Genomic DNA, 44,960 nt, shown 5'->3' with positions numbered 1-44,960 from the left:
TGTCGGGCGTGCAGGGAACAGCTCGACAGTGGTCACGCTCCACCTCACACGACGGCGTTGTCCAGTGGCGTAACCTCAGTGTTACCGCAAACATCGTTGGCGGGCAAGGAAGGAACGTTCACTCATGACGTCGTGCGCGTGACCGCGGCGCCGGCTGGGCCGTGGTCGTCGGGCGCAGGTCGGGGCGGGGAGAACCGGAAGGTCCGGCCGCCGGTCACGCGGATCCGGCATTCCGTGCTCGTCGTCGGCGACGTGCCGGTGGAGCATGCCCTCCGCCGTTCGAGTAGTCCTGGACGCCGTGGATCCCGTTGGTCTTGCGGGAAATCGTGACTACCGGGCAGCACGCTTGGACCAACCGGAGGAAACTGACGCGGATGTCGCCGAAGTGGCCGGCGTCGGCGCAGCTGTCCGTGACCGGCATGGTGAGCGTCGCTCCGTCATACTTGTCCGACACCTTCGACCGAGACCTACGCCAGTCTGCTGCCCGACGGCGTGTTCACGGTCGCCTGGTGGAATATGTACATCGGGCCCACGACAGTGTCCACAGTGGCCGGTCAGGCCGACTATGGCGACTCGGGCCTGCTGTCCAGCGGCACCTGTGTCAACGGCGCGTGAGCCGGCGCTGAACGCGCTCTTCGCGCCGTGCTACGCGGTATCCATGTTGGGTTCTTTCGCCCGCTGACGGTACTCCGACCACGAGGGAAGGACCGACCCGCACCTAGCCGAACACGCGCCGTTGGATCTCGCGGCGGTAGTCCTCCAGCGTGTTGTCGATGTGGAGTGCGGCCGCCCGCGCGGCGGCCTCCGGCTCGCCGTCCCTGATCGCTTCGTAGATGGCGGCGTGCTCGGCCACGGCGTCCTCGGCATGCCCGCCGACGGTTCCGTTCAGGCCGATGACGCTGGACTGGTGTTGCAACCGGCGCGCCTCGCGGACGGCGATGACCAGCAGCGGATTGTGCGAGGCGGTGGCGATCCCGAGGTGGAACTCGTCGTCGCCCTGCTCGAAGACCGCCGCGTCCCCGGTGAGGTGGCCGTGGCGGCAGGTGTCGGATGCGGCCTCGATGGCCCGCAGCTCGGCCGGGGTGGCCCGGGTCGCGGCCAGTCGACTGGCCTCCATCTCCTGGATGCGCCGGAACTCGAAGAGCATGTAGACGTGGTCCAGGTCGGTCGGCAGGAAGAAGCCGCCCCAGCGGGCCGTGCCGAGCATGCCCTCGTCGTCGGCGACGTAGAGGCCGCGCCCCTTCTGCGCCCGCACCCGGCCGATCGCGGAGAGGATCTTGATGGCCTCCCGGACAACGGTGCGACTGGTGCCCAGCCGCGCGGCCAGCTCGTTCTCGGTCGGCATCCGGTCGCCCGGCCGCAGCCGGAGGTCGGCGATCAGCTGGAGGATCTGTTCGGCGACGAGTTCGTAGCCGGGACGGTAGGCAGTCGAGGCGCCGACGGGCGCGGCCTTCGCGGCGGCCACCGGCTCCCCGGGCAGTGCGTCCACCGCGTACCTCCGTGGTCGTGGCCGCCGGACACCGTAGGCCGGTCTAGACCTCCGGGATGAGCGTACTCCACCACGCACAGGCCTCAAATGTGTCTGACTTATTTTCGCGCCGGCCCGCCGCGATGAACGGCAGTTACCGGTCGAAACAGTCGAAATATGGCCAATCGGGCGATCGGAGGCCCATATAGGTGTGCTCTTGCTCTTGACTCCCGGCAGGATGAGGGGCCTAATTTTGGCGTCTCCTGCACAGCCGGCTCACCCGCCGCCTCGACCACCCGGCCGGGCGCCCACACCGTCGTGGAGCAAGCCATGATCCGAAGCAACCTCGTGGCGAGACGTCGCCGGACCGCCACCCTGTTAGCCGTCGCCGCCCTGACCTTGGCCGCCACCGCCTGCGGCGCCGCCACATCGAGCGGCGGTGACACCAAGGGCCGATTCACGCAGGCGCCGCAGTCCGACGGCCCGCTGACCGTGTGGGTGGACTCGACCCGGCTGGCCGCCGCGCAGCTGTACCAGAAGCAGAACCCCACCGTGAAGATGGACATCGTCAGCTACGACGGGGACGCCAACGGGTCGAACTACCTCCAGACCAAGGTGAGCCTGTTCAACCGCACCGGCAACGGCTGGCCGGACGTGGTGTTCAGCTCCCAGAACAACGAGGCGACCTGGGCCGTCACGGCCAAGTTCGCCGCCCCGCTGAACAAGGGCCTGGTCCCGCAGTCCCTGCTGGACGGCTGGGCCCCCAACGCCAACCAACCGTGCACTGTGGACGGCACGGTCTACTGCCTGCGCAATGACCTGTCGCAGACCGTGCTCTGGTACAACGCCGCGCTGATGACCCAGTGGGGCTACCAGGTCCCGTCCACCTGGGAGGAGTACGAAGCCCTCGGCAAGAAGGTCGCCACCGAGCATCCGGGCTACCTCGTCGGCGCGGCCGGCGACACCTTCACCCCGGAGATCTATCTCTGGGCGAGCAAGTGCGGTGCCAACCACATCACCGGGCCCAAGGCGGTCACGGTGAACGCCACGAGCCCAGCCTGCACGCGGATGGCTGCGCTGCTGGACAGCCTCATCGCCGCCAAGAGCATGTCGACCAGCAGCGTCTTCTCCTCGGACTTCGACAAGAACGAGGCCGACAAGATCCTGATGATGCCCGGCCCGTCCTGGTACGGAGGCTCGCTGTTCCAGGGCACGTTCAAGACGCCGAAGGGGCAGATCGCGGTCGCGCCGATGCCGCACTGGGCCGACGACAAGAATCCGTCCGTCGGCAACGTCGGCGGCGGCACCTGGCTGCTGTCGGCGCACTCGGCGCATCTCAAGGCCGCCACCGCCTTCCTCACCTGGGTGACCACCTCGGACGACTACCAGGGCAAGGTTGCCGTCGGCTACCCGGCCTACGCCGCGGCGGCCAAGACCTGGCTGGCCGCCCAGGCCGCCTCCGGCTACTACGCCAACGACATCACCGCGCCGTTGCAGGCCGCGGCCGGCCAGGTGTGGCCGGACTGGGGGTACGGCCAGTTCAGCCAGGAGGCGATCTGGGCCGCCACCGTCACTCCGGGGCTGACCGCCGGCAAGACCATCGTCTCGATGCTGCCGGCGTGGCAGAAGGCGATCTCCGACTACGCCCGCTCCGACGGTTACCAGGTGACGCAGTGACCACTGTCGCGCCGCGCCAGCGTCGCAGTCGCGCCGCGCCGGCTTTCGTCGCCGGCTACGTGATCCTGTTGGTGGCCTTCGGGGTCGTGCCGACCGTGTACGCGATCTACTTCGCCTTCACCGACTCCGGCGGAGCGTTCGCGGGCCTGGGCAACTTCGCCGACGCGGCGGCGGACTTCCGCTTCCTGCCGGCGATCGGCCACGTCGCCCTGTACCTGGTGTGCTGGCTGGCCGGTCTCGTCGTGTTCGTGGTCGGTCTCGCGCTGCTGCTGCACCGGCTCCAGGTTCGCGGCGCCGGCCGAACCCTGCGGTTTCTTTACTACCTGCCCGGCGCGCTGGCCGGCGCGGCCAGCGTGATGGTCTGGCTGTTCGTGCTCGACCCGGCGGTCAGCCCGGTCGGCTTCCTGCTGCGGGCGCTGGGATACCAGACCTTCGGCCAGGTCATCGCGCCGGGCAACCTGCCCGTGCTGTTCGCCGCGATCGCGTTCTGGACCGGGGCGGGCGGCTGGATCGTGGTGATGTACGGGGCTCTCAACACCATCTCCCCGGAGGTCCTGGAGGCGGCGCGGATCGACGGGGCCGGCGCCTGGCAGACCGCGCGACGCATCCAGATCCCGTTGCTGCGCAAGTGGATCGTCTACATGGTGATCCTGGCGTTCGCGGGCGGCACGCAGCTGTTCGTCGAGCCGCAGCTGCTCTCGCAGGCCAGCGTCGGGGTGGCCGGCCGGGACTACTCGCCCAACCAGCTGTCCTACGACTTCGCCTTCCAGAACGACAATGTCAACACCGCCGCGGCGATCTCGGTCGAGCTGCTGGTGGTCGGTCTGGTGGTCGCCGCCGTCTTCGTGGTGCGGTCGGGGTTCTTCGATGCGGACTGAGACCCGGCGCGCGATCCCCAACCCGCTCGCGGCCGTCGTGCTCGTGGCGTTCGCGGTCTTCTTCGTGCTGCCGGTGGTCTGGCTCGTCCTGGCGGCGACGAAGACCGACGACCAACTCGTGCGCGACAGTCCCCTGTCGTTCGGATCGTGGGACGCGTTGCGGGCCAACTGGGACGCGTTGACCGGTTATCAGAGCGGCGCGATCCTGTTGTGGCTGCGCAACTCCGCCGTCTACTCGTTTGTCGCGCTCGCGATCACGCTGTGCGTGGCCGTGCCGGCCGGCTACGCCCTGGCGGTGACCGAGTTCCGCGGCCGGCGCACGCTGCTGATAGCGACGTTGGTGGTCATGCTGATGCCCAACGCGACCCTGGTGGTGCCGCTGTTCCTCGAAATCAACGCGGTGCACCTGATCGGCTCGATGTGGTCGGTCATCCTGCCGTACGCGTTCTACCCGTTCGGCGTGTACCTGGCCTACATCTACTTCGGCGCGGCGCTACCCAGGGAACTGCTGGACGCCGCGAAGCTCGACGGCTGCTCGGAGTTCGCGGCCTTCCGGCACATCGGGCTGCCGCTGGCCGCCCCGGTCGTGGCGCTGGTCGGCTTCTTCAGCTTCGTGGCGAACTGGACGAACTACTTCCTGCCCTATGTGCTTCTGCCCAGCAGCGACCAGGTCCCGGTGCAGGTCGGTCTGGGCACGTTGCTCGACAACGTGCCCCAGTTCAACCCGACGGCCGGCGCGCTGGCGGTGCAGCGGCCCGAGGTGGCGCTGGCCACCCTGGTCGCGATCGTCCCGGTGCTGCTGGTGTTCCTGTTCTCGCAACGTTTCCTGGTTGCCGGCCTGCTGGCCGGCGCGACGAAGGACTGACCCATGCGCCCCGTGATCACGGCCTCCGTGCCGCTGCTCGAACCGCCGGCCTGGGCGGTCGCCCAGCGGGGTCTGTTCGACCTGCTCGACCAGGCGTGGCGCCAGTTCGCCCGCGACTACACCCGGCCGGACGGCCGGTTGAGCTACCGTGACCGGCTCACCTCCCGGGACGGCGTGGACGACTTCTACGAGACCTTCTTCAACTGGCCACAGCTCTATCTGCTCGGCGGCGCGTACGACCTGCTGGCCGAATCGGAACGCCACTGGCACGGCGTCACCCGCCAGCTCACCGAACTCGGCATGCTCCTGGACGAGTACGAGCGTGGCTACGACTGGTTCCACCAGGGTGAAAGCCTGCTGCTGTTCTACTTTCTCTGCATGGCCGCGCCCGACCGCTGGCGGGAGCGCGCGCTGCGCTTCGCTGACCTGTACGTCGATCCTGGACACGGCAACTACGATCCCGAACACCGCATCATCACCCGGCCGCACAACGGATCGGACGCCGCGCGGACGGGCCTGTTCGACGGCGCATGGTATCCGTGGCTGCCCCGGGAGGCCGCGACGTACGGCTTTCCGCTCGACTGGCTGCTGCCGCCCGGAACCACCGAACCGTTACGGGACCAGGATCCGCGGCTCGGCCGCGAGATGACCGAGCGACTGGGCGTCGGCGACACCGCGGTCAACCTCGCCGCCGCCGGCCTCGTGCACAACGCGCTTCTCCTGTCGGGGGAACGGAAGTACCGCGACTGGATCGCGGAGTACGTCGGCGCCTGGCGGGAACGCGCCGCGGCCAACGGCGGGATCCTGCCCGACAACGTGGCGCCGGACGGCACGGTCGGCGGGTTGCTCGAGGGCCGTTGGTACGGCGGCCACTACGGCTGGTCCTGGCCGCACGGCTGGTACAGCGTCGGACACGCCGCGATCGTCGCCGCCGTCGCTGCCGTGGAGGCGACCGGTGACGAGAGCCACCTGGACCTCGTGCGCCCGGCGCTGGACGCGCTCATCGCCAACGGCAAGACCATCGCCTACCCCGACTCCGACTCCAGCCTGAGTTCCAAGTGGACGGTCCAGCTCGGCGACGACGTTGGCGTGCCCACGCTGCACGTGCCGTTCCGCCACGATGACCGGGGGTGGTTCGACTACAACCCGATGCTGATGGCCGTGCCCACCACGCTGTGGCACCACAGCGCGTCCGAGGCCGACCGCCGGCGGCTGGACCGGCTGCGCGCCGCCAGCGGACACGACTGGCGCACGGTGCGCTCGTTCCGCAGCAAGGAGGAGGCGGGACACGAGGAACCCTGGCTCGCCTACCTCAGCGGCGACAATCCCGACTACCCGGAGCGAATCCTGGCCGCCGCGCAGGCGCAGGTGCGTCATCGTCTGACGCGGATGGCGCGGCACAAGGACTGGGATGTGCCGGAGGCGGACATTCACGTGTGGCAGCAGTCGAATCCGGTCGTCACCGAGGCGTTGGTGCAGCTGACGTGGGGGGCGCCGCAGGTGGTCTACAACGGCGGCCTGCCGCAGGCCCGCTTGCGTTACCACGACGGCGATGCCCGCCGCCCCGGACTGCCGCCGGCGGTCGCGGCACTGGTCTCCTGCGTCGACCCCGAGGCGACCGTGGTCGAACTGGTCAATCTGGACGCTCACCAGCCGCGAACCGTGATCGTGCAGGCCGGCGCGTTCGCCGAGCACACCATCCGCACGGTCAGCCACACGGTGTGCCACGACGATTCCTGGATCGGCGACCTCTACGACTACGGGCACCGGCAGCCACAGGTCACCGAGGAGTCGTCGCGTGTCGACGGACCCTGGCTCGCCGTCGAACTGCCCGCCTCGACGCGCATTCGCCTGACCCTCGCCCTCACGTTGCGCGCCAACACCGCGAGCTATCGAACGCCTTTCGACGAGTCCGCCGACGACTGTGTGGGATGAAAGTTTCATGCTCGAGGGGTGCCATAGCCGCCGTCGTCGAGGGTGACTCGAACCGCGCGTGAAACATTCACCCGCCGTCCTGGACCGGTGGGAAACCGATGGGATACAACGGCGTGCATGTGTAGGACCACATCCGAAGGATGTGCCCGACACATTCCACGCCTCGCCGATCGGCGGGCGGTTTCCCCACGGTGACAAGGAGGCTGCGCATGCGACGACACCGCACATCGGCACGCGCTCCGGGGTGGATGAGGTTGGTCAGGCTCGCGGTCGCGGCACTGACGGCAGTGGTCGCACTGATCACCGCGACGCAGCCGGCCATGGGGGCGCCGCTTCCGCGCGCCGCCGCCGACAATCCGTACCAGCGGGGTCCGGACCCCACCATCGGCATGATCGAGGCCAGCCGGGGCCCGTTCGCCACCGCATCGGTGAGCGTGTCGCCGGGCAACGGCTTCAACGGCGGGATGATCTACTACCCGACGGACACCAGCCTGGGCACGTGGGGCGCGCTCGCGATCGTGCCCGGCTACACGGCGCTGTTCGCCAACGAGGAAGCCTGGATGGGCCCCTGGCTCGCGTCCTTCGGCTTCGTGGTGATCGGCGTCGAGACCAACAGCCGCACCGACTACGACACCGCACGAGGCACGCAACTGCTGGCCGCGCTGGACTACCTGACGACCAAGAGCCCCGTGCGCGACCGTGTCGACCCGAACCGGCTGTCGGTGCTCGGCCACTCCATGGGCGGCGGCGGGGTCGTCTACGCCACCGAGCACCGTCCGTCGCTCAAGGCCGCCGTCGCGCTCGCGCCGTTCTCCCCGTCCCAGAACCTGTCCACCGACACCGTGCCGACCATGGTGATCGGCGGGCAGAACGACACGGTGGTCACGCCGTCCTACGTCGACAGCCTGTACGCCACCCTGCCGGCCACCACCCAGAGCGACTTCGCACAGATCGCCGGGGCCGACCACGTCTACTACACGCACCCGAACAACGTCGAGATGAAGCTCCTGATCCCGTGGCTCAAGACCTTCGTCGACAACGACACCCGCTACACCCAGTTCCTCTGCCCGACGCTGCCTGACCCGGGCACCATTTCGGCCTACCGGCCCAAGTGCCCGTACGTGCCGGGCGGAGGGACGCCGCCGCCCCCGACCGGCAACACCGGGCCGTTACACGCCGTGGGCGCGGGCAAGTGCCTCAACGCCGGGGCCTCGGGCAGTCAGGCGCAGATCCAGGACTGCACCGGCGGGGCGAGCCAGGTCTGGACCCACAGCGACGCCAACCAGCTCAGCGTGACCAACGGCTCGCAGCTGTGCCTGGACGCCTACGGGCAGGGCACGAGTCCGGGAACCAGGGTCATCACCTGGTCCTGCAACGGGCAGACCAACCAGCAGTGGACCGTCAACACCGACGGCACCGTCAAGGGAGTCCAATCGGGACTGTGCCTGGACGTCAGCGGCGCCGCCACCAGCAACGGCGCACTGGTCCAGCTGTGGACCTGCAACGGTCAAGCCAACCAGCAGTGGCGACTCGGCTGAGCGTGCCCCGAAGGAGCAATCCGGCATGAGACTGAAAACCCTCCTCACGGCGGCGGTGGCGATGGCCATGTGCGCCGCCACGGCGGTGATCGCACCGCAGGCGTCGGCGGCGACGCTGACACAGGTCACCAACTTCGGCAACAACCCGTCCAACCTCCAGATGTACGAGTACGTGCCCAACAACGTCCAGCAGCACCCGCCGGTCCTGCTCGCGTTGCACGGCTGCCAGGGGTCCGGCCCGTACCTCTACTCGAGCACCCAGTTCGCCTCTCTCGCCGACCAGTACGGCTTCGTCGTCATCTACCCGTCGGTGACCCGCAGCTACGACTGCTGGGACGTGTCCTCGCCGAGTTCGCTCACCCACAACGGGAACAACGACCCGGCTGGCCTGGTGTCCATGATTCAGTACGTCGAGCAGCACAACGGCGCCGACGCCAGCCGGGTCTACGTGACCGGCGAGTCCTCCGGTGCGATGATGACCAACGTCATGCTCGGCGACTACCCGGACGTGTTCAAGGCGGGCGCCGCGTTCATGGGCGTGCCCTTCGGCTGCTTCGCCACGACCGACGGCTCACAGTGGAACTCGCAGTGCGCGCAGGGCCAGATCAGCAAGACGCCCCAGCAGTGGGGCGATCTGGTGCGTGGCGCGTACCCGGGCTACAGCGGCCCGCGACCGCGGATGCAACTGTGGCACGGCACCGCCGACACCACGCTCTACTACCACAACTTCGGCGAAGAGATCAAGCAGTGGACCAACGTCTTCGGCCTGAGCCAGACGCCGACCTCCACCGACACGCCGCAGTCAGGCTGGACGCGCACCCGGTACGCGGACGGCAGCGGCAACGTCGACGTCGAGGCGTACAGCATCGCCGGCGTCGGCCATGCCCTTCCGCAGAACGGCATGGCGGCCTACGCGATCCACTTCTTGGGCCTGGACGGCGGCGGTGGCGGCCAGCCGAGCGGTGGGGGACTGCACGCGGTGGGCGCGGGCAAGTGCCTGGACTCGTCGACCACGGCCGGCACCCAGGTGCAGATCCAGACCTGCACCGGCGGCGCGAGCCAGGCTTGGACGCACACCGCGTCCAACCAGCTCACCGTCACCAACGGCGGCTCGACGATGTGTCTGGACGCGTCCGGCAAGGGGACCTCGGCGGGTACCAAGGTCGTGGTCTGGTCCTGCAACGGACAGACCAACCAGCAGTGGCAGATCAACGCCAACGGCACCGTCACCGGCGTCCAGTCCGGGCTGTGCCTGGACGTCAGCGGCGCCGCCACGGCCGACGGAGCGCTCGTCCAGCTGTGGACGTGCAACGGCCAGAGCAACCAGCAGTGGGCTCTCAAGTAAGTGACGGGGGATCCGGCGGTGGCTGGGCCTGCTTGACCCGGACCGATTCCACCCGCTGACACCCCCGGTCGGCGAACACGAATCCCCCGTCCTCCTTGAGGGCGGGGGATTCGGCTGTCCAGCGGCGGTGGCTGTCCGCGGCGCCGGGGGCAGGCACAAAAGGACCGGGCACGGCGCGCCTCGCGCGCCGTGCCCGGTTTATCGGTTGCCCAGGAGCCCCGCCTGTTCTCCCGGGCGACCGGTCAGGGGATCAGCCGATCGTCCACTTCTGGCTCGGCTGGCCGTTGCAGGTGGACAGTTGGACGAGGGAACCGTTGCCGGTGCCGGAGTTGACGACGTCGAGGCACAGACCGGACTGGATGCCCTTGATGGTGCCGTCGGTGTTGACGGTCCACTGCTGGTTGGTCTGCCCGTTGCAGGTCCAGATGATGACCTTGGTGCCGGGTGTCGTGCCCTGGCCGTTGGCGTCGGCGCAGCGCATGCTGTCGCCGCTGTAGACGGTCAGCTCACCGGAGGCGTCGCGGGTCCAGGACTGGTTGTTCCCGCCGTTGCAGTCCCAGATCTGGAGCTGCGTGCCGGCCGTGGTGGAGTTGTTGTTGACGTCCAGGCAGCGGTTCGAGTTGGTGTTGTGCACGGCGCCGGTGGTCCCGCCGCCGCTGCCGGTGGCGTATCCCGCGGCGGCGATGTCGGCCTGCACGGCGTTCTCCGTGGCGTCGGACGGGTAGCCCGAGGTCACGGCCCCCTCGAAGAACTCGCCGACGCCGCCGTTGCTGTTGTCGCCGCCGGTGCCGAGCAGGATCGACGCCTCGGTCCGCATCGGCGAGTACCCGTTGGGCAGCGGGCCCGAGTACGGCGTGGTCAGGCCGCCGCCGGTGGCGTTGCCGTACTTGAGGGTGAAGTTGTTGGTGCCGTTGTTCTTCTCCCACGCGCTGACGAACGGGAAGTGCACCCCGGGGTTGTTCGGGTCCTTGTTGGAGCCGGTTCCGGTGTGGTACATGCCGTTCTCGAGGTCGGCCTCGACCCACGGGCCGCTGCCGACGCAGCCGCCGAACCAGCACGCCGTGCCCCATTCGATGGCGTTCATGGTCGCGTTGCCGGTGTCGTTGTGCGAGGTCTCGCCGCTGCCGTAGTCGAAGCAGCACTGGTTGTTGACGTAGTTCGACGACGTCACCATGTAGACGCCCTCGGGGTGGGAGCCGGTCGGGGCGTTCTTGGCGACATCGATCCGGTACCCGGTGCCGGGCGTGTTCTTGATCCCGTACGCCGGGTGGCCGCCCACCGTCACCGGCAACGCCATGGCGTTGGCGCCGACGTCGGAGCCGTTCGGGCCGGGGCCGTGCCAGAAGCCGCCCCACGAGACCGGCAGGTCGTTGTGGTTGGTGCTCTGGTCGTAGATCTTGGTGATGGTGCAGCTGGTGCCGGTGCAGAACGTCACCTGCGGAGCCGAGTCGGCGACCCCGCCGGCGGCGAGCAGGCCGATGTCCAGCGTCTTCTTGTCGGAGGCGCGCTGGATCTGGTACAGCGGGCCGTTGTAGGCCGCGAACAGCGCCCGGGTGGTGCTGTGCGCGGCGATGCAGGGCGTGCCGCCCGCGGCGTAGATGTCGCAGGCCAGGCTGGTGGCGGCGCGGGCCGGGGCGGGCGCGGTGTTGGTCGCGACCAGCGCGCCCAGCACGAGCGCGACGGCCATGCCGACTCGGAGGAGCAGTGTGCGTGCCATGGATCTCCCTGGGGTCAGACGGCGGTGATCGTCCACTGGTTGTTGGTGCTGTTGTTCGGAGCCCACAGGACCGCGGAGTCGCCGGCCGTGCGGTCGCCCGCGCCGTCCAGGGCGGTGCCGGTACCGCGGTTGATGATCTGGTAGAGGCCGTTGCCCATGCTGTTCAACCGCCACTGCTGGTTGTTGCCGCCGTTCCACGCGTTCTGCACCGCGGTCGCGCCGTTGGCCGTGTTGCCGCCGCTGTCGATGACCAACCCGTTGGTGCGGTTGACGATGCGGTAGTAGCCGCTGCCGGCGTCGACGAGCTGCCACTGGAGGTTGTTGCTGCCGTCCCAGTTCCACTGCTTGACCCGGGACCCGGCGGCGACGCTGCCGCCACCGTCCAGGACGAGTCCGGTGGTGCCGTTGGAGATCCGCGCCCAGCCGGTGGGCACCGGGCCGCCCGAGCCGGGGCTGGGGATCTGGCCGGCGAAGGTCAGCTTGACGACGTAGGCCAGCGCGTCGAACGGGGGGTTGGTCGACGGCATGGTGATGTGCAGGCCGGACCCGTCCTGGGTGCGGGTGGGCAGGTCGACATACGTCCCGGCGGTGGGGCCGAGCAGCTGCACGGACTGCAGCGAGGCCAGGCTGACCTGGTTGGAGCCCAGGGTGGTGATGGTCAGGGTGCTGCCCTGCCAGCCCATGACCGTGGCGTACAGCACCGTGTTGTCCTTGCTGCGGGTGAACCGGATGTCCCGGTTCGTGCCCTCCTTCGGGCCGCCGCCGCCCATCTGGGTCGGGCCCTCGCCGTAGACGGTCCAGGCGCGGGTGGCGTAGACCGACTCGCCGAAGCGCTTGAGGTGGTCGCCGATGCCGAGGAGGATCGTGCGCTGCTGATCCGGAATGGTGCCGTCGGCCATCGGGGCGATGTTCAGCTGCAGGTTGCCGTTCTTGCAGACCCGGTCGACCAGCGAGTGCAGCAGCGACTTGGTCGAGTAGTAGCTGAGGCCGACGGTGTAGCACCAGCTGGTGGGGGAGATGCTGTCGTCGGTCTGCCAGTACGGGAACTGGAGGCTGGTCGGGCCGCCGCGCTCGAAGTCGTAGACCTCGCCCTTGTTGTCGAGGCCGTCCTTGTAGGTGGCGACCACGTCGGAGTTCCAGGCCACGGCCTGGTTGTAGTAGTGGGCGAGGAAGTTGAGCCGCCTCGACTCGTCGACCAGGCCCAGGTCGAAGTCCTGGTAGATCAGGTCGGGCCGGTAGCCGTCGATGACCTCCAGGAGCTTGTTGTACCACAGCAGGTTCTCGGCGGCCGATCCGTTCTGGCCGAACAGCCGGCGCAGCGAGTCCGTGGACTGGTAGGGAACGTACTGGTAGTAGCCGTTGAAGTGGTAGGCGTGGTGCAGCGCCGCGACCAGCTTCAGACCCTTGCCGCGGATGGCGTTGGCGTGCAGCTGCAACAGGTCGAGCTTGGGTCCGGTCTTGACCGAGTTCCACTCGTTGGCGGTGCTGTTCCACATCGAGTAGCCGTCGTGGTGCTCGGCGACCGGCCCGGCGAACTTCGCGCCGGCGTCGAAGAACAGCTGCGCCCACGCGTCGGGATCGAAGTTGCCGCCCAGCGACTTCAGCTTCGGCGCGAACTGTGTCCAGTTGCCGGCCTTGTCCGGTGCGCCGTTGATGAAGTTCTGGTACGGCCACACCGACGGGTCGCCGTAGACGGCCTTGTGGTGGTTGTTCTCGGCGGACCCGTTGTTGTACATGTTGCGCGGATACCACTCGTTGCCGAACGCGGGGACGCTGAACACGCCCCAGTGGTAGTAGATGCCGAACTTCGCGTCCTGGTACCACTCCGGAGCCGGCGGGTGCTGGTCGACCGAGGCCCAGGTCGGGCTGTAGCTGCTGGGGCCGGCGGTGGCCCAGACGATGCCGGGGCGCACCAGTCCGGTGGCCGCGGCGATGCCGGTGAACCCGGCGACGGTCAGCAGCCTTCTGCGGTTGAACTGATGGGGCGAGGAGGACATGGGGAGCCTTTCAGCCGAGCGTCCACTGTTGGTTGCTGCCGTGGTTGCACGTCCAGAGCTGGACCTTGGCGCCGTTCGCGGTCGACGCGCCGCTCACGTCGAGGCAGAGGCCCGACTGGACGCCGGTGACGGTGCCGTCGTCGTTGAAGTGCCACTGTTGGCTCGCGGTGCTGCCACAGGGTTGGATCGCGACCGGACTGCCGGAACTGGAGTTGGCGGCGGTCGCGCACATCGTGGCGCTGCCGCTGTAGACGGTCAGTTGGCCGCTCGAGGTCCGGGTCCAGGTCTGATTGTCACCGCCATTGCAGTCCCAGATCTGCAACTGGGTGCCCGGCGTCGTGCTGCGCCCGTTCACGTCCAGGCACTTGCCGGCGCCGACCGCGCGCACCGCCCCGTTCGTGCCGGAACTCCCGCTGGTGAACCCGGCGGCGACGATGTTGGCCTGCACCGCGTTCTCCGTCGCGTCGGACGGGTAGCCCGACACCATCGCCCCTTCGTAGAAGGTGCCCGCGCTCAGGTTCGCCCCGCCGCCGGGCTTGCAGCAGTCCCCGCCGCTGCCCAGCACGATGGCTCCCTGCTTCTTCATCGGGCTGTAGCCGGGCGGCAGCGAGCCGTCCCAGAGTGTCGTCAGGGAGCCGGCCTGGGCGCTGCTGCCCTTGAGGGCGAAGCGGGAGGTGCCGTTGTTCTTCAGCATCGCGGTGACGTACCTGCTGGTGAAGGCCCGCTGGTTGGGGTTCCACTGCTGGCTTCCGCCGGGGTAGAGCCCGTATTCGAGGTCTCCCTGGACCCACGGGCCGCTGCCGGTGCAGCCGCCGAACCAGCACGAGGTGCTGAAGTTGATGGCGTCCATCGCGCCCGGACCGTCGGCGGTCCTGGTCGTCTCGCTGTTGCCGTAGTCGAAGCAGCAGCCGCCGTTGACGTGCGTGCCGCTGGTGACCATGTACATGCCTTCGGGCGCGGTTCCGGTGGGAATCCCGGTGAGGTGGCCGTCGCGCCAGTAGCTGTTGCCGGGGTTGATGTACAGCGAATAGGCCTTGCTGCCGCCGACCGTCAGCGACTCGGTGGTGGCGTTGGCGGGCCGGCTCTGGTTGGACCCGGGCACGGCGCTCGACCCCTGGTACCAGACGTCGTTGCCGTGCCCGGACTGGTCGTAGAGCACGGTGATGACGCAGGAGGTGCCGGCGCAGAAGGCATCCTGGGCGGCGGCGTCCGCGGTGCCGCCCGCCGCCAGGACCCCGATGTTCTTCGTCGCGTTGTCCGACGAGCGGCGGACCTGGTACAGGCTGCCGGTGTACGTGCCGTAGAGCGCGCGCACGGTGCTGTGCGCCGCCACGCAGGGCGTGCCGCCGGCGGCGTAGATGTCACAGGGGCCGGTGGTCGCCGCCGAGGCCGGCGCCGACCACGACACCGCGGGCACCAGGACGGCGAACGCAATCGCGATTCGAGACCACATCGTCCGCTCCCGTCAGCTCGTGGTCCATTTCTGGGTGGCCTGGCCGTTGCACGTGGACAGTTGGACGAGGGTTCCGTTGGTGGTGCCGGAGTTGGTGAGGTCCAGGCATAGTCCGGACTGGACTCCCTTGATGGTGCCGTCGGAGTTGACGGTCCACTGCTGGTTGGCCTGGCCGTTGCAGTTCCAGATGATCACCTTGGTGCCGGGCGTCGTGCCCTGGCCGTTGGCGTCCGCGCAGCGCATGCTGTCGCCGCTGTAGACGGTCAGCGCCCCGGCGGCGTCGCGGGTCCAGGTCTGGTTGGCCCCGCTGTTGCAGTCCCAGATCTCGAGTTGGGTACCGGCCGTGGTGCTGTTGTTGTTGACGTCGAGGCAGCGGTTCGCGGCGCTGTTGCGCAGCACGCCCGTGGTCGAGCCGCCGCCGGTGCCACCGCCGACCCCGGCGGCGGCGATGACCTGCTGCGCGCCGGACGGCCAGTTGGTGCCGCTGACCTGAACGTTGCCGCTGAGGACGTTGTTGTGCGGCGGACCGGTGGCCACGTTGGTCGAGCCGCCGTTGTACCAGTTGTTCGCGAACGTGCTGTCGTTGGTGTTGTTGCTGCCGTTGGCGTTGGTGAACGCCCACACGCCGGAGTCCTGCACCACGTTGTTCGACAGGTTCACGTACCGCGAGCCCTCGTCCAGGTAGAGCCCGACGGTGTGCTGGTTGTCGTATACGTAGTTGTGGTCGAAGGAGCTGCCGGGGTTGGCGGAGAGGTTGTAGAGGCTGCCGCCGTCGTGGAAGATCCGCTTGGTGCCGTGCACGCGGTTGTAGCTGACGGTGGTGTCCCGCAGCGTCGTCGCCGTGGTGTAGACCGGCTGGTAGTTGTAGAGGCCGCGGTTGCGGTAGTCCTGGCTGCCGCCGGCGTCGTTGGCGCCCCAGCCCCAGCCGATGTCGATGCCGTCGTAGGCGAGGTTGGACACCTCGTTGTGGGTGATGACGGCGTGCGTGACGTAGGTGGACAGGATGCCGGCCATGTCCTTGTAGTCCTTGGCCACGCCGGTCACCAGGTTGTTCGACAGCGTGATGTCCTTGTCGACCATCGCCGGGTTGGACGGGTGGTGCGCGTCGGGCCGCACGCCGCCGACGACGATGCCCGCGCCCGAGTCCTCGGTGAACGTGTTGTGGTCCACGGTGATCGACGAGGCGCCGAGGCCGACGCCGGACGCGTGGGCGTCGGCGTCGTTGCCGATACCCAGGGCGACCTCACCGAGGTTGGTGAAGGTGTCGTTGCTGAAGGTGATCCCGGTGGCCGCCGAGACCTGCACGGCGGCGGGGGCCTGTGCCCAGTCGTTGCGTGCGCCCTCGAACAACTGACAGCCCGACTGGCACGAGCTCAGGAAGTCCGACGGCTGCTGCTCGGCTCTCGGGAAGAACGTGCCGCTCTGCTGGTCCGCGTAGCCGACCGAGGTGCTGGGGGTGAGCCACGTCGTGTGTTCGAAGTGGATTCCCTTGAACGCGATGTCGTGCGCCGGGGCGGTGTAGCTGCCGCCGATGTCGACCAGGGAGGTCAGGCGCGGCAGCTCGATGTCGCTCTGCGCCGGGTTCTTCCCCGCGGGAGCCTTGTAGAACAGCTGCCCGGCCTGGGGGTCCAGGAACCACTGCCCGGCGCTGGTGAGGAACGAGTACGAGTTCTCCAGGAACATCTGCCCGCCGCCGAACGGCTTGGCCAGCGTGTCGTACCCCCAGTTGTTGTTGTTCCACGCGGGCTGCTGCATGGTGATCGTGTTGCCGCTGATGTGGTCGACCGGCGCGAACCGGTCGGTGAAGGAGTTCTGGCTCTCCACCTCGATCCGGTTCTGCTCCGGCAGCGAGGCCAGGTAGTTGAGCGCGGAGTTCACGATCGTCATGCCGGTCGTGGTGATCTGCACGTCGTTGCGGGACAACGAGATGGCCGCGCGCGGGGCCAGCGAGCCGTCCACGAAGAGCTGCCGCGAGTCGATGCCCTTGGGCACGTTGGCGACGTAGATGTTCGCCGCCGCGTCCCGCACCGTCCAGCCCGTGACCTGCTGCCCGCCGGACAGGATCGGGGTCTGGCCGTCGGCCGCCTGCCAGGTGACCTGGTGGCCGGCGCCGGGGGAGTCCGCGCCGGTGAACGTCAGGGGAGAGATGAGCCGGTAGGCGCCACCGGCGAGTTGCACGATCACGTCGTTGTTCGCCGACTGGGCGCGGGCCAGCTGCTGCGCCTTGGCCGGGGTGGCGACGGGTTGGTCGGGAGTGCCGGGATTGCTGTCGTTGCCGGCGGGGGAGACGGCGATCGTGACGGCGCTGGCGGCGTGCGCGGGGGTCGCGACCAACGCGGCCCCGGCGAGGGCGGTGCCCGCCGCGACGAGCGCGGCGAGCACCGTTGTGGTGCGGGTGGACATGGCTTCGATGCCTTCCGGTGCAGGGAGAACGGGCGGGTCAGCGGAGCATGAAGTCCTGGTTGGTGCCGGGCGCGTTCTTGCACGGCCACTGGTCCAACTGCTGGCCGAGGTTGCTGCCGGCGCCGTACACGTCCAGGCACAGGCCGCTGCCCTGGTTGCGGAACTCGTACGAGCCGTCGGACTGTTGCACCGGCTGCCACAGGCCGGCGGCCGTGGCGCCCGGCGGCCCCTGGACGATGTCAGGGGTGCCCTGGGCGGTGGAGCCGTTGGCAACCACCACGTCCTGGCCGGAGCCCTGCGCCCGGAGTTCGCCGTAGCCGCCGGTGGCCGGCAGGAGCTGGAACTGCTGGTTGGTCTGGCCGTTGCAGGTCCACTGGTCGATCGCGGCGGCGGTGCTCGTGCTGGCGCCGGACACGTCCAGGCAGAGGTTGTCGTTGGCGACCACGAGCTGGTGGTTGCCGGTGGGGAAGCCCCCGCCGCCGCCTGTGGAGGCGGGCGTCAGGTAGACGGCGAACGCGTCGTGCGAGGCCTGGAAGTTGACCGGCACGGTGATGGATCCGCCGGCAGCGCTGACGTTCTGGTTGTAGACCACCTGTGGCGCGGACAGCGGCGCCTGATCCGGAATCCGCTGGACGGTCACGTTCACGGAGCCGTTGTTGGCCAGCCAGGGGACTGAGGCGAGGCCGTTGAACGTCACCGACGACGAACCGGTGTACCCGTTGGAGTCGCCGATGATGGCGACCGCACGCTTGTTGGTGGCGTCCTCGGACGCCGAGATCGCCGTCGAACCGACCTGGCCCGAGGTGCTCACCAGGGTCCCGGTCATGTCGGCGTAGTCGCGCAGAGCCCACCAGTTGCCGGTCGGCTGCCACGTCCCGCCGCTCTGGGTGAGGACCCCGGTCAGATTCGGGGTGATGCAGCAGACCCAGTTGCCGCGCATGGCGTTGGTGTAGCCGGACTGGGCGAAGCGGGCCAGGTACCACGCGGTCACGCCGGCGGTCTGCCGGTCGGCCGGCTGGTACTCGTTGGCGGACAGCGGGACCGGTCCGATGCCGGCCGTCGTCAGCGCGTTGTTCAGCGACTGCGAGACGGTGACCGGGTCGTCGACGTCGCCCTCGTCGTGGTTGGTGATCATGTCCGGCACGGTGCCGGCCGCCTTCACGTGAGCCAGCCAGGTCTGCCACTGGGACGACCGGGCCTGCGGGGTGAACGCGAACGAGGGGCCGACGATCTTCGCCCCCGGCGCGAGGCGGCGGATCTCGCGGTAGGCGGTGTCCCACATCTGGAAGTACTGGGCGCTGTTCACGCCGCGCGTCCAGAACGCGGAGATGTCCGGCTCGTTGTCGATGTCGTAGGCGAACGTCAGCCCCGACGCCTGCAATGCGCCGACGGTGGCGTCGACGAAGCTGGCCCAGTTCGAGCAGTTGCCGTTGTCACAGGGGTAGGTGGTGTTCGACGGCTGGCCGCCGTTGAGGCCGTAGATGTCGGTGAGCAGCGCCTGGTACTGGGCGTGGTACGGCGGTCGGGTCAGCCGGCCGGCCTCGGCGATCATCGAGTTGAGGTCGGCCCGGGTGGCCGAGCCGAGCTGGTAGCCGTCCTTGATCCAGCCGCCGGAGAACCATCCGCCGCCGCGGAAGGCGTTGATGCCCAGCGGTTGCAGGTACTGGTCCACCGGCTGGGTGCCGTCCGAGCTGATGCCGTAGAGGAAACCCTCGCCGACCCCGGTCGACGGCCCTCGGGTCGAGGAGAGATCCACGCTCAGCGCCGCGTTCGGCGCGGCCTGACCGGGAGCGGACGCCAGCAGCGGGAAGGCCAGTGCCAGGGCCGCGGCGGCGGCCAGCAGCAGCCGGCCCGGGCCGGTTCTCGTTCTCATCGACTCCTCCTGCGATTCGACGCGATGTGTAGAACTCATGGCGCGAGGTTGACGGTGCGTCGGGTGCGTGCGGCATCGACGTCGGGCTGCCGGGCCCTGGTCGATTCCCGTTTCACTGGCCGGCAAACGGCCGGTCGAACCGGTTCGCTTGACGCCGGCGGATGTTACGGACGAGGGCGAGGACCGGTCAACGACATGTTTCGTACTCATGCGTGACCCTGCAGGATCGCTCCGCCGGCGCGTGAAAGTTTCAGCGTGCCGAAACCGACGGCAGCTGTGGGAACACCCCCCGACGGCCGGCTCGCCTTGACACCGGCGGCGGTCGGCGGTTGCCTACTCCGAGTTTACTTCCCGGGGATCGGGTGCCGGCCCGGCCACGATGCACTGTCCTTCCTCGACGGTGTGCGGCCTTCTTCTCTGCGGCACGACGACAGGCCGCGCGCGCCGAGACGACCTCGGAGGTCCTTCATGCCCCCCTGCGTTCGCTCACTCCGACCACGACGCTCACGATTGACCGCCGTGCTGGCCGTCGCCGCCGCGACGGTCCTCTCCTTCGTCGCGGCCCCGCTCGCCCACGCCGCCTCGCCGCTGCGGTCGCTGGCCGAGGCGAAGAGCAAGTACATCGGCACCGAACTGACCGGCAACATGGTCTACAACTCGACGATCACCTCGCTGGCCGGCGCCCAGTTCGACATGGTGACGCCCGGCAACGAGATGAAGTGGGACACCACCGAGCCGTCCAACGGCAACTACAACTTCGGTCCGGGCGACACCATCGTCTCCTTCGCCCAGTCGCACAACATGCGGGTGCGCGGGCACAACCTGGTCTGGCACAGCCAGCTGCCGGGCTGGGTCAACGGTGTGCCGCGCAACCAGGTGCAGGGGGTGATGGAAGCTCACATCACCACCGAGGTGAACCACTACAAGGGCAAGATCTACGCCTGGGACGTGATCAACGAGCCGTTCAACGAGGACGGCAGCCTGCGCGCCGACGCGTTCTACAACGCGATGGGCAGCGGCTATCTCGCCGACGCGATCCGCACCGCGCACAACGCCGACCCGAACGCCAAGCTGTACATCAACGACTACAACATCGAGGGCGAGAACGCCAAGAGCAACGCCCTGTACAGCTTGGCGCAGTCGATGCTGGCCCAGGGCGTCCCGCTCGGCGGCATCGGCCTCGAGGGGCACTTCATCCTCGGCCAGGTGCCGTCGTCGATGTTGGCGAACATGCAGCGGTTCGCCGCGCTGGGCCTGGACGTCGCGGTCACCGAGTTGGACGACCGCATCCAGCAGCCCGCCTCCGGCTCGAGCTTCCAGCAGCAGGCCAACGACTACGCCACCGTCATCAACGACTGCCTGGCGGTGACCCGCTGCCCCGGCGTCTCGCAGTGGGGCGTCGGCGACGCGGACTCCTGGGTTCCCGGGACGTTCCCGGGCTGGGGCACGCCGACCATGTACGACAACAATTACCAGCCCAAGCCGGCCTACAACGCCACCGCCACGGCCCTCGGCGGCTCGGGTGGCGGCGGTGGCGGGACCGGCGCCGGCCCGCTGCACGCGGTCGGCGCGGGCAAGTGCCTGGACGTGCCGAACTCGTCCACCACGGCCGGCACGCAGCTGGACGTCCGCGCCTGCTCCGGCGGCGCCAACCAGACCTTCACACTGACCTCCTCGGGCCAGCTGACCGTCTACAGCGGCGCGGACTGCCTGGACGCCAACGGGCGGGGCACCACCGCCGGCACCAAGGTGATCATCTGGTCCTGCAACGGGCAGGCCAACCAGCAGTGGAACATCAATGCCGACGGCACGGTCACCGGCGTGCAGTCGGGCCTGTGCCTCGACGTGACCGGCGCCAGCACCGCCGACGGCGCACTGGTGCAGCTGTGGACGTGCAGCGGCGCCAGCAACCAGCACTGGACCTTCGGATGACCGCGCTCGGAAAGGACACAGTGGACGGTCGTAGCAGGCTTCTCCGTCGCGTGCTGGTCGCACTCGGCGTCATCGCCCTGGTCGTGGGCGGCGTGGTGGGCATCGCCGCCGCGCCGGCCCAGGCCGCGACGTCGATCACGCTCAACGGCGCCTCGGGCGGGCGCACGTTCGACGGGGTCGGCGCGATCAGCGGCGGCGGCGGCAACTCCCGACTGCTGATCGACTATCCCGAGCCCCAGCGGAGCCAGATCCTGGACTACCTGTTCAAGCCGGGCTACGGCGCCGCCGTGCAGATGCTCAAGATCGAGATCGGCGGCGACACCAACTCCACCTCCGGGGCCGAGCCGAGCGTCGAGCACACTCGTGGCGCGGTCAACTGCGACGTCGGCTACGAGTTCTGGCTGGCCCAGCAGGCCAAGGCCCGCAACCCCAACATCAAGCTGTACGGGCTGGCCTGGGGCGCGCCCGGCTGGATCGGCAACGGCAACTTCTGGTCCACCGACATGGTCAACTACCTGGTTTCCTGGCTGGGCTGCGCCAAGCAGCACAACCTGCCCATCGACTACCTCGGCGGCTGGAACGAGCGCGGCTACAACGTCGGCTGGTACGAGAACCTGCGCTCGACACTGAACTCCAGTGGCTACTCCGGGGTGAAGATCGTCGGCGCCGACTCCGACTGGACGATCGCCAACGACATCAACTCCAACTCGGCCTTCGCATCGGCGATCAGCGTCATCGGCACGCACTACCCGTGCGGCTATCGCTCGGCCCAGAGCAGCTGCGGCGTGCCCGCAGCCGCCACCTCGTCCGGAAAAACTTTGTGGGCCAGCGAGAACGGCTCCGACGACTACAACTCGGGCTCGCAGGCGATGGCCCGCGGCATCAACCGCGGCTACATCGACGGCAAGATGACCGCGTACCTCAACTGGCCGATCGTCGCCGCGATCACGCCGAACCTGCCCTGGCCCACCATGGGCCTGGTGCTGGCCTCGCAGCCGTGGTCCGGGCACTACTCGGTGGGCAAGAACGCCTGGGTGCAGGCGCAGACGACCCAGTTCACCGCGCCCGGCTGGCACTACCTGGACAGTTCCAGCGGCTACCTGGGCGGCAACCGCAACAACGGCAGCTACGTGACGCTGAAGTCCACGAACAACAGCGACTACAGCACAGTCATCGAAACCGTCGACGCCGGCGGCGCGCAGACGGTCAACTTCTCCGTTACCGGCGGGCTGTCCACCGGCGCGGTGCACGTCTGGTCGACCAACCTGAACTCGAACAACCAGGCCGACTACTTCGTGCACGAGTCCGACATCACCCCGTCCGGCGGCAACTACAGCGTGACGTTGCAGCCCGGCCGGGTCTACACCATCAGCACCACGACGGGGCAGGGCAAGGGCACCGCGGCCGGCCCCGGTTCCGGCGGCCTGAGCCTGCCGTACGCCGACAACTTCGACAGCTACGCCTCCGGCGCCGAGGCCAAGTACCTGATGGACTGGCAGGGCGCCTTCGAGGTGGCCGCCTGCGGCGGTGGGCGTGCCGGGCAGTGCGTGCGGCAGATGAGCGCGCAGACACCGATCACCTGGGACACGCTCTCGGATCCGCACGCCCTGCTCGGGGACACGAGCTGGAGCAACTACACCGTCTCGTCCGACGCGCTGCTCGAGAAGTCCGGGTACGCCGAACTGATGGGTCGAGCCGGTTCGCAGGACTACTCCGGCGCCGGCGGGATCAACGCCTACCACCTGCGGGTCAGCGACAACGGCGCGTGGTCCATCCTGCGCACGAACACCGGGGCCAACGTCACCACGCTGGCCCACGGCAACGTGGCGGCGCTGGGCACCAACCGCTGGCACAGCCTGGCCCTGACGTTCGCCGGCAGCACCATCACCGCCAGCGTCGACGGCACGACGGTCGGTTCGGCCAACGACTCCACATGGGGCGCGGGCCAGGCCGGCTACGCCACCAGCCAGGGGGAGACGGCGCAGTTCGACAACCTGTCCATCACCCCGGGCAGTGGCGGCGGCACCGGCGGCGCCACCGGCACGATCGTCGGGGCCGACTCCGGGCGCTGCGTGGACGTGCCCGGCGCCAGCCAGACGTCGGGCACGCAGGTGGAGCTGTGGGACTGCAACGGCGGCACCAACCAGCAGTGGACGGCGACCACCGCCAGCGAGCTGCGGGTCTACGGCAGCGACTGCCTGGACGCCAACGGGCAGGGCACCAGTGCCGGCACGAAGGTCGTCATCTCGACGTGCACCGGCGCCGCGAACCAGAAGTGGAACCTCAACGCCGACGGCACGATCACCGGCGTCCAGTCCGGACTCTGCCTCGACGCCACCGGGGCGGGCACCGGCAACGGCACGCTGATCGAGCTGTGGACGTGCAACGGCGGCGGCAACCAGAGATGGACGCGGAACTAGCCGAGAGGCCATCGGTGGTTGTCCGGTCCGTTGCCGGGCCAGGCCGTCACCCGCGCGCCCGGGTTCGTCCCCTGGCCGTGGGCGTCACGCACCGGGTCGTGCCGCCGGCGTCACAGTGAGCTGGCACGACGGGTCCAGGCCTGCTGGGGACGGCCAGCCGCCGCGTCTCGGCTGATCTTCGAAAGGGCCCAGCGCGCGGCATACGCCACGGCCCCGCCGGTGTCGTACCGGTGGGGCCGTGGTTTTGTTCCAAGGAGAAGCGGTGGGCTCGGCGGGCGGGTGAGCGGTCGTGGGCCTGGCAGGCGAGCGAGAATGCGCAATCCGTTCGCCCTCGGCCAGCGCGGCCAATGGCCGCCCCCGCGGCCGGATTGACGCTGGTTGTCGTCCGGCGCCGGTGCACACGTTCTCGCGCAACCGAGCACCGCTCGAATTTCCGGTAAGCGGTTCAGGGCTGCGACCGGGGGCATCTCGGTGGTGCCGGGGTTCGCGAAGCAGACGCGCACCCCGGACTCCACCGCGGCGAGCAGCCCCCAGGTGTTCTGGCCCGACGGCTCGACGACCCACAACCCGGGCATGACCGACCGCCACTGGAGCGGCGGCCTGGTCCGCGTCGGCCACACCGACCCCGGCGAGGCCGAGCGGCTACTGCTCGCCAGCCTGCCCCGGTGAATTCCACAGGTCGCAGTTGTGCTCGGCGCCGATGGCGTGGTCGGAGACCAGGGTCGACCCGCCCGTGCGCAGGGACATCACCTGGTCCGAGCCGTTGAAACTGGGCCAGGCCGTCCATCCCGCCGCGCCGGGGCGGCCGTCCCGCACGAAGGCTCCCCAGGCGTCCACCATGTCCCGGGCCAGTCGACGCTCGGCCGCGTTGAAGGTGGGGGCGATGGGGGTGCCGTTGTCGAAACTCGGCCACAGGTAGGCGAGTTCGGCGGCATGGCCCGCGCCCCAGACGTAGCCGGGGATGGGCGTGAGGCCGGGACCGTCGCGGTGGTCGAACTCGTACGCGTAGGTGCGGGTGTAGCGGGCGAAGGTGTGGACGAGATCCCGGTCGGGGCAGCCGCCGACGCGGGCGACCAGGCCGGCGTCTGTGTAGATCGCGCCGGCCTGGTAGGCCGCCGTGAACCTGTCGGAGTCGGCGGGCCACGGATAGCGCGCGAGCACGGTGTCGGCGCGGTCCGGGAAGGCGGCTCGCACGAATGCCTCATACGCCTCGCGGGTCTGCCCGAGGAAACCGAGCGCGAACGTGCGTCCCTCGTCTCGGTTGGCGCCGACAACCACCGGCACCCTGGCGAAGTTTCCGGTGTGCACGGCGAGGTCCGGCGCCTGCGGCAGCGCTGGCACGCCGTGCACGAACTCCGCGCCCACCTGGGTGTCGACCAGCCGGCTGGCCGGAATCGCACGCAGGCACGCGACGGCGGTGGCCGGATCGGTGCAGCCGAGTGCCTGCGCGGCGCTGGTGCCGGACGTCTCGGCCTGGGTGAGGGTCTGGCTGTAGCAGGAACCGCTCTGGATCATGGCAGCGCGGAACAGGCCGCGTGAGCCGGGCGCGGTCAGGTGGGCGCAGACCGACCAGCCGCCGGCCGACTCGCCGCCGATTGTCACCTGCCGTGGGTCGCCGCCGAATGCGGCGATGTTGCGCTGCACCCAGCGCAGCGCGGCCTGTTGGTCGAGCAGGCCGTAGTCGCCGGACTGCCCGGCCCCTTCCGCCGTCAGGCCGGGATGGGCGAGGAAGCCGAAGGCGCCAAGCCGGTAGTTGATCGTCACCACGACGGCGCCGGTGCGGCTGGCGATGAGGCTGCCGTCATGCTGGTCGGAACTGCCGTTCTGCAGGCCGCCACCGTGGATCCAGAAGTACACCGGTGCCTTCTGGCCACTGTGGACGAACGAGGGGCGTTGGACGTTGAGGAAGAGGCAGTCCTCGGTCTCCGACCGTGGCCCGTTGCCGCTCGCCGCGGCCGCGCACCGGTTGCCGTAGGCTGTCGCCTCGCGCACCCCCGGCCAGCTGGTCGCCGGCTGCGGTGGCCGCCAGCGCAGCTGGCCGACCGGCGGCGCCGCATAGGGGATGCCGAGGAAGCTGTCCACGCCGGCGGTGTCACTGCCGCGCAGCAGGCCGGTCTCGACCCGCGCGACGGGGGCCGGGTGGTCCGGGGCGGCCGCCGCGGGGACGGCATTGGCCAGCGTCAGCACGCCGCCGAGCAGCGCGACCACGATCCCTTTCCACATCAGTGCCTCCTGCGGTTCGACGAGCGGTCAGCCGGCGGCGACGATCCGCCACTGCTGGTTGGCGCTGCTGCTGTCGCTCCACTGGCCGAGGGCACTGCCGCTGGCGGTGCGCCCCATGCCGTCGATGAACTTGCCGGTGGCGCGGTTCTTGATCCGCACGTTGTTGGCGTCGGTCAGCACTGTCCACTGCTGGCTGGTGGCGTTGGTGTCGGCGGACTGGCCCACCGCGGCGCCGTCGGACGTGCGGCCCTCGCCGTCGAGGTAGAGGCCGGTGGCGCGGTTCTTGATCCGCACGTAGTTGCCGTCGTTCTCCACAGTCCACTGCTGCTGGTAGCGGCTGGCGTCGCCGTTCTGTTCATCGGCGTCGGCGCCGCTTGCGCCGTCGACGTACAGGCCGGTGGTGGCGTTGACGATCCGGACGTAGGTGCCGCCGCCGCTGCCGATGCCCCAGGCGTACCGGAGGCGGGTCAGTCCGGTGGGGTTGACCAGTGACAGCGTTGTGTTCGCGCCGGTTCCGGTCCTGGTGGTGAGGCTGTACCAGTCGCCGTCCCGCAGGCCGGGCCAGTACACGCTGCCCATGCCGAGTCTGCGGAGTTCGCTGCTGACGCCCCTGACGTAGTCGGCGAAGAAGGAGCCGCTGGGGATGCTGTAGTCGACGCTGTCGTAGTGGACGCCGTTCTTGCTGCCCGGGCCCATCGGCGCGCCCCACTCGGTGGCGACGGTGCGGTCGGCGTAACCGCCGATGTAGCCGGCGATGTGGTTGGCCCACTCGGTTTCGTCCTCGTAGCCGGCGAAGAACGAGTAGTCGTGCACGGCGAGCAGGGTGTTGTCGAGGCGGTGATCGCTGCCGACGGCGGCGACGTTCTGGGCGTCGCCGGTGCCGTCGAGGATCACTCGGTCGCGCGGGATGGCGGAATAGCGAGTGAGCCAGTCGTTGTAGGTGTTGTCGAGGCTGGCGGCGGTGTAGGCGTACGGTTCGTTGATGACCTCGAAGTAGGCGTTGGGATTGCCGCCGTACTTGGCGACGACCTTGTCCCACATCTGGTAGAACGCGGTCGTGCTGGCCGGTTTGCCGCCGCTGTAGGCCCAGTACGCGAGGATCACTCGGCCTTTGGCGAGGGCGGTGTCGATGGCGCCGGTGTAGGTGCCCCAGTAGTCGGCCACGGTGGGTTCGTTGATCGGCATGCGGACAGTGTTGGCGCCGGTGATGGCGTACATCTGGCCGACGACGCGGTCGGCGACGGTCGCGGCGGAGGCGTAGGTGTCCGAGGAGCTGAGCCCGGAGACGTAGAGGACGCCGTTGACGAAGTTGTCCCTCTGGTCGGCCCAGTTCACACCACGGAACTGGCTTGTTGACGCGTGGGCCTGGTGCTGGCCGGCGATCAGCGTTCCCGCGGCGAGCAGAAGCACCGCCACCGCCTTCGACGCGATCGATCTCATCGGTCATTCCTCCCGCGCCGACATCAGTGCCGTGAGGACAACGGCGATCTGACGGACCGTAGCAGGATCGCCGACAGGCGTGCGCTCCGCGCCAGGTCACGTTCCCGTACGGCGTGAAAGTTCCACGGCGCCCACGAACCAGGCGTTCTCGACTGACGTGCGTCTTCGACTCGATTCGACGGCGGCGACCGCGTCGGCACGGTGGACACCTTCCGACTGAGCTTGTAGTTCGAGGCCAGCGACCGAAGGGAAGTGGGCGAATGCACGAGAAAGCACGATGGATCCGCGGCGTCGCCGGGCTGGTGGTGATGGTCCTCGGCGCCGCCGGTGTCACCGGGCAGGCCCCCGCCGCGACGACGGCCAGCACCAGCACCACGGTTTCCGTCAACGCGACCGGCGGGCTCGGGACGATACCGTCGAACGCGATCGGCCTGAACACCGCCGTCTACGACGGACACATGAACGACCCGGCGATCCCCGGGCTCGTCAAGGCCGCCGGCATCACCGCCCTGCGCTACCCCGGCGGTTCCTACTCCGACATTTACAACTGGCAGACCAATGTGGCCCAGGGCGGATACGACGCACCCAACACGAGTTTCGCCGACTTCATGAAGACCGCTCAGGCCACCGGCGCGAACCCGATCATCACCGTCAACTACGGCACCGGAACCGACGCGCTCGCGCAGGCGTGGGTGCATGAAGCCGACGTCACCGACAACTACGGCATCACCTACTGGGAGGTGGGCAACGAGGTCTACGGCAACGGGACCTACGGCGCCAATTGGGAAGCCGACAGCCGCTGCACCGACGCGTCGGGCAAGCCGGTGACGGTCGGCAGCGCGCCGGCGCAGACCTACAACTGCGGGCCGGCAACTTACGCGTCGAACGTGCTGAAGTACATCACGGCGATGAAGGCGGCGAGCCCGAACATCCACGTGTGCGCGGTGCTGACCACGCCCGGATTCTGGCCGGACGGCGTGACCAACCCGACCACGAGTCCGCAGCCCTGGAACCAGACCGTGCTGTCGGCTCTCGGGGCCAAGACGGACTGCGTGATCGTGCACTACTACCCGGGCGGGTCGACCACGGCCGGGATGCTGACCGATCCCGACGACATCCCCGGCGTCATGTCGACGCTGCGCTCGCAGATCAGGCAGTACGCCGGCGTGGACCCGGCCGGCGTGAAGATCGTCGTCACCGAGACCAACTCCAGCATCGACCTCGACACACAGCCGGCCGCCCTGTTCGGCGCGGACATGTACATGAGCTGGCTGGAGCACGGCGTGACCAATGTGGACTGGTGGAACGAGCACAACGGCCCGGGCACGCCGAGCGTGGTCAACGGCGCGCAGGACTACGGCGACCAGGGGATCTTTTCCAATGGCGCCAACGGAAGTGGCGTCACCGAGCCGGCGGTGAACACCCCGTTCTCGCCCTACTACGCGATCCAGATGCTGTCCAGGCTGGGCTCGCCGGGTGACCAGATGGTCACGTCCTCGTCGGCGAACCCGTTGGTGCGCACCCACGCCGTCCGCCGCGCGAACGGCAGCCTCGACGTGCTGATCGACAACGAGGATCCGAGCACCACCTACTCGGTCGGCCTGAACTACAACAACTTCACGCCCTCCGGATCGCCGACTGTGTTCACGCTGGCCAACAATGGCACGTCGATCACCAGCACCACCCAGTCGTCGGCGACGTCGGTCACCGTCGCGCCGTACTCGCTGACGGTGGTGCAGGTGCCGGGCAGCGGCGGAACCGGCACCACGGCTCCGGGTGCACCCGGACAACCGACGGTGTCGAACCTGACGTCCAGCGGCGCTGTGCTGAGTTGGCCGGCGGGGACCGCGGGCAGCTATCCGATCGCGCGGTACGACGTGTATTCGGGCACCTCGGTGGTCACCACGACCACCGGCACCTCGGTCACCCTGACCGGGCTGACGATCGGCTCGACCTACACCTACAACGTCGTCGCCGTCGACACCCACGGCAACGCGTCGCTGCCGTCCCCGCCGGTGACCTTCACGGTGCCACCGCCGGCCAACAGCAGCTGCGCCGTGCACTACGAGGTCACCAGCAGCTGGAACGGCGGGTTCGGTGCCAGCATCACCGTCACCAACCGAGCCGCCACCGCCGTGAACGGGTGGAACCTCACGTTCGCCTGGCCGGACGCCGGTGAGGCGGTGCAGGCGGGCTGGAACGGAACGTGGAGCCAGACCGGCCAACAGGTCGCCGTGACCAACGCGGACTGGAATCGCACCATAGCCTCGGGTGGTTCGGTGTCGCTCGGTTTCAACGGCACGGACACCGGAGCAGCTCCGGCGCCGACCGCGTTCTCCCTCAACGGCACCGTATGCTCCTCGATATAGCCGCGTGGCCGGTGCTCCCGGAGCGGAGCACCGGCCACCCACCGAGCGTCGCCGCGCCGGTGACAGCGCGGCAGAACCCGGTGGACTATCCGGTTGCGCAGGCGGCGCCGTTCAGAGTGAACCCCGCGGGTGCGGCCGTGTCGCCGGTCTGGCTGGCCTGGAAGCCGATGCTGGTGGACCCGCCGGCGGGGATGGTCGCGTTGTAGCCGAGGTTGGTGGCCGTCACCTGGCCGCTGGTCGGGCTGTAGGCGGCGCTCCAGCCGGAGGTGATGGCCTGCCCGGCCGGCAGGGTGAACGCCAACGACCACCCGGTGATCGCCGCGCTACCGGTGTTGCTGATGGTGATGTTCTCGGTCATGCCGCCGCTCCACGAGCTGATGGCGTCGGTCACCCGGCAGGCTGCCGGTGCGCCGGGCGTGGTGGTCGTGGGCGGCGGCGTGCCGGAGTCGAGCCCGAAGAAGTGGATCGCGTACCCGGCCATGCCGGTCGAGGGCAGCACATGCCCGGCGCCGGCGATGCTGTACGCCTCGACGTCAACCTTGCCCGCGCTGTCGGCGAAACGCCACCGGGTCCAGCCGGACTGCGGGGTGTCGGTGGACGTGGGTGTCCGGCCGAGCCCGAACACGTTGGTCCACTGGTCGATCTCCTGCTGCAGCTCGGCGTAGTAGACCAGGTTGTCCGCGGTGCCGTGCCACAGCTGCACGCGCGGCCGGGGGCCCGTGTAGCCGGGGTCGCCGGCTCGCGCCAGATCGCCCCACTGCTGCGGCGTCTTGTTGATCCGTCCCGACGCGCAGTTGCTGGCTCCCGGTGAGGGGATGTAGTCCGAGGCGTCGACGAAGCAGCCGAAGGGCACGCCCATGAACGCGGCGCCGGCCTTGAACACGTCCGGGTAGTCGCCGAGCATGATGTTGGTCTCCATGGCGCCACCGGAACTGCCGGTGACGTACACACGGTCGGGATCGCCGTGGTAGGCCCGCTCGGCGTAGGTGACCATCGACATCAGCGACACCGGGTCGCTGCCGCCGCCGCGCACCTTGGCCTGCGCCGACCAGGAGTCGAAGCAGTTGTACATGTGCGTGGCGGACGGGTAGACGACGACGAACCCGTACCGGTCGGCCAGGCCGGCGAACTCCGATCCGGAGTAGAACTGCGGCCCGGAGCCGCCGCACGGGTGCAGCGCCAGCACGATCGCCGGGTGGGCCGGCGCGCTCGCGGGCACGTAGGAGTACATCTGGAGATTTCCGGGATTGGGCCCGAAGTCGGTGACCTGGGTCAGCGTTGCCGCCGACGCCCGCGGCGCGCTCGCGGCCATCGCGCACGCCGCCACGATCACGGCCCCGGAGCAGATGCCGGCGAACGCCTTGACGAACGGTCTCATCTCGCTCCCTTCGCTCGACTTCCCCGGAGGCCGAGACCGCCCGGGTGCCGTGCCGCGAAGAGTGCGTCCGACGCACCAGGGCGGCAACACCGGACAACCCGGATGCGGCCGTCGGCGTCGCCGCGGTGGGCGACTTGTCGCAGGTCATCAGGTTGCCTGTTATCAAGTTCCCTGACATCGATTCCGGGAAACTTTCACGGCGGGCGCTCACCGTTCGACCAATCGATGCCGATGGTGTGCTCGCCGAGGTGTCCAGTCCGGCCGGCCTTCAGCAGAATGACGAGGTGAGCGCGTCGAGGCGGGGTCGTCCCACGGGCCCGACCGGGCCGGTGATCGGCCGTGCGCTCCAACTGCTCGACGCGTTCGACCCGCAGCACCGCGAGCTGTCGCTGAGCGAGCTCGCCCGGCGGGCACACCTGCCGTTGTCGACCGCGCACCGCCTGACGCACGAGCTCTGCGTGTGGGGCGCTGTCGAGCGCGGTGACGACGGACTGTACCGGATCGGGTTGCGGTTGTGGGAGCTCGGCTCGCTCGCGCCGCGCGGTCCGGGCCTGCGCGAGGTCGCGTTGCCGTTCCTCGAGGACCTCTCCCGGAGCACCGGGGAGAACGCGCAGCTCGCGGTCAGGGAAGGCCTGGAGCTCGTCTTCGTGGAGCGGATCGCCGGCTCCGGTGCGGTGCCGGTGCTCACCCGCGTCGGCGGCCGGTTCGCCCTCACCGCCACCGGCGTCGGTCTGGTCCTGCTCGCGCACGCCCCCGTCGAGGTGCAGGAAGAGGTGCTCAGCGGCCCGTTCGAGCGGTACACGAGCAAAACCCTCACCCACCCCGCGCAGCTGCGCCGATTGCTGGCCGACGTCCGGTCGAAGGGCTTCTCGATCAGCGACCGCCAGGTCACGATGGACGCCCTGTCGGTCGGCGCGCCGATCCGCGACGCACGCGGCGAGGTCGTCGCGGCGGTGTCGCTGGTCGTGCACTACGGCAGTGCCACGCCCCGCGCGCTGGCGTGGCTGGTGCGCACCAGCGCACAGGCCATCTCGCGTGCCCTGCCCGGCTGAAGGCTTCCATTTTCCGGAAAGCCCACTACGGAACGAGCCCCCGTCTCGGGCAGCCTGTGACTCCCCAGTCGGATAGGAGCGTGCGATGACGAGCATCCCGCGCGACCAGTGGTATGTCGCCGCCTACGGCGCCGAGATCGGGCACGACCTGTTCACCCGCACTGTCTGTGGCGAGTCGATCCTGTTTTGGCGCACCCGTGACGGAGCGGTGACGGCGGTGCCGGACCGGTGCGTGCACCGGCGTTTCCCGCTGTCGCAGGCGCCTTCCCGGCTCGTCGACGACCAGGTGGTGTGCGGCTACCACGGTTTCACCTACGACGCGGGCGGCAGGTGCGTCGCCGTGCCCGGGCAGAGCCGCATCCCGCGCACCGCCCGGCTGCTGCCCTACCCGGTCGTGGAACAGGACTCGTTCGTGTGGGTCTTCATCGGTGATCGGGCGAAGGCGGAGGCGTCGCGGATCCCCCGCGCGCCGTGGCTCGTCTCGCCGGACCACACGACGGTCGCCGGCATGGAACCGTTGCGCGCCAGGTACTCTCTGCTGGTCGATAACCTGTTGGACCTCTCGCACGAGACGTACCTGCACGGTGGGTACATCGGCACGCCGGAGGTCGCCGCCACGCCGATCACGACCGCGGTGGACGAGCAAGCCGGCATCGTCCACGTCTCGCGGCACATCGACGACGCGGAGTGCCCGCCGTTCTATGCGAAGTCGACCGGTCTGCGCGGCCGGATCGCGCGCTGGCAGGACATCGAGTACACGCCGCCGTGTCTCTATCTGTTGCACAGCCGCATCGCGCCGGTCGGGTCCGTGCCCGGCCCGGACGGTGCCGACCCGGACGCGTTCCACGTCGAGGTGGTGTACGCGATCACGCCGGAGACCGAACACTCCACGCACGACTTCTGGTGCGTGGCCAGGGACTTCGCACTCGGCGACGAGGAGGTCTCGACCTTCCTCGCCGAGAGCAACCGCACGGTCGTGCTGCAGGACGTCGAGGCGCTGAACGTGCTCGAGCAGGTCATCGCGACCGAGCCGGCGGGCTGTCAGGAACTGTCGATCAACATCGACACCGGCGGGCTCGCCGCGCGGCGTCTGCTCCAGCGCCTGTGCGCGGCGTCATGACCGCACCCTCGGGTGACCGCGTGGTCCGCGTCCACTGGGTCCAGGGCACCGACCGGCTCCGCGCGGTCTGCCACTGCTCGGCCGAGCGCGAGTTCGAGGATCCCGTCGAGATGTGGGAGTGGCTTCTCGGCCATCCCGTGGGACACGCGTCGTGAAGCTCCTGCTCGAGAGCAAGGAGGCGATCGCTGACGGCGTGGTGCTCCTGACGCTGCGGCATCCGGAAGGCCACCCGCTGCCGGACTGGACGCCGGGCGCCCACATCGACCTGGTCCTGCACGGGCTGGTCCGCCAGTACTCGTTGTGCGGTGACCCGCGTACCACCTCGATCATGCAGGTCGCCGTGCTGCGCGAGTCGTCGTCCCGTGGCGGCTCGCGGCACGTGCACGACGTTCTCGTCGCGGGGCAGCTGATCGAGGTGCACGGCCCGCGCAACCACTTCCCACTCGTCGAGGCGAAGCGTTACCTGTTCATCGCGGGCGGCATCGGGATCACGCCGATCCTGCCGATGATCGCGCAGGTCGCGGCCGCGGGCAGCGACTGGAGGCTGGTCTACGGCGGTAGAACCCGGCCGTCCATGGCGTTCCGCGAGGAGCTGGAACGCCGTCACCCCGGCAACGTCGAGATCCGACCGCAGAACGAGCACGGCCTGCTCGACGTGCGGGCGTTGTTCGCCGAGCCCGACGACGACACCGCCGTCTACTGCTGCGGACCCGAACCCCTGCTGGCTGCGGTCGAACAGCACTGCACCGCCGGCGCGCTGCATCTCGAACGGTTCGCGCCGAGGACCGGCGCGCGCGACGGGCCGTGCCAGGAGTTCGACGTTGAGCTGGCCCGGACCGGCGCCGTCCTGGGGGTGCCGGCCGACCAGTCGATCCTCGAGGCCGTCGAACGTTCGGGCGTGTCGGTGCTGTCGTCGTGCCGGGAAGGAACGTGCGGCACGTGTGAGACGGCGGTGCTGTCCGGTACGCCCGACCACCGCGACTCGGTGCTGACCGATGAGGAGCGCGCCGCGAACGACATGATGATGATCTGCGTGTCCCGGTCCTGCTCGCCGCGCCTCGTGCTCGACCTCTAGGTCGTTTGCGAACTCGCGGCGATCAGCACCGGATCACCGTAGGGTCCATTGCTGGTTGGCTTGTCCGTTGCACGACCACAGCTCGATCTTCGTGCCGTTGGTGGTGCCCTGGCCGGTTGCGTCGAGGCAGAGGCCGGACTGCGCGCCGGTGATGGTGCCGTTGGCGTTGACGGTCCACTGCTGGTTGGTTTGTCCGTTGCAGTCCCAGATGATCGCTTGTGTGCCGTTGGCCGTGCCCTGTCCGGATGCGTCCAGGCATTTGTTTCCGTAGATCGTCAGTTGTCCGCTGGCGGTGACGGTCCAGGACTGGCTGGCCTGGTTGGCGCAGTCGGCCAGCCGCGCTTGTGTGCCGTTGGTGCTGGACACGTCCAGACACCGGCCCGACTGCGTGCCGACGAGCTCCCGGCCTTGTGGCACGACGGGGTCGCCGATGCTTCCGGGCACGGAGCGCAGTGCGGTGAACCAGGTCGCGGCCATCTTGTCGTAGCCGGTGGCGGTGGGGTGGACACCGTCGACGAGGTCGGCGGCGGTCAGCGCGGCGTGCATGTCCACCAGGTGCACGTGCTTGCCCGCGGCCGCCTTGCTCTGCACGATGCCGGGGATCGCGGCGTTGTACCTCTGGCCAGCCTGCTCCTGCCCGGCGTTGGCGATCGGGATGATCGTCGCGACGAACACCTCGGCGGCCGGCACGGTCGCGGTGATGTGGTCGATCAGCCCGGACAGGCGGTTGGGGGCATTGGCGACGTCGAAGTTCTGCAGGACGTCGTTGGTGCCGATGTGCAGCAGCACCGTGTGCGGGGTGGTGTTCCGTAGCCAGGTGACGACGTTCGCGTCGATCTGGTCGATGCGCCACCCGGAGTGGCCCTCGTGGTCGTGGTCGCCCAGCGCCGGCGGGCCGTTGAACAGCGAACCGACGAAGTCCTCCCGGTAGTTGCCGGCCACGAATCGCTGCCAGAGTCCGATCCGGTAGCCGCCGGGAGTCTGGATGCCGTCGGTGATGGAGTCTCCCAACGGCATGACGCGCACGCCGCCGTTGGATTCGGCGACGGCGGGACCGGAGCTCAGCAATGCACCGGCAGTCAGCGCCGCCACAACCGTGACGAGCCATTTGAGCCCTGTTCGCATTGAATCTCCCTTCGGGGGGCACGAGGTGGTGCGGGTGAAATCCGATGCTCCGGACGCGCGGAACCGGGTACGGCGCGCGGCAGGCGCCGTACCCGGTTCCCGTTCGTCCGTTGGCCGCCCGGTCAGCGGACGACGGACGGGATACGCAGGGTCCATTGCTGGTTGGCCTGGCCGTTGCACGACCACAGCTCGATCTTCGTGCCGGCGGTCGTGCCCGCGCCGGTCGCGTCGAGGCAGAGACCGGACTGCACGCCGGTGATGGTGCCGTTGGCGTTGACGGTCCACTGCTGGTTGGCTTGTCCGTTGCAGTCCCAGACGATCACCTGGGTGCCGTTGGCCGTGCCCCGGCCGGAAGCGTCCAGACACTTGTTGCCGTAGGCCGTCAACTGCCCGCTGGACGTGGCCGTCCACAGTTGACTGTCCTGGTTGGCGCAGTCGGCCAGCTGCGCCTGCGTGCCGTTGGTGCTCGAGTCGTCCAGGCACCGTCCCGACTGCGTGCCCACGATCTGCTTGCCACCGGTCGGCGGCGGGGGCGGTGGGGGCTGGTTGGAGTCGAACTGGGTGAAGAATTTCCAGACTTCGCCGGAGGTCCAGGTGTGCCAGCCGTCGCAGGTGCAGCCGTCGATGGGGCCGGGGTCGTGGCCGGCGCCGTCGAAGGCGGCCCACTCCACCGGGTACCCGGCCTTGCAGCCGGTGTAGGTGGTGGTGATGTGGGTGAGGCTGCCTTGGGCGGGTTCGGGTGGGTTTTGTGGTGTGCAGCCGTTGGCGTGGACGAAGGTGTCGCGCAGTGTTCGTCCGTTGGCGATGGGTAGGACGTTGTCGCGGAGGCCGTGGAGGCCGATGTAGGCGATGGGTTGGGTGCCGCCGTTGCAGCCGCTGAGGTTGGCGCCGGAGTAGACGGCGACGGCGCGGAAGGTGGTGGGGCGGGCGCAGGCGAGGGCGTAGGTCATGGCGCCGCCGTAGCTGAAGCCGCCGGCGAAGAGTTGGGTGGTGTCGACGCAGAGGCCGCCCTCGAGTTGTTTGATGATGTCGTCGACGAAGGTGATGTCTTGGCCGCCGGGGTTGGCCCAGCCGTTGTTGTTGCCTTGGGGGGCGACGAAGATGGTGGTGTTGCCGGCGGTGTCCGCCAGTCGCCTGAGGCCGTAGTAGGACCAGTTGTAGCCGTCGGTGCCGCCGGAGTCGACGTCGTTGGCGGTGCCGCCGACCCAGTGGAATCCGAAGATCAACCGGTAGGGGTGGTTGTTGTCGTAGTTGGCGGGGGTTCGGAGGATGTAGTTGCGGTTCTGGCCGTTGCTTTGGATGGTGTGTGTGCCGCTGGCCAGGGTGGGGGCCTTGCCGCAGCCAGCGGTCGCAGTGGGTGTGGCGGCCTTCGCGGGCGGTGCGGCGGCGGCCTGAGCGGCGCCGCCCGCGGCCAGTACCAGTGCCGCCGCGGCCGCGATGAGCCCCAGCAGCGGTCTACACCTGGACATCACGAACCTCCGTATGACGACCGGACATTGGGCTACAACGCCGTGAGGACCGCGTTGTACGCGGGTTTCTTGTTGCCGTTTCGGTCGAACAGCAGCGGTGACTCACCCGAGCGCCAGGAGTCGCTGTCCCGGATTCCCCAGACCGTGATGCCGGCGCAGCGCGACACGCTCATGCAGTCCTTGACGGTGTTGGCGTACGCGGTGGGCGGTGCGGACGCGATGTCGAGCTCCGTGAGCTGGACGTCCACGCCCAGAGCCGCGAAGTTGGACAGCGTCGTCCGGAAGTTGCTCGGCGGACCGCCGTTGCCGAAGTGTGACTGGAAGCCGACGCAGTCGATCGGCACACCCCGCGACTTGAAGTCGCGGACCAACTTGTAGACGCCCTGCGTCTTGGCGGAGTTCCAGTCCTCGATGCTGTAGTCGTTGTAGCAGAGCTTCGCGGCGGGGTCGGCGGCGTGGGCGGTGCGGAACGCCTCCTCGACGAATCCGGTGCCGAGCACGTTGCGGAACACCGAGCTGCGCAACTGGCCGCTGCCGTCGTCGGCGAACGCCTCGTTGACCACGTCCCACGCGTAGATCTTGCCGCGGTAGTGGGTCACCTCGGTGGTGATGTGGTTGTCCATCACGCTGCGCAGCGTGTTCGCGTCGTTGATGCCGCTGACCCAGCCGGGCAGCTGCGAGTGCCAGACCAGGGTGTGCCCCCGCATCCGCTGGTTGTGCGCGTTCGCGTGGCTGACGATCTGGTCGGCCGGACCGAAGTTGAAGTGGTTGCGGGACGGCTCGGTGGTGTCCCACTTCATCTCGTTCTCGGGGGTGATCATGGTGAACTCGCGGTCGAGGATGCCGGCGTACTGCGCGTCGCCCAGCTTGCCCGCGGGCACGGCGGTGCCGAAGTACCGTCCCACGCCGGCCGCGGCCGCGCCGAGCGTGGTGGCGTTGACGGCGCCGGCCGTGGCCGAGGTGAACGTCACGGTCCCGGCCATCGCGAGCATGATCGCTGCCGGACCCAGCAGCTGTCGGGTCCAGCCGTTGAAGGGACGAAACATCGCGTTCCTTTCCGGGGCGCGGCGGAAGGCGGCCGCGCCGACTGATGTCTACCTTGGACAGACGCCTAGCCGAGCGTCCATTGCTGGTTGCTGCCGCCGTTGCAGGTCCACAGCTCGGCGAGCGCCCCGTCGGCGGTGGACGCTCCTGTCACGTCCAGGCACAGCCCCGACTGCGCACCGGTGATCGTGCCGTCGGCGTTGAACGTCCACTCCTGGTTGGTCTGGCCGTTGCAGGACCAGGTCTCCACCTTCGTGCCCGGACTCGTCTGGTTGCCGTAGGCGTCCATGCACAGCGTCGTGCCGCCGAGCGCGACGGTCAGCTCGTTCGACGAGCTGTGCGTCCAGGACTGGTTCGGCTGGCCGTTGCAGCCGTGGATCTGCAGCTGTGTGCCCGGCGTGGTGGTCGAGTTCGGCACGTCGAGGCACTTGCCCGCGCCGACCGCGTGCAGCGGACCGGTGCTCGTTCCGCCACCACCGCCGCTGTTGTTGTATCCGGCCGCGGTGATGTTGGCCTGCACCGCGTCCTCGGTGGCGTCGGACGGGTAGCCGGAGGTCATCACGCCTTCGTAGAAGGTGCCGACGGCTCCCTTGCTGTTGTCGCCGCCGGTGCCGAGGATGATCGCGCCCTGCTTGCGCATCGGGTTGTAGCCCGACACGTTGGGGCGGGGACCACTGTAGAACGTGGACAGGCCGCCGGACTGGGCGTTGCCGCCGCGGATGGCCCACTGGTTCGGGCCGCCCTTGATGATCGCCGTGGTGTAGCGGTAGTTGATGGTGGGGTCGTTGGCGTTGTAGTGCTGGTTCACGCCGGAGAACAGGCCGTTCTCCAGGTCGGCCATGATCCATGGGCCATTGCCCGCGCCGTAGCCCCACACTCGGATGTTGCCGAAGTAGATGGCCTCCATGGTGCCGTTGCCGTCGTCGTTGCTGTTCGTCTCGGCGTTGCCGTAGTCGAAGCAGCAGCCGCCGTTGAAGTGCGTGCCGTCGAAGATCGCGTACATGCCCTCGGGCTGGTCGCCGGTGGCGATGCCCGTGGTGTGGTTGTTGCGGTAGCCGGTGCCGGCGGCCACGTAGACGCCGTAGGCCTTGTGCCCGTTGAGGCTCGTCGGCGCCGCGGTGGCGTTGGCCAGGTTGTCCGGTCCGCCGGCCGCGCCGCCGGCGGGCGCCTGGGTGAGGTGGTTGCCCTTGCCGGACTGGTCGTAGATGATCGTGATGAGACACGTCGTGCCGGCGCAGAAGGAGTCCTGCGCGCCGGAGTCCGCATACCCGCCCGCGCTGGTGACCCCGATGTCCCGAGTCGCGTTGTCGGACGAGCGTCGCACCTGGTACAGGGAACCGCTGTACGCGCCGTACAGCGCGCGGGTCGTGCTGTGTGCGGCCACGCACGGCGTCCCACCGGCGGCGTAGATGTCACACGGTCCCTGGGAAGCGGCCGGTGCCGCGCCCACGGCTCCGCCGGTCGCGAGGAGCGTCGCCGCGATCGCTGCCAGGATCTTGGCGGCACGACGCGTCCACGTTCGAGAGACCATAGGTGAACTCCCTTGTTCACGGCCGGGTGCGATCGGCGGATGTGTGCGACTCATGTGTGGGTGCCATCCCGATCGTGGATGGACTGCCCGCGACGTCCAGCACAGCACGTACACCTGGCGACAACAAGATGAGTGTCCCTACCCTCGCGCCCCGATCACTGTTGCCGCTGGTAGGCGTCGAAATGGGTACTACTTATGGCGGTGGCGCCGTGAAAGTTCCATCCGCACGCAGACGGAGCTGCACGACGTGGCAGCGCTCATGCTCGTGCTCTCGATGACGACCGGCGCGCCGGCCGGGGGAGTGGTGCCGGGAACACCGCACGTCGACCACGGCCAACACCTGGACCGTGTGCCTGATGAACTACCGGACGCGCGCGTGGGACGTGTTCCACACCAGCAGCGGGCAGAAGGACATTCCCGTTTCCAGCTGGGACTTCTTCGAGGTCTACACCGCGTCCGGCAGCTACTGCCGCGACCTGAGCGGCAAGACGATCGAGGCCTCCGGCGTCAAGGTGTCCCGGGTGCCGGCCGCGCCGAGCAACTCCAGCCTCGACGCCCCTCGGCCCGGCAGTGCCTTCGACTGCCCGTCGATGGCGTTGGGCATCGTCCACGCCAACGACGACTGGACCGCGCGCACCAGCTAGTGCTCTGTCCATGAACGTTGGCCGGTGCTGGCCGAACGGGCGAACTCCGCGCACATGTGGGCACCGTCGGCGCCTTCCCGGAGACCTATAACCTCGCCGCCGGCATGGCCACCTCCGGTGCGATCACCGGCTGGCTCGGCGACCTCACCCGAGCCGATTTCCCCACCCTGGTCACCGAAGCGGCCGAGGCGGGCGTCGGTGCGGACGGCCTGCTGATGCTGCCCTGCTTCGCGGGCGAGCGAACCCCGCTGTTCGATCCGGACGCCCGCGGGGTCGTCGTCGGCCTGACCATCCGGCACACCCGGGGCCACCTCTACCGCGCCCGCGCTGGAGGCCACCGCGTTCGGCGTCCGGCACGACCTCGCCGCGATGGCCGCGACCGGGGGAGAGCTGCGCAGGTTGGTCGCGGTGGGCGGCGGCACCACCGGGGCGTTGTGGACGCAGATCGTCTCGGATGTGCTGCACCGTCGGAAGGATCTGCCCCGTCGGAAAGATCTGCCCCGACACACGATCGGCGCCGCCTACGGCGACGCGTTCCTCGCCGCGGTCGGCACCGGGGCGGCGAAGCCGCGCGACATCGACAGCTGGAACCCGGTCGCGCGCACCATCGAACCCAACCCCGGCCGCGCCGCCGATTACGACCAGCTCTACCAGCTGTACCTGGATCTCTACCCGGCCACCCGAGTCACCGCCCACGCCTTGCCAGCGCGCCAGCGGTGATCGGGCTGGGCCGAGTCGGATCAGATGTTGATCCAGAGCGCGGTGATCGGTTCGCTGGCGCCGGTAGTGCCTGCGACCTGGCCGTCAATAGCGGCGGGTCGCTGCCAGCCGTTGAAGTCGGGCAGATAGACGTTGTAGTTGATGTGGAGGTCGGGGTTGCTGCTGCCGACGAGCCAGACCCGGAATGCTTCCATCCGCAGGGCGCTGCCGACTGTGCCGGCCACCGCACCGTTGTACCTGTACCCCTGCCAGCCGATGTTCTCGATGTGGGTGTCGTACCCGACCTCGCCGACATCGGGCGACACGATAATTTCGATCGCCTCGATCTGGTTGCGGTAATCCCCGAGGATCGTGGCGTTGCACTCGGCGGAGGTCCAGCCGTTGTTGGGGTGATTGGAGATGGAGACCGCGTAGCAGACATTCTGCGACTGGATGTCCGAAGGTTGCGCGGCACGCTGCCGCTCGGCCCTGGTCAGGGCGGCGCTGAGATCCGCGCGCACGCTGTCCGGCACGGGTACGGCGCCGATCTCGGCGAACTGGGGTGCCGCGGACGCGGCACCGGCCGCAGGGGCCGCGGCGGCGTTCGCGGTCGCCGTCGTCAGTGGAGTCATCAGCAGAGCACAGAGCGCGGCGATTCCCGTCATTCGGGTGACCAGCCTTTTTCGCATGAGCTACCCCCTCGTGGTCGACGCAGCGAGTGGCGTCAACGCGTGACGACTCCTGGCTGCATGTTCCAGCCTTGCAGGGGCTGCCGGGCCGCGGCAAGCCGTTTTGTTCGTGGTCGAAACGCTTCCACCGCCGGCGGCTTGTACCCCGCCAAGCCGGCTTGTCGCCCGCGCTTTGTCACCGCAGCCCTCTCGCCCGGGGGCCTCCGGATGCATCATCACGGCCTCCGGCTCTGTGCCTCCGTGGTGCGGATGCCGCCATTGAGCAGTAGTCCGACGAGCGCATCGTGCCGAGTGCGCCACGGCCCGCCGGGGACTGTGAGTGACGTAGATGCTGTCCTTGCTTCCCAGCGGCGTCGCCTGTCTCGCGCGAGGTAGCCGAGCAGGACCGAGTCACCGGCCAGCACCCAATAGGTGCCCGAAGACTCGAAGTCTGCGCCGCGCTCGATCCGAACTGTATCCACATCGATCATGTCTTCGCGTGTCACTGGACGCACTCCTGTTGCGACTGGTTCCGTGACGGATTCCGTGACAGGCATCTGCTCGTCGGCTTGTTTCGGTGGGCGTTCGGTGATCGCGCGAGGTGCGGGGTTGGTGTCGGTCGTGCGAGCGGCGTTGGCTAGTGCCCTGGTCAGTTAGGTTGGCCGGGTTGGTCAGGCGGCTGGGGTGAGGTGTTGCCCGCTCCAGCGGATGCCCTTCTCGCTGCGGATGCGTGCGCGTTCCCGATGTTGGGCGGCGAGGACGTCGGGATGCCGGGCGTTGGTGTTGCGCCAGCGCAGATAGTCGTGCAGCCGTCGTGTCAGCACCGGGTGGTTGGGGTGGTTCGATCCGGCGATGACGAAGGTGCGCAGCGGCCCGAAGTGCGCCTCGATCGGGTTGGCCCACGAGGAGTAGGTCGGGGTGAAGCACAGTTCGACGTTGTTGCGGGCGGCCCAGGTGCGGATTGGCTGGCCGCGGTGGGCGGAGAGGTTGTCCAGGATGATGTAGATCGGTGCTCCGTCCGGGCGGGCGGGCGCGGATCGATTTCAGCGCGGCCAGGGTGTTGCTGGCGGACTTCCTGATGCGCACGACACCCCAGAGGGTGTCGTCGCCGACGGAGTAGCAGCCGTGGAACTGCCGGACACCGTGCAGTTTGTGGTAGTTCGCGGGCAGCCGGTCCGGATGGCTCGTGCGGGCCCAGCCGGCTCCCAGGTGGGGACGGATGGTCAGTGGGCCGAACTCGTCGAAGGCGAACACCCGGTCCGGGAACCTGCTGGTGACGTGCTCGATCCGGGCCAGCTTCGCGTCCCGGTCGGGGTCGTTGGACTCTTTCCAGGTCTTCGTGCGCTGGAAGCTGATCTCGTGTTTGTGGAGAAACTGCCGCAGCCGTTCCCGCCCGACCTGCACCACACGCCGCGGGTTGCGGGCCAGGTAGGCGGCGAGCTTGCGCAGGCTCCAGCGGGTGAACGGCCGGTCGAGTGTCTTCGGTCGGGTGGTGGCCGTCGCGACGATGAAGGCTTCGTCTTCAGGGCTGATCAGGCGGGGACGGCCACCCGCCCACTGAGGGTCCAGGCTGGCCATGCCTGTCTCGTTGAACCGGTGGATCACGCCACGGATCGCGTCCTCGTCGCCCTGGACCAGCCGCGCAATCGCCGGGACGGTGTTCCCGCCGGTCGACGCGAGCACCACCATCGCCCGGCGCAACCGCACCGCGGAGCCTGTTCCTCTTCGCGCGATCTGCTGCAGCCGCTGACCCTCATGATCGGTCAGCCTGCGCACCCGGACCGGATCTGCCATCCACTCAGCCCGACCGCATGCCGATCACCAGCGCCGAACGCTGACCGGCGTGTCGCCGGACCGGCCAACGTTCATGGACAGAGCACTAGATGGCGATGTCGGCACTGCCGACGAGCCGGTCGATCCGCAGCCGGCAGAGCAGGATGCCCGGCCCGGAGTTGCGCCGGCCGTAGTCCTCCGCCTGCCCCGCGGGCACGTACCGCTCGGCGAGCCGGATGTTCCAGGCGAGGAGGTCGTCGGGGGATTCCTCGACGACCACCTCGCCGCGCACCGAGACGAAGGCGAACGGGAACTCCTCGCTGTCCACGGTGAGCATGGCTCGCGGATTGGCGGTCAGGTGCCGCCCCTTGAGGCTGCCGCCTCCGGTGGTGAACACGATGTCGTCGCCGTCGACGGTGAACCACACGGGGGCGACATGCGGGGCGCCGGACGGGGAGGCGGTGGCGAGCTTGCCGGTGCGGGTGCCGGTCAAGAGGAAGTCGATCGCCTGCTGCCTGGTCATTTCTCGCACCACCCCATGATGCCGCATCTCGGCCGACCGCGCTGGCTGCGCCTTGCCGTCACAATTCGCCGACGTCTTCAAATAGGATTGACTCGGCCTGGGCGACGCGTGAGTATGAATCCATACCGACGGAGGAGAGGTCATGACGAACACGCGACAGCGAGGTGTGCAGCGCCCGAACCGGGGTGCCGCGTTCGCTGCCCCGCGCCCGTCGACCGGTCGTGAAAACCCGTTCGCCGAATCCCCGGCGAACGAGTGCTCCCCGCCGTGACCTGGAACTAGTCACGTCGAGGGAGCCGCCCATCGGGAAACCGATCCGGGCGGCTCTCTTCGTTTCGTGTGCTCGAATGATTTCTCGGGAACGGTGTGTGAAACCTATTCCCTGGGGCTGCGGCCGGGCGCGAGGGAGACGGCCAACCCGCCTGATTTGGGTTCAGGAGTTACCGCGTTCGACTCGCGGGCGCCCGACTTTCAAGCCCCACCGCCGGACTCGGCGGTGGGGCATCCCGGAGGACCCGGCAACGGTGTTCTCCACAGCGCGTTGGTCTAACGGTAGGGCACCGGTCTCTCAAATCGGTGGCACGGGTTCGACTCCCGTACGCGCTACATGTGAGGTCACGCATTCCACTCGGGATCGCGGCCGAGGTACCGGAGCAGGCTGCCGACGGGTCCGTCGGCCCCGGGCAACGCAGGTCCGTAGGCGAAGGGCCGCAACGGCTCGGCGACCTGCTTGGCCACCGCGAGCAGCGCCGTCGCCAACTCGTCCGACAACGGTGACGGCTGGCCGGTCGCCACGGCGATGTCCCACGCATGCACCGCTGCGTCCAGCGCGCAGGCTCCGATGGCGACCTCCGCCGACAGTGGACCGATCGGCAGCGGGGTTGGCACCTCCGTAGCGTCGGCGGGCACCGCAGCGAAGGCCGCCGCGGACGCGATCAGCGCTGGCGCCAGCAGGGAAAGCGGCTCGCCGTCGAGGTGACCGGACGGGGCGAACGGGTTCTCGCTCGGGAAGCCGTGCCCGGTGAGGGTCGCCGCGTAGCCGAGCTGGTCGCAGGTCGCGTGCTGGAACACCTGCGTCACGTTCCAGTCGGCGCACGGCGTGGGCAGCGTCCAGTCGGTGACCCCGCGGACGGCCTGGCGCAGCGCGCGGTGCGCCTCGTCGAGCACCGGCCACCTTCCGGACAGCGCGGCGAAGAACTGGCGGATGTCGCCGACCAGCAGGTCCGTCGCCTCGTGTGCGGCGTAATGGCCGGCGGCGTCGCGCGGCCCGCCGGTCGGAAGCCCGGCGTCGTAGGAGTTCCAGCTGACGATGTTCGCGTGGTCGCG

General features: G+C 69.0%; 33 protein-coding genes, 1 tRNA gene and 1 pseudogene (1 of these 35 only partly in view). 18 read left to right on the top strand and 17 right to left on the bottom strand.

Annotation, left to right across the window (positions count from 1 at the left end; translation table 11 throughout):
- Nucleotides 1-718: 718 nt before the first annotated feature.
- Complete coding sequence (locus BCF44_RS49885; protein ID WP_246016268.1) at nt 719-1,489, bottom strand: FadR/GntR family transcriptional regulator; 771 nt, start codon at nt 1,487-1,489, stop codon at nt 719-721.
- A gap of 309 nt (nt 1,490-1,798) precedes the next feature.
- Here BCF44_RS49885 and BCF44_RS49880 point away from each other — a divergent pair, with 309 nt between their 5' ends.
- The 6 genes from BCF44_RS49880 (at nt 1,799) to BCF44_RS49855 (ending at nt 9,706) form a co-directional block, all read left to right on the top strand.
- The gene (locus tag BCF44_RS49880) at nt 1,799-3,145 is read left to right on the top strand and encodes an ABC transporter substrate-binding protein (RefSeq protein WP_116181617.1); all 1,347 of its coding nucleotides are present in this window, start codon (nt 1,799-1,801) and stop codon (nt 3,143-3,145) included.
- On the top strand, nt 3,142-4,023 hold the full coding sequence (locus BCF44_RS49875) for a carbohydrate ABC transporter permease (RefSeq protein ID WP_116181616.1): 882 nt from the start codon (nt 3,142-3,144) through the stop codon (nt 4,021-4,023). Before BCF44_RS49880 ends, BCF44_RS49875 begins: the two co-directional genes overlap by 4 nt.
- Nucleotides 4,013-4,888 (top strand): carbohydrate ABC transporter permease, encoded by an 876-nt coding sequence (locus BCF44_RS49870; RefSeq protein WP_116181615.1) that lies wholly within the window; start codon nt 4,013-4,015, stop codon nt 4,886-4,888. Before BCF44_RS49875 ends, BCF44_RS49870 begins: the two co-directional genes overlap by 11 nt.
- Nucleotides 4,889-4,891: 3 nt before the next feature.
- Entirely contained in the window at nt 4,892-6,823 is a 1,932-nt protein-coding gene (locus BCF44_RS49865; RefSeq protein ID WP_116181614.1) for a DUF8034 domain-containing protein, read from the top strand.
- Nucleotides 6,824-7,071: 248 nt separating this feature from the next.
- A complete protein-coding gene (locus tag BCF44_RS49860; protein WP_246016267.1) occupies nt 7,072-8,361 on the top strand; it encodes a poly(ethylene terephthalate) hydrolase family protein in 1,290 nt (429 codons plus the stop codon).
- Nucleotides 8,362-8,386: 25 nt separating this feature from the next.
- The gene (locus tag BCF44_RS49855) at nt 8,387-9,706 is read left to right on the top strand and encodes an extracellular catalytic domain type 1 short-chain-length polyhydroxyalkanoate depolymerase (RefSeq protein ID WP_211353610.1); all 1,320 of its coding nucleotides are present in this window, start codon (nt 8,387-8,389) and stop codon (nt 9,704-9,706) included.
- Nucleotides 9,707-9,956: 250 nt separating this feature from the next.
- Here the strand turns inward: BCF44_RS49855 and BCF44_RS49850 are convergent, their stop codons facing one another.
- From BCF44_RS49850 to BCF44_RS49830, 5 genes are read right to left on the bottom strand one after another with little or no spacing between them, the layout of a single operon-like run.
- A complete protein-coding gene (locus BCF44_RS49850; RefSeq protein WP_116181612.1) occupies nt 9,957-11,423 on the bottom strand; it encodes an arabinofuranosidase catalytic domain-containing protein in 1,467 nt (488 codons plus the stop codon).
- 14 nt (nt 11,424-11,437) lie between these two features.
- Nucleotides 11,438-13,420, bottom strand: a complete 1,983-nt coding sequence (locus BCF44_RS49845; RefSeq protein WP_116181611.1) for an alpha-L-fucosidase — start codon at nt 13,418-13,420, stop codon at nt 11,438-11,440.
- Between the two features lie 10 nt (nt 13,421-13,430).
- On the bottom strand, nt 13,431-14,873 hold the full coding sequence (locus BCF44_RS49840) for an arabinofuranosidase catalytic domain-containing protein (RefSeq protein ID WP_116181610.1): 1,443 nt from the start codon (nt 14,871-14,873) through the stop codon (nt 13,431-13,433).
- A gap of 12 nt (nt 14,874-14,885) precedes the next feature.
- On the bottom strand, nt 14,886-17,276 hold the full coding sequence (locus BCF44_RS49835; protein WP_116181609.1) for a ricin-type beta-trefoil lectin domain protein: 2,391 nt from the start codon (nt 17,274-17,276) through the stop codon (nt 14,886-14,888).
- Nucleotides 17,277-17,313: 37 nt separating this feature from the next.
- A complete protein-coding gene (locus tag BCF44_RS49830) occupies nt 17,314-19,149 on the bottom strand; it encodes an RICIN domain-containing protein (protein WP_116181608.1) in 1,836 nt (611 codons plus the stop codon).
- Nucleotides 19,150-19,617: 468 nt separating this feature from the next.
- Between BCF44_RS49830 and BCF44_RS49825 the strand changes: the two genes are divergently transcribed.
- The 3 genes from BCF44_RS49825 to BCF44_RS57105 all read left to right on the top strand — a co-directional run bounded on the left by BCF44_RS49825 (nt 19,618) and on the right by BCF44_RS57105 (nt 24,170).
- A complete protein-coding gene (locus tag BCF44_RS49825) occupies nt 19,618-21,081 on the top strand; it encodes an endo-1,4-beta-xylanase (protein ID WP_116181607.1) in 1,464 nt (487 codons plus the stop codon).
- Nucleotides 21,078-23,501, top strand: a complete 2,424-nt coding sequence (locus tag BCF44_RS49820; RefSeq protein ID WP_116181606.1) for a ricin-type beta-trefoil lectin domain protein — start codon at nt 21,078-21,080, stop codon at nt 23,499-23,501. The genes BCF44_RS49825 and BCF44_RS49820 overlap by 4 nt, the downstream gene beginning before the upstream one ends.
- 474 nt (nt 23,502-23,975) lie before the next feature.
- Nucleotides 23,976-24,170, top strand: coding sequence for a hypothetical protein (locus tag BCF44_RS57105; RefSeq protein ID WP_211353609.1), 195 nt, complete (start codon nt 23,976-23,978; stop codon nt 24,168-24,170).
- Here the strand turns inward: BCF44_RS57105 and BCF44_RS49810 are convergent.
- Together BCF44_RS49810 and BCF44_RS49805 are read right to left on the bottom strand one after the other, a co-directional pair.
- Nucleotides 24,144-25,724 (bottom strand): carboxylesterase/lipase family protein, encoded by a 1,581-nt coding sequence (locus tag BCF44_RS49810; protein WP_116181605.1) that lies wholly within the window; start codon nt 25,722-25,724, stop codon nt 24,144-24,146. The genes BCF44_RS57105 and BCF44_RS49810 overlap by 27 nt on opposite strands.
- A gap of 27 nt (nt 25,725-25,751) precedes the next feature.
- Complete coding sequence (locus tag BCF44_RS49805; protein ID WP_116181604.1) at nt 25,752-27,164, bottom strand: RICIN domain-containing protein; 1,413 nt, start codon at nt 27,162-27,164, stop codon at nt 25,752-25,754.
- 260 nt (nt 27,165-27,424) lie between these two features.
- Between BCF44_RS49805 and BCF44_RS49800 the strand changes: the two genes are divergently transcribed.
- Nucleotides 27,425-29,533, top strand: a complete 2,109-nt coding sequence (locus BCF44_RS49800) for a cellulose binding domain-containing protein (protein ID WP_116181603.1) — start codon at nt 27,425-27,427, stop codon at nt 29,531-29,533.
- 85 nt (nt 29,534-29,618) lie between these two features.
- Here BCF44_RS49800 and BCF44_RS49795 read toward each other — a convergent pair whose 3' ends face one another.
- Nucleotides 29,619-30,911, bottom strand: a complete 1,293-nt coding sequence (locus BCF44_RS49795) for an extracellular catalytic domain type 1 short-chain-length polyhydroxyalkanoate depolymerase (RefSeq protein ID WP_116181602.1) — start codon at nt 30,909-30,911, stop codon at nt 29,619-29,621.
- Nucleotides 30,912-31,195: 284 nt separating this feature from the next.
- Between BCF44_RS49795 and BCF44_RS49790 the strand changes: the two genes are divergently transcribed.
- The 4 genes from BCF44_RS49790 to BCF44_RS49775 all read left to right on the top strand — a co-directional run bounded on the left by BCF44_RS49790 (nt 31,196) and on the right by BCF44_RS49775 (nt 34,158).
- Nucleotides 31,196-31,963 (top strand): IclR family transcriptional regulator, encoded by a 768-nt coding sequence (locus BCF44_RS49790; RefSeq protein ID WP_379801644.1) that lies wholly within the window; start codon nt 31,196-31,198, stop codon nt 31,961-31,963.
- A gap of 85 nt (nt 31,964-32,048) precedes the next feature.
- A complete protein-coding gene (locus BCF44_RS49785; RefSeq protein WP_116181601.1) occupies nt 32,049-33,083 on the top strand; it encodes an aromatic ring-hydroxylating oxygenase subunit alpha in 1,035 nt (344 codons plus the stop codon).
- The gene (locus BCF44_RS49780) at nt 33,080-33,238 is read left to right on the top strand and encodes a hypothetical protein (RefSeq protein ID WP_116181625.1); all 159 of its coding nucleotides are present in this window, start codon (nt 33,080-33,082) and stop codon (nt 33,236-33,238) included. Before BCF44_RS49785 ends, BCF44_RS49780 begins: the two co-directional genes overlap by 4 nt.
- Nucleotides 33,235-34,158: a PDR/VanB family oxidoreductase gene (locus BCF44_RS49775; protein ID WP_246016265.1), complete on the top strand. Its 924-nt coding sequence runs from the start codon at nt 33,235-33,237 to the stop codon at nt 34,156-34,158. Before BCF44_RS49780 ends, BCF44_RS49775 begins: the two co-directional genes overlap by 4 nt.
- A gap of 33 nt (nt 34,159-34,191) precedes the next feature.
- On the opposite strand, the gene BCF44_RS49770 is transcribed toward BCF44_RS49775, so the two are convergent.
- The 4 genes from BCF44_RS49770 to BCF44_RS49755 form a co-directional block, all read right to left on the bottom strand.
- Nucleotides 34,192-35,283, bottom strand: coding sequence for an SGNH/GDSL hydrolase family protein (locus tag BCF44_RS49770; protein ID WP_116181599.1), 1,092 nt, complete (start codon nt 35,281-35,283; stop codon nt 34,192-34,194).
- 122 nt (nt 35,284-35,405) lie between these two features.
- Nucleotides 35,406-36,752 (bottom strand): ricin-type beta-trefoil lectin domain protein, encoded by a 1,347-nt coding sequence (locus tag BCF44_RS49765; RefSeq protein ID WP_116181598.1) that lies wholly within the window; start codon nt 36,750-36,752, stop codon nt 35,406-35,408.
- A gap of 32 nt (nt 36,753-36,784) precedes the next feature.
- Nucleotides 36,785-37,798, bottom strand: coding sequence for a glycoside hydrolase family 10 protein (locus BCF44_RS49760; RefSeq protein WP_116181597.1), 1,014 nt, complete (start codon nt 37,796-37,798; stop codon nt 36,785-36,787).
- A 65-nt stretch (nt 37,799-37,863) separates the two neighbouring features.
- Nucleotides 37,864-39,327, bottom strand: coding sequence for an arabinofuranosidase catalytic domain-containing protein (locus BCF44_RS49755; protein WP_116181596.1), 1,464 nt, complete (start codon nt 39,325-39,327; stop codon nt 37,864-37,866).
- Nucleotides 39,328-39,683: 356 nt separating this feature from the next.
- Between BCF44_RS49755 and BCF44_RS49750 the strand changes: the two genes are divergently transcribed.
- From BCF44_RS49750 to BCF44_RS59045, 3 genes and pseudogenes are all read left to right on the top strand, one after another.
- Nucleotides 39,684-39,971: a hypothetical protein gene (locus BCF44_RS49750; RefSeq protein ID WP_116181595.1), complete on the top strand. Its 288-nt coding sequence runs from the start codon at nt 39,684-39,686 to the stop codon at nt 39,969-39,971.
- 104 nt (nt 39,972-40,075) lie between these two features.
- A pseudogene (locus BCF44_RS59050) lies at nt 40,076-40,234 on the top strand (sugar kinase); the annotation flags it as partial.
- Nucleotides 40,235-40,340: 106 nt separating this feature from the next.
- A complete protein-coding gene (locus tag BCF44_RS59045; RefSeq protein ID WP_342775747.1) occupies nt 40,341-40,691 on the top strand; it encodes a hypothetical protein in 351 nt (116 codons plus the stop codon).
- A 20-nt stretch (nt 40,692-40,711) separates the two neighbouring features.
- On the opposite strand, the gene BCF44_RS49740 is transcribed toward BCF44_RS59045, so the two are convergent.
- The 3 genes from BCF44_RS49740 to BCF44_RS49730 form a co-directional block, all read right to left on the bottom strand.
- Nucleotides 40,712-41,359, bottom strand: a complete 648-nt coding sequence (locus BCF44_RS49740) for a hypothetical protein (protein WP_116181594.1) — start codon at nt 41,357-41,359, stop codon at nt 40,712-40,714.
- Nucleotides 41,360-41,749: 390 nt separating this feature from the next.
- Nucleotides 41,750-43,132 carry a helix-turn-helix domain-containing protein gene (locus BCF44_RS59405; protein WP_211353608.1) on the bottom strand — a complete coding sequence of 461 codons (1,383 nt, stop codon included), beginning with the start codon at nt 43,130-43,132 and terminating at the stop codon, nt 41,750-41,752.
- An 85-nt stretch (nt 43,133-43,217) separates the two neighbouring features.
- Nucleotides 43,218-43,634, bottom strand: coding sequence for a PPOX class F420-dependent oxidoreductase (locus tag BCF44_RS49730; RefSeq protein ID WP_116181593.1), 417 nt, complete (start codon nt 43,632-43,634; stop codon nt 43,218-43,220).
- 535 nt (nt 43,635-44,169) lie between these two features.
- Between BCF44_RS49730 and BCF44_RS49725 the strand changes: the two genes are divergently transcribed.
- Nucleotides 44,170-44,240, top strand: a tRNA-Glu gene (locus BCF44_RS49725).
- A gap of 9 nt (nt 44,241-44,249) precedes the next feature.
- Here the strand turns inward: BCF44_RS49725 and BCF44_RS49720 are convergent.
- On the bottom strand, nt 44,250-44,960 hold the final stretch of the coding sequence (locus tag BCF44_RS49720; RefSeq protein WP_116181592.1) for a TIGR03086 family metal-binding protein. It continues 981 nt past the right edge of the window; 711 of the gene's 1,692 nt are visible here — the last part of the coding sequence; its start codon lies beyond the right edge, outside the window; it ends in the stop codon at nt 44,250-44,252.

Source organism: Kutzneria buriramensis, assembly GCF_003387475.1.
In the GTDB taxonomy this organism is placed as follows: Bacteria; Actinomycetota; Actinomycetes; order Mycobacteriales; family Pseudonocardiaceae; genus Kutzneria; species Kutzneria buriramensis.
This window is presented reverse-complemented; position numbering and strand designations above follow the sequence as displayed.

Coding starts and splice junctions, on each gene's coding strand:
- BCF44_RS59045 (WP_342775747.1), top strand. CDS start 40,341: ATGGCCGCGACCGGGGGAGAGCTGCGCAGGTTGGTCGCGGTGGGCGGC.
- BCF44_RS49755 (WP_116181596.1), bottom strand. CDS start 39,327: ATGGTCTCTCGAACGTGGACGCGTCGTGCCGCCAAGATCCTGGCAGCG.
- BCF44_RS49770 (WP_116181599.1), bottom strand. CDS start 35,283: ATGCGAACAGGGCTCAAATGGCTCGTCACGGTTGTGGCGGCGCTGACT.
- BCF44_RS49845 (WP_116181611.1), bottom strand. CDS start 13,420: ATGTCCTCCTCGCCCCATCAGTTCAACCGCAGAAGGCTGCTGACCGTC.
- BCF44_RS49805 (WP_116181604.1), bottom strand. CDS start 27,164: ATGAGATCGATCGCGTCGAAGGCGGTGGCGGTGCTTCTGCTCGCCGCG.
- BCF44_RS49785 (WP_116181601.1), top strand. CDS start 32,049: ATGACGAGCATCCCGCGCGACCAGTGGTATGTCGCCGCCTACGGCGCC.
- BCF44_RS49865 (WP_116181614.1), top strand. CDS start 4,892: ATGCGCCCCGTGATCACGGCCTCCGTGCCGCTGCTCGAACCGCCGGCC.
- BCF44_RS49880 (WP_116181617.1), top strand. CDS start 1,799: ATGATCCGAAGCAACCTCGTGGCGAGACGTCGCCGGACCGCCACCCTG.
- BCF44_RS49740 (WP_116181594.1), bottom strand. CDS start 41,359: ATGCGAAAAAGGCTGGTCACCCGAATGACGGGAATCGCCGCGCTCTGT.
- BCF44_RS49870 (WP_116181615.1), top strand. CDS start 4,013: ATGCGGACTGAGACCCGGCGCGCGATCCCCAACCCGCTCGCGGCCGTC.
- BCF44_RS49840 (WP_116181610.1), bottom strand. CDS start 14,873: ATGTGGTCTCGAATCGCGATTGCGTTCGCCGTCCTGGTGCCCGCGGTG.
- BCF44_RS49750 (WP_116181595.1), top strand. CDS start 39,684: ATGAACTACCGGACGCGCGCGTGGGACGTGTTCCACACCAGCAGCGGG.
- BCF44_RS49850 (WP_116181612.1), bottom strand. CDS start 11,423: ATGGCACGCACACTGCTCCTCCGAGTCGGCATGGCCGTCGCGCTCGTG.
- BCF44_RS49835 (WP_116181609.1), bottom strand. CDS start 17,276: ATGTCCACCCGCACCACAACGGTGCTCGCCGCGCTCGTCGCGGCGGGC.
- BCF44_RS49810 (WP_116181605.1), bottom strand. CDS start 25,724: ATGTGGAAAGGGATCGTGGTCGCGCTGCTCGGCGGCGTGCTGACGCTG.
- BCF44_RS49855 (WP_211353610.1), top strand. CDS start 8,387: ATGAGACTGAAAACCCTCCTCACGGCGGCGGTGGCGATGGCCATGTGC.
- BCF44_RS49760 (WP_116181597.1), bottom strand. CDS start 37,798: ATGTTTCGTCCCTTCAACGGCTGGACCCGACAGCTGCTGGGTCCGGCA.
- BCF44_RS49830 (WP_116181608.1), bottom strand. CDS start 19,149: ATGAGAACGAGAACCGGCCCGGGCCGGCTGCTGCTGGCCGCCGCCGCG.
- BCF44_RS49860 (WP_246016267.1), top strand. CDS start 7,072: ATGAGGTTGGTCAGGCTCGCGGTCGCGGCACTGACGGCAGTGGTCGCA.
- BCF44_RS49825 (WP_116181607.1), top strand. CDS start 19,618: ATGCCCCCCTGCGTTCGCTCACTCCGACCACGACGCTCACGATTGACC.
- BCF44_RS59405 (WP_211353608.1), bottom strand. CDS start 43,132: ATGGCAGATCCGGTCCGGGTGCGCAGGCTGACCGATCATGAGGGTCAG.
- BCF44_RS49820 (WP_116181606.1), top strand. CDS start 21,078: ATGACCGCGCTCGGAAAGGACACAGTGGACGGTCGTAGCAGGCTTCTC.
- BCF44_RS49800 (WP_116181603.1), top strand. CDS start 27,425: ATGCACGAGAAAGCACGATGGATCCGCGGCGTCGCCGGGCTGGTGGTG.
- BCF44_RS49795 (WP_116181602.1), bottom strand. CDS start 30,911: ATGAGACCGTTCGTCAAGGCGTTCGCCGGCATCTGCTCCGGGGCCGTG.
- BCF44_RS49780 (WP_116181625.1), top strand. CDS start 33,080: ATGACCGCACCCTCGGGTGACCGCGTGGTCCGCGTCCACTGGGTCCAG.
- BCF44_RS49765 (WP_116181598.1), bottom strand. CDS start 36,752: ATGTCCAGGTGTAGACCGCTGCTGGGGCTCATCGCGGCCGCGGCGGCA.
- BCF44_RS49730 (WP_116181593.1), bottom strand. CDS start 43,634: ATGACCAGGCAGCAGGCGATCGACTTCCTCTTGACCGGCACCCGCACC.